This is a genomic window from Geomonas edaphica, from assembly GCF_004917075.1.
Taxonomy (GTDB): domain Bacteria; phylum Desulfobacterota; class Desulfuromonadia; order Geobacterales; family Geobacteraceae; genus Geomonas; species Geomonas edaphica.
Window position 1 is genome coordinate 749,136 of record NZ_SSYB01000001.1, and the last position, 57,671, is coordinate 806,806.

Here is a 57,671-nt window from a genome sequence, read left to right on the forward strand (position 1 = left end):
TTCGATGGCCCGCGCCATCCCCTTGCAGTCGAGGTAACCCATGCGCAGGGCGATCTCTTCCAGACAGGCGGTCTTGAGCCCCTGCCGGGCTTCCAGCGTGCCAATGAAGTGTGAGGCCTCGAGGAGACTCTGGTGCGTACCGGTGTCAAGCCATGCGATGCCGCGCCCGAGCTTCTGAACGGTAAGCTCGCCACGCCTCAGGTAATCAAGGTTTATGTCGGTGATCTCGAGCTCGCCGCGCGGTGAAGGCTTGAGAGCCCTGGCCACTTCGACCACGTTCCCGTCGTAGAGGTAAAGCCCGGGAACCGCGTAGCTGGACTTGGGAACTTTCGGCTTTTCCTCGATGCTCAGCACCATGCCGTCCGTATCGAACTCGACCACGCCGTAGCGTTCCGGATCCTGTACGTAGTAGCCAAATATCTTGGCGCCGCCGTCAAAGTCGGCGATCAGCTTGTCGAGCTCCATCTTGCCGTAGAAGATGTTGTCGCCGAGAATCAGACAGACCGGGTCGCCGGCGATGAACTCTTCACCGACGAGAAACGCCTGGGCGATCCCCTTCGGTTCGGGCTGCACCGCGTAGCTCAGCCGGATGCCCCAGCGCGACCCGTCGCCAAGGAGCGCCTCGAAACGGGGGGTGTCTTGCGGTGTGGAGATGATCAGTATGTCGGAGATACCCGCCATCATGAGGGTCGCCAGCGGGTAGTAGATCATCGGCTTGTCATAGACCGGCTGCAACTGCTTGCTGGCAACCATCGTGAGCGGGTAGAGCCTGCTGCCGGCACCGCCTGCCAACAGGATCCCTTTTTTTATCCCTTGCGCCATACCAACCTTTCCAGAACCGAAATTGACATTTAACAAACTGTATTTACTACCACAGTGGCTCATCATGCGTCAAACAGATAATCCCGGGCGCCCCGTCGTAAACGGTACCCGGCACGCTAGAGGAGGCGTTCCTTGAGCGTCTCGTCGATGAAGCTCTCCTCGATCGCCTCTCGGACCCAGGGCTCCTTGCAGCGCGCAAGCACCACGGCGGCCCCTTCGGCCACCGCCGGGACCGGGCTCCAGAGCGCGTTCCTGATCGAGCGCAGCCGCCTGGGGTCGGGGGCTTTCATAACGGCGAGCTCACGGCAGGAGCGGCACAAAAGCGCGAGGTTATCCTCAACAGGCTCTTCATCCGGCCGGTATTCCCAGAGACGCAGTTCCTCGTTCCCCTCGCACCATTCGCACTTGAAAGCCGCCCTCTTGCTCACGGTCTTGCCGAAAAGCTGCACCGCCTCCAAATGGTCCTTGTTTTGCTGTGCGCCCTTTGCCATTCCCGCCTCCTTACCGCCTGAATGGCAGCGCTCCCGAGTCTAGCAGAATGGCCAACGGGATCAACAGTTTTCTCGCCCAGGCGCCATGTTCGCGGGACAGTTTTCACTGGACAGCGAGCGGGGTTCGCGGTTAAGGTCTCGACGGAAAACTCCCAAGACAAGCCGCAACACGAGGACGAAGAAACATGATGCTGCCGCCCCCCCTGTACCAGGGAACCCTGATCCGCCGTTACCACCGCTTTCTCGCCGACGTCGAGCTCGACGACGGCACCTTCGTCACCGCGCACACGCCGAACACCGGGAGCATGATGGGGTGTGCCGTGCCGGGGAACCGGGTGGTCCTTTCGGTGAGCGGCAACCCGGGGCGCAAATACCCGCACAGCTGGGAACTGGTGCAGGCGGACGGCGTGTGGGTCGGCATAAACACACAGCTCCCGAACCTGCTTGCCAGGGAGGCGATCCAGAACGGGACCATCGCGGAGCTTTCCGGCTACGAGAAGATCACCCTGGAGGTCCCCTACGGCACCGGAAGCAGGATCGACCTCCTGTTGACCGGCGAGCGCGGCCGCTGCTACGTGGAGACCAAGAACGTCACCCTCGTCAAAGAGCGCTGCGCCCTCTTCCCGGACGCGGTCAGCACGCGCGGACAGAAGCACCTGCGCGAGCTTATGGAGATGGTGCGACAGGGGCACCGGGCGGTGAACCTCTTCGTGGTGCAGCGCGGCGACGGCGACGCCCTGGCACCCGCCGACGCCATCGACCCGACCTACGGCCGCCTTCTAAGGGAGGCGGCAGACGCCGGCGTCGAGCTCCTCGCCTACCAGGCCCGGGTAACCCTCGGCGAGATACGCCTCACCCATCCGGTCCCGGTATTGCTCTAGGTATTTGACATCCTTGGCAAGGACGCTAAAGTTATACGCGTTGCCCGGGGGGACCAATGAGAATACCGAAACTCACCATCTTCGCCAAGGAAACCGGCGTCGAAATAGCTCCCAGTGAAAAAAAACAAAACGGCAGGCCAGAAGAGGGGCGCGTCGCCTTCCGCTTCTTCCGGCTCGCCGCAGGCCGCCAGCACATCCGCTTCGTGGCGGAGCCGTGCGAGGCCTTCGAGATCTCCAGGAAGATCGAACAGGTAGAGGCGAGCGGCGGAAAGGAAACCTTCACGCACCGCTACGAATCCACCGACGGGGAGACGATAACGAAGCTCAGTGTGGAGTGCTATGAGCGCCACGGCCGGAAGGGATACGCCTTCTCCATCCAGCGCGGCGAGGAGAGCATAAACGTGGCGGCGCCGCAGGGGGAGTTTCTCTTCGCGGCCGAATTCTTAAAGCAGCTTTCCGTGGCGCAATCCTGGGTATCATGGGTGGAACCGGACGCGTCGAAACAGCAGGCGGCCTCTCCTGCCTGACCCACCAAAAACTACGAAAGCGGGACAGCGTGATAATCAAGAAGCCGAGCAAGACCCTCTATCTAAGCATCGAAAGCAGATTGTGCGACGTGGCCCTCGTGGGACATGCGGTGCGCGGCGTCTGCGCCTGTTCCCCCCTCAAGGAGGAGATCTACGGGGAGATGGAGGTATGCGTGGTGGAGGCGCTCAACAACGCGATCACCCACGCCTACCGCCGCCAGGAAGGGTACCGCGTCGACACGGCCATCACGCTGCATCACGACCGCATCTCCTTCGAGGTTTCCGACGAGGGGACCGCCATCGAGGACTTCGCGCCGAGAAGCCTCGAGTTCGACCCCGAGGTGATCGGCTCCATCCCCGAAAATGGCATGGGGCTCTTCATCATCGAGACCCTTATGGACGAGGTGAGCTACCGCTCCCATAACGGCAGGAACACCCTCTCCTTCTGCCGCTACTTCACCCAGCCCCAAGCCTGACCTACCCCAGCAGGAACTCGAAGTCCTCCCGCCCGATCGAGACGCTCCCCCCCTGCTCCGCCTCCTCCAGAAGCGCCCGGTACAGTTTCAGCTTGCGCTTTTTCAGCTCCATCATCTTCTCCTCGATGCTGTGCCGCATCAAAAGCCTCGTGATGGTGACCTGGCGCTTTTGGCCGATGCGGTGCGCCCGGTCCGACGCCTGGCTCTCGACGGCCGGGTTCCACCAAGGGTCCAAGTGAAAGACGTAGGAAGCACGGGTCAGGTTGAGGCCGCGCCCCCCCGCCTTCAGGCTCAGGAGAAACACGCCGGGTTCGGTCGCTTCCTGGAAGTTCTGCACCAGTTCCTTACGGCGCGAAACCGGGGTGGAGCCGTCCAGGCGCGAGGAGGCGATGCCGTGCTGGGTAAGCCCCTGTTCGACGATGTCGAGAAACGAGGTGAACTGCGAGAAGACGAGCACGCTGTGCCCTTCGGCGAACAGTTCCTGCAGTTGGTCCACCAGGAATTCGATCTTTGGTGACCGGTCGTTGGCCCCGGGGAGGACGAGTCGTGAGCAGAGGCAGATCTGGCGTAGCTTGAGGATCGCGGTGAGCGCGATGATGCGCGCCTGCCCGGCGGCGTTGGAGGCGAAGGCACGCGCCACCGTCTCGCGCACCTCGGTAACGGTCCTGGCGTAGAGCGCCTTCTGCCTCGGGCTCATCTCCAGGTAGAGGTCGGTCTCCACCTTCGGAGGGAGCTCCGCGGCGATCATGTCCTTCGAACGACGCAGGATGAAGGGGCGGGTGCGCCGGATCAGCGTCTCGATGAAGTCGTTTCCCTCGCGCCCCATCTGCTTGCGGAACTGCTCGTACGGCCCGAGGAGCCCTGGGAGAGCCAGGTCCATCACCGAGAAATACTCCCCCAGGTGGTTTTCCAGCGGCGTCCCTGTGAGGGCGACCTTAAAGGCTCCCTTCAGCCTGCGTACCGCCCCGGTGGTCTCGGCGTGGATATTCTTCACCGCCTGGGCCTCGTCGAAGACGACGACGTGGAACGGGATCTCGCGCAGCACCTCGATGTCGCGCTGTACCACGCCGTAGCTCGTGATGACGACGTCGAAACCCGCGAATTCCGCACGGCGCCCCTGACCGCGGTAGACGCCGACCTTCAGGTCCGGGTAGAAGCGGGCAAGCTCGCTCTCCCAGTTGAAAATGAGGGTGGGTGGAACCACGACGAGGTGCGGCACCTCGCGGGGGACGTCGGAGACGATGGTCCCCTCCTTCAGCCCGGCCAGCAGCGCGATCGCCTGGATGGTTTTGCCAAGCCCCATGTCGTCGGCGAGGCAGGCCCCGAAGCGGTGCTCGTAGAGAAAGGCGAGCCAGCTGTACCCTTCGAGCTGGTAGTTGCGCAGGGTCGCCTGGAGCCCCGCCGGTGCGTCGAGCTTCGGTATCCCCTCGAAGCGGGTGAGACTCTCGAAGATGCGCTCGTCCTCGGGGGACAAGAGCACCCGCACGCCGTTTTTCCTGAGCGTGATCCAGTCGAGGATCTGCAGGCGGGGCACCCGCACCACCTCGCGTTTCGTATGGGGGGCGAAGAGGGCCAAGGTGCTGCTAGTGAGCGGGTCGAGAAGAAAGACCGCGCCACCGCGGCGAAAGACCCCGCCGCCGTTCAGGGCGGCCATGAGTTCGTCCTCGTCGACCAGTTCGCCGTCGGCGCGAATCTCCGGGCGCAGCTCGAACCAGTCGATGGTCGACCTGGTGGCGTCTAGGGTGAAGGTCCAGGAAACGGTTTGCAGCTCCTCGCCGGCAAGGGCGATGGAATACCCCTCCGCGACAAGCGCCGCCTTCAGCTCGCCCAGGCGCCCCATGAAAACCTTGCGCTCCAGGGAGAAGTGCTCCCCCTCCCCTGCCTGCCAGAAGATGTCGAAGCCGAAGGTCTCGGCGAGGATCTCGAGCAGACGCGTCTGACGCGAGACGTCGACACCGAGGGCTAGCCACTCTCCATCCTCCGCTAGCTGCAGCAAGGTGAGCGTCCTGCGCGCCTCTTCGCAGAAACTGTTGATGATGGCGCGGGCGTCGGCTCTGATGCCGCGCTTGAAGAATTCGGCACCTTCCAGCGTCTGACGCACGAGGCGGTCGCGCTCCGCAAGGTTAGTTGAACCAAAGGCGGCGAAGCAGGCCTTCGCGATGGCAGCGACACGCTTCTTCGCCTTCAACGGCTGCGGGAACGAGGCGCGGCCGTCTCCGTTCAGGAAACGGAAGGCCTCGGAGTAGAAGGAAAAGACGGCCTCCCCGGCCGCCCCTTCGGCCACCAACGGCACCATATCCTCGAGCTCGAGGATGTTTAGTCGGTAGTGCGGCTCCACGACTCTAGGCGTCACGCAGACGCCGGAGACGGAGAGGATAAGGCGCGAAGCAGTCTCCCATTCGGCGCCGAGGTCGAACTGAAGCCGGTTGAAGAGCGCCGCGGGGAAACGGCAACCTGCCGCCTCCGCCGCCGGGGCTTCGGGAAGCCGCGCAAGGAGGGCGGTGAGGCTTCCGTAGAGGCGCTGGCCGGTGTCATCCACCTTCTGGATCAGGCTGCGCTTGAGATCGAAAAGGTACCCCTGGTGGAGGAAGAGCGCGTCGTTCATCGCGGCGCCGTCCTCGAGGGAGAGGCTCGCGGTGACGTCCCCTTTATCCAGATCGAGCTGCAGCAGGACGGCACGGGTCACCGAGGCATCGAACGAGAACGGCCTCGTCTCATCCCCGGAAAGGTAGAGGATCGGGAAGCGCCCACGGAAACGTCCAAGGAACTCTTCCACGACGCGGCCGCGCAGCGCCGAGGAATGCAGCAACCTCAGGAATTCGCGCATGGAGGCGGGAAGTGCCGTGTCGTAGAGCGCGACCGGTAGGAGGTTCTGCATGAGACGAAGGCGCACTTCCCCCTGCTGCCTTTCAAGCACCAGGGCATAGCCGCTATCGGCGGGAATCGTTCCCTCTTCGGCAGCGACTTCTTTAACCGGAACCAGGGAGAGTTTCTCACGGATTCCGGCCAGGTAGTCGTTGGGGAGTTGCAGCATGGGAAGGGAAGCGGGGGCGAGCGCCTTTTTCACCGTGGCGAGGGCCGCGACGAGGTGTGGGCAACGCCCGTGCGGACTCCAGACACCGCAATTACAGCTGCCGTTGAATTCGCCATGGGCGATCGACAGGCTCACCTGGCAGGTCTGCCCCGCATCCGACAGGCCGACCTCGAGGACGTCGCCGGCCTGCTGCCAGGCGACGCTTGCGACCGGAGTCCTCTTGCACAGCTCGAAGCCGTTAAAGAGGTGCACCTTGTCGGCCAGCGCGTAAATGCCCGCCGCAGGCATTTGGAACAGGTGCCGCAGCAGTGGGTTGGACGGAATGTCGATCACGTGGGAACTCCCCGGGTGTGCGAGCAAAGGATCGTATAAGGTACCAGAAACAGAGCCCGAATACAACCGCGCCTTACCAAGGGATTGAAAAGAAGGCGGGAGCCGGCCCCAAGATCCAAAACCTCCCCGCCGGCAGCGAAGGTCCGGCAGCAAACATAAAACTTTATCCAAGATGGGACTTTATCCACTAAGACGCGACTTTAGCCACTAAGTTGCGTCTTTGTCCACTAAGTTGCGTCTTTATCCACTAAGTTGCGTCTTTATCCACTAAGTTGCGGCTTTGTCCACTAAGTTGCGGCTTTGTCCACTAAGTTGCGTCTTTATTCACTAAGTTGCGACTTTATTTAACTAAGACGCGACTTTATTTAACTAAGACGCGACTTTATTTACTAAGACGCGACTTTAGCCACTAAGACGCGACTTTAGCCACTAACATGGACGGTTGGCCACTAACGTCAATTTTAATTTAACAACGAAAGGAGATTTGTGGGCGCGCACCTGCAGTTGATCCAAAGTGGGAAGAAAAACGATGGGAGGGGAAAAAAAATGGGGACGGCAGCGACCGTCCCCTCGAAAAGGAGACCCAGGAGTGTGTTCCAAGGTTCACAACCACTCTTCGGACACAGCTTCCAGGACTTTAATTATTTTTTCACCCCTCGTCTTTAAGGGCGAAATTATCGATGATCCAGCGCGCGATGCTGCGCCTTGGGGGGAGCGCCGGGGGCATGCGCTCCCTGGTGAACCACTGCGCGTCCTCCAACTCGTCATGGTCGACCCTAATCTCGCCCGACTCGTGACGCGCGACGAAGCCGGCCATGAGCTGGCTCGGGAAGGGCCAGTTCTGGCTTCCGACGTAGCTTACGTCGGTGACCTTGAGACCGGTCTCCTCGAACACCTCGCGTGCCACGCACTCCTCAAGCGATTCTCCGAAGTCCACGAAACCGGCAACGAGGCTGTAGCGCCCGGCGGCCCATTCCGGCTTTCGCGCCAGCAGGAATTCGTCGCCGCGCTTGATGAGGACGATGACGCAGGGATGGATGTGCGGGTAATGTTCGTGCCCGCAGCCGCCGCAGCGCTTGCCCCAGGTGGGGGCAATGCGGGTCATCTCGCCGCTGCCGCAGCGCGAACAGTGGCTACTTTGCCGCTCCCAGTAAAGGATCTGTTTGGCGACGCCGTAGATGGTGGCCAACTGGTCCGGAAGGTCGGTCCACGGGACGGGCTGAAGCGTTTCGGGAACCTCTTCGGTTTTCCCGAGGCTTAAAAGGCGCACCGGTGCCCCGTCCCACTCCCCGAACTGCAGCGCGCGGCCGTCGTCGTTTAGAGATAAGGGGAGCTCGCCCCGGTAGAGGTCGCCATCCTGCAAGAGAAGCGCGTCCCCCTGAAGGAGGACCCAGTAGCCCGGCCGGGAATCGGTGGCCGCGTCCGGCTTCAGCTGGGTAAATCTGGTTCTTATGATCTCGCCGTTAAAGGGAAGGTTGATGGCATCGGGGTATGACATGGACCGCTCCTGTTGCGTGACTGGGGCCTGCGACGCCGAGCATAATACAGGAACGGCGCAGGGAAGCAATGCCCTTTTCATTCAGAGCATTTGACTTGCATTGCTTTCGCGCGCCATGGTATTTTTTCCGTTCGCCAATACCCGGGCCAAGGCCCACGCAGGAGATCAAGTGAACCAAAACAGAAGACTACCGGCTGAGTGGGAACTGCAGGACGGCGTGCTCCTGGCATGGCCGCACGACAACAGCGACTGGCTGCCGTATCTCGAGCAGGTCCAACCGGTTTTCGCCGCCATCATCACCGTCATCAGCCGCTTCGAAACGGTGGTGGTAGCCGCCGACGACCCCGAAGAGGTGCGTGAAACGCTTGCCGCCGCCGGGGCCGACCTCGAGCACGTACGCATCCTTCCCATCGACACCAACGACACCTGGGCACGCGACTTCGGACCCATCACCGTTTTAGAAAGCGGCGCGCCGCGGCTCCTCAACTTCGGCTTCAACGGCTGGGGGCTCAAGTTCCCCTCCGACCTCGACAACCGGATCAACAAACAGTTGCAGGCGCTAGGCCTCTGGAAGGCCCCGCTCGACACGGTGGGCCTCATCCTCGAAGGGGGGAGCATAGAGAGCGACGGCAGGGGGACCATCCTCACTACCGAAGAATGCCTCATGAACGATAATCGCAACCCGCACCTGACCCGCGAGGAGCTGGAAGAGGAGCTGCACGGGCTTTTCGGCAGCGACCGCTTTCTCTGGCTTTCCAACGGTTACCTGGCGGGCGACGACACCGACTCACATGTCGACACGCTCGCGCGCCTCTGCCCCGACAACACCATCGCCTATGTCACCTGCGACGACCCGGATGACGAGCACTACCCCGCCCTTAAGGCGATGGAGGAGGAGATCCTCGCCTTCCGCACCAGCGGCGGGCGGCCGTACCGCTGCATCCCCCTCCCCTGGCCGGGCGCGAAGTTCGACGAAGACGGGGAGCGGCTGCCGGCGACCTACGCGAACTTCCTGGTGATCAACGGTGCCGTGCTGGTGCCGACCTACAACGATGAAAAGGACGCCGCCGCGCTGGTTGCCGTCGGCGAGGCGTTTCCGGGCTTCGAGATCATCGGCATCGACTGCCTCCCGCTCATCCTGCAGCACGGCTCGCTGCACTGCGTGACCATGCAGCTGCCGAAGGGGACGCTCAAGTAAAGCGCCGCTGGTGACCTCGCGCTCCCTTTGCGAAGGGGGGACGGGGCAGCGTTGTCCGGTTAGGATGTTGCATAGCCGGAAAAGTTCCCCCTCCCCTTGCGGGAGGGGGTTAGGGGGTGGGGTAAGGTGCCATCATTCCCTTGGCTTGCGGCTTCACCCACCCCCCGGCCCCCTCCCGTCAAGGGAGGGGGAGGCTGGAAATGGTTGGATGTTGGTGATGCACGTACCAAACCGGACAACGCTGCTCTGCCCCCCCTTCGCAAAGGGGGGAACACTGGGGCACCTGCAGCGCTTCGTTGGAAGTGAACTCAACGTTCCCGAACTCCCTGAAGACTGGCCCAAAGCCCTACCGTGAGCGAAGGACGGAAGGAGAAGGGCTTCATAACATGACGGAGAAGAACATGAAAAAACTGAAAGTAGCCCTCGTACAGCAGGCCCTGCAGGAAGGGCGTGAAGCCATGGTCGCCGCCACCATCGCCGGAATCCGCGAGGCAGCCGCCAAGGGGGCTCAGCTCGTGGTGCTCCAGGAACTCCATACCGGCAGCTACTTCTGCCAGACCGAGGACACCGCCTGCTTCGACTTGGCCGAGACGATCCCCGGCCCCTCCACCGAGCAGTTCGGCGCACTGGCAAAGGAGCTCGGCGTCGTCATCGTCACCTCCCTCTTCGAGCGCCGCGCGCCTGGGCTGTACCACAACACCGCCGTGGTACTGGAAAAGGACGGCAGCATCGCCGGCAAGTACCGCAAGATGCACATCCCGGACGATCCCGCCTTCTACGAGAAGTTCTACTTCACCCCGGGTGACCTCGGTTTCGAACCGATCGAGACCTCGGTGGGCCGCCTCGGCGTTCTGGTCTGCTGGGACCAGTGGTACCCCGAGGCGGCGCGCATGATGGCGCTCGCCGGTGCCGACCTCCTCATCTACCCGACCGCCATCGGCTGGGACCCGCGCGACGAAAAGGACGAGCAGGCGCGTCAGCTGGACGCCTGGGTGACCGTGCAGCGCTCGCACGCGGTGGCAAACGGCATCCCGGTGGTCAGCGTGAACCGCGTCGGCTTCGAGGGCGACCCGAGCGGCGCAGGCGCCGGCATTAAATTCTGGGGCTCGAGCTTTGCGGCAGGACCGCAGGGTGAATTCCTGGCACGCGGCGGCGAGGAAGAGGAGCTCCTGGTGGTCGATCTCGACATGGGACGCAGCGAGGACGTGCGGCGCATTTGGCCCTTCTTGCGCGACCGCCGCATCGACGCCTACGGCGATCTGGTGAAGCGCTACCGCGATTAGCTTCCCCATTCCTTCCCCCTCCTGCCCCCCTCTCCCCAGTGGAGAGGGGGGACCGGCTGCAGAGCGTAGATTACTAAACGAGGTCCCGCCGTGAGGAACGACACCTCGCCCCATCAAAAACTTCTCGATGCCTTCGCAAAGTGCACTCCGGAGCAGCGAGCCGTGCTTCAGTTGCTCTCGCTCGTCTACGCCCCCGTATCGAAACACGTCCTTTTAAACCTCATAAAGCGCGTCCCATTGTCCCATCCCGCCGGCGACAGCTACACCGGCGCCAGACTCTCCGAGATCCTGGAAGGACTGAAGGCGCTGGGCCTGATCGGAGCCGGCGATCGAGGCGTCGCCTGCAATCCGCTCGTCACCCACGCGGTGACGCTTGCCGCCCAGGCGGACGGACGCTTCGAGGCGATGGCTAAGACGGTGCAGTCCGAGATTCCCATGGTCTCGGAATGGGGCAGCAGTTACTACCGCATCTCCGAGCACGGCCTGCGTGACGTGCGTCTCTGCTTCTACCGAAACGATGTCGCCGGCGCCTTCGACACCGCGGAAAGATACCTGAAGCAGTTCCCCTATGAGGCCATGCGCTGTCACCCCTTCATAATCGCCTGCTTCATGCCTTACGACGACGCTTGGTTCCGCTCACTCCACAACGCTTTGCAGGGCGCCACCCTTCTCGTGCACATCCCTTACGCCCGCCGCCATATGAATCCGTGCGTCGCGCCGTTCCAGGCTCTCGCCGACCTGATCGCCTCCGATCCAAAGGCATCATACCTGCTGCACGACATGTACTGCCGGGAGCTTATATGGCGCGGTAGGACCGCTGAGGCCGAAGAAGGCGCGCTCGAAGGTTCCAATGCGACCCAACTCGCCGTTCTCGCCTGCTGTTCCTTGCGGCGCGGCTCGTACCAGGAGGCAATCGGCAGATTCCGCAGTGCGCTTACCGCACTGAAAAAGGAGACCGGCAAGCGGAAGACCTTCTTCGAGGACGGCCTCGGCCCCTTCTTCGTCATGGCGCTAATGGCATCGAACGATCCGGCCATGCTTTCCGAGGCGGCAGAACACTGCCGGTGGGTCCTCGCCAAGCGGGACTGGCCCGACCAAGACGTGTACTACCTGCTGCAGATAGTTGTCGCGGAGCGAAAGGGCGAGGCAGGCATCAAGGAACAACTGGAAGGGACGCTCCACCGCACCCCATCCTCCCCGATGTGGGCCTTCGTCCGCCTGCTGGCGCTTCACTGGTGCGGTTCCGATGCGCAAAAGACCGAGGCCGCGAAACAAAAGCAGCTGATCGCGAAGCTGCGCGACGCCTCTCAGCTCTGGCTTGCCGACGAAATTGAAGCGCTCATGGCCGCCTGCGGCGTGGAGGAGGCAGCCGGCGCCGCGGTTTTGAAGCGTTACAAGGCGGAGGGGCTTGTCCCGCTGTACCGTTGCGTGGAGCAAGTAGAATCCTGGCAAAGCGCCCTCACAGCGCTGCTGCGTCTTAACGCCGCATCGGAATCGGGTGCCGAAGCGGGACTGCCGCAGTCGCGCCTCATATGGCACTTCGAGGAGTTGCGCCACCACTTCGAGATCACGCCGCGCGAGCAGAAACAGGGCACGAACGGCAAGTGGAGCGCGGGGCGCAACGTGTCGCTCAAAAGGCTCGCCGAGGAAGCGGACGCAATCGAGTACCTCACCCCGCAGGACCGGCTCATCTGCGGCTGCATAAAAAAGGAGCGCGGTTACGGCTACTACGGCCGCGACAGCTACCAGTTGGACCTCGACCAGGCCGTGCCGCTCATGATCGGACATCCGCACGTCTACCTCGATACCGGCGCTTCGGTGCGCCTCGAACTCGTGCACGGCGAGCCGGAGATCCAGCTGGTCGCCGAGAAGGACGGCTTCAGGCTTCAGCTCGTCCCCCCCTTCCAGCAGGACCAGAAACTTCACCTGCAGAAGGAGGCCCCCACCCGCATCAAGGTCTTCGAGGCGAAGCCGGAGTACCTGAAGATCGCCGCCATCCTCGGAAACGGCCTCACGCTTCCGGCACGCGCGAAGGATCAGGCGCTGAGCGCCGTGAACGCCCTCTCCTCGATGCTGACGGTTCACTCCGACATCAGCGACGCCTCGACCGAGACCGTGGCGGGCGACGTCACCCCATGTTTCCACCTGCTCCCGTACCAGGCCGGGCTCAGGCTCGAGGTCCTCGTACGCCCGTTCTCGAACGCCGGCCCCTACTTCCGTCCGGGTTCCGGCGGAGAGACAGTGATGGCCGAGCTGGACGGAAAACGGGTGCAGGCGAAGCGTGATCTCAAACTCGAGGAAAACCGTGCCGCCGAGGCCCTCGTCCTCCTCACCGCGCTGGGCGAAGCGGAGGAGAACGAAGGCGAATGGCTGGTCCCATCCACCGAGAGTGCGCTTGAGTTGCTTTTGCAGTTGCAGTCTTTAGGGGAATCGGCGCACGTGTCGTGGCCGCAGGGGGCGCGCTTCAAGATAAAGCAGATAGTTACCCCCTCACGTTGCAAGCTTTCCGTGAGACAGGCAAAAGACTATTTCGAGCTATCCGGCGAGGTGAAGGTGAACGAGGAGCTCGCCCTCGACCTCCGGGAACTGGTCGATCTGGTGCGCGGTACACAGGGGCGATTCGTGCAGTTGGGTGACGGCGAGTTCATCGCCCTCTCGGCGCAATTGCGGAGATACCTCGACGACCTCGCCGCCTGCTGCGACCCGCACGGATCGACCTTCCGCTTCCATCCCCTCGCCGCCACGCTCTTCGAGGATTTCGCGGTGGACGCCGGGGAATTCGAAGGGGATAAGCAATGGCAGGCGCAACTCAAGCGTTTGCGCGAGGCGCAGAGCTTCCGCCCCGAGTTACCGAACACGCTGCAGGCCGAGCTGCGCGGCTACCAGGTGGAAGGTTTCAACTGGCTGAATCGCCTGGCGTACTGGGGCGTGGGGGCCTGTCTTGCCGACGACATGGGGTTGGGAAAGACGGTGCAGGCGCTGGCTCAGATCCTCACCATGGCGGCGAAGGGGCCGTCCCTCGTCGTCGCCCCCACCTCGGTCTGTCTGAACTGGGAGAGCGAAGCGGCCAAATTCTCGCCGACACTCAGGTGCATCATCTACGGCGGAAACAAACGGGAAGAACTTCTGAAGGGGCTTGGGCCTTTCGACCTCGTCATCTGCAGTTACGGCCTTTTGCAGCAGGACGGGGAGCTGCTCGCCGCGGTGCAGTGGCAGGCGATCGTGCTCGACGAGGCCCAGGCGATCAAGAACATGTCCACCAAGCGCAGCCAGGCGGCTATGCAGCTCTCCGGCGCCTTCAAGATGGTGGCGACCGGCACTCCGATCGAGAATCACCTGGGCGAACTCTGGAACGTTTTCCGCTTCATCAACCCGGGGCTCCTCGGCTCACTCAAGCAGTTCAACGTCCGTTACGCCTCACCGATCGAGAAGAGCGAGGACAAGAAAGCGCGTCAGCGCCTGAAGCGGCTCATCCAGCCCTTCATCCTCCGCCGCACGAAGAACCAGGTGCTGGAGGAGCTCCCGCCGCGCACCGAGATCACTGTCGCCGTCGAAATGGGAAACGAGGAGACCGCGCTCTACGAGGCAATCAGGAAAAGCGCCCTCGAGAACCTGGCTGGCATCGGCAAGGTGGAGGGAAAGGGAGAGCTGCACCTGAAGATCCTGGCCGAGATCATGAGGCTGCGCCGTGCCTGCTGCAACCCACGCCTCATCCTTCCCGACAGCGCCATCCCCAGCTCCAAGCTCGCCGCCTTCGCGGAGATCGTCGAAGAACTTCGGGAGAACCGTCACAAGGCCCTCGTCTTCAGCCAGTTCGTCGGGCACCTGGAGATCATCCGCAAATACGTGGAGCGGGCCGGCATCCCACACCAGTACCTCGACGGGTCCACTCCGGCGCCCGAGCGTAAGCGGCGCGTGGACGCCTTCCAGTCCGGTGAGGGAGATCTCTTCCTGATCAGCCTGAAGGCAGGAGGGGTCGGGCTGAACCTCACGGCGGCGGACTATGTCATTCACATGGATCCCTGGTGGAACCCGGCGGTCGAGGACCAGGCCTCGGACCGCGCGCACCGCATCGGGCAGCTGCGTCCGGTGACCATCTACCGCCTGGTGACCAAGGGGACCATCGAGGAGAAGATCGTCGGGCTGCACCAGCAAAAGCGCGGCCTCGCCGACAGCCTGTTGGAAGAAAGCGATCTCTCCGGCAAGGTGAGCGCCGAAGAGTTGCTGCAACTTTTGCGGGCGGATAAATGAGGGGTGCCGGGGGGAGGAAGCCAGCACTTAACCAAAACGGAGGGCACGACCAATGGAAATCACCCTTGCCTTTGATGTCTACGGAACGCTGATCGACACGCACGGCGTCATCGTCGCGCTGGAAAAGATCATCGGCGACAGGGCGGCCGGCTTCTCGCGCACCTGGCGGGAGAAACAGCTCGAATATTCCTTCCGCCGCGGCCTCATGCAAAACTACGAGACCTTCGCCGTCTGCACGAGGGACGCCCTCAACTACACGGACGCCTTCCACAAAACAGCACTGACCGAAGCAGAAAAGGAAGACCTGCTGGCCCTTTACCGGGTGCTCCCCGCCTACGACGACGTGGAACCCGGCTTGCAGCGGGCTAAGGATGCCGGTTTCAGGATGTACGCCTTTTCCAACGGCAGCGCCGACGCGGTGGAAGAGCTCCTCACCAACGCGGGCATCCGCCGGTACTTTCTCGATGTGGTGAGCGTGGACGAAGTGAAGTCCTTCAAGCCGAACCCCGGGGTCTACGCCCACTTCCTGCGCAGGTCCGGCGCAACCGGCGCAAGCGCCTGGCTCGTCTCCGGCAACCCCTTCGACGTGATCGGCGCCATCTCCGCAGGCATGAACGGCGCATGGGTGAAGCGCTCACCGGACGCGCTCTACGACCCGTGGGGGATCGAGCCTACTCTTACCGTCTCGTCACTCGCACACCTCGACCAAAAGTTAAAAGAAATCAACCCTTAGCACCCCGATACGCTATAGCCATCCGACCTGCCGGACCTGAAAGGGAGAATCCTTATGTGCCTCATCATCATCGACATCCAGAACGATTATTTCGCGGGCGGCACCATGGAACTGGTCGGCATGCCGGAGGCCGCAGCTAATGCCCGTCTGCTGCTCGACGCCTACCGTGCGGCCGGGCTCCCGGTAATCCACGTACAGCATTTGGCCGCACGTCCCGACGCCACCTTTTTTATTCCCGGCACGCAGGGAGCCGAGATCAACCAGATCGTCGCCCCCATTGCATCTGAGCCCGTCATCGTAAAGCATTTTCCCAACTCCTTCAGGGATACAGGGCTCCTCGACCTCCTCAGATCGAAGCAGGTCACCAATCTGACCATCTGCGGGGCCATGAGCCACATGTGCATCGACACCACGGTCCGCGCCGCGTTCGACCTGGGCTTTACCTGCACCTTGGCGGCCGACGCCTGCGCCACGCGCGACCTCACCTTTGAGGGTCGGGTAGTACCGGCGGCCGACGTTCACGCCGCATATATGGCGGCGCTGTCGCTTCCCTTTGCACGCGTCACGACCACGGCGACGATCAGCGAAGAGCTCAAACGCCTTTAGCCGGGTACGTTAATCCGGGGCTATCGCAGTCTCATGAAATGAATCGGAGCAAAAAGCTCATTTTCAGATTATTATTAACCGACAAGAAAAGAAAACTCTGCCTCACCGACTTCATCGATAGACGGTGCACGGCAGTAACATTGGCGGACTGTTTGTGAGCTACCTCAACCATTCCTATAAGCGTGTCAGGGTCATTGATCTCACCTTTTCATCGGCCTTGCTGCTTCTCGCAGCGATGCTGGTCCTTGCCTATCACATCAGGATAGAAGTTGCACAGTCGAACAGACTGACGGAACACACCTACGAAGTGATCATGTCGGTCGACCAGCTCAACAACGCACTGCTGCAGGCGGAAAGCAGCAGGCGCGGTTATGTCCTGACGGGGAACCCGCAGGAGAAGGCGCGTTGTCTCTCCTTTTCCCAGGTAACCGAGGACAACTTCCAGGAGCTGAAAAAGCTGACACTGGATAACGGCTCGCAGCAGGGACGGCTTAACCGGCTTCAGGAGTACATGACCCGCAAGCTGGCCATCTTCCGCCTCTCCATGAACGACTACGACAGAAAGGGGTTCAATCCCGACTCTCAGGCCCAGTTCACCGAGGAAGGTTCCACCCTTATGGGTTACCTGCGTAACGGCATTCAGGATATCAAGATCCATGAGAAGGGGCTGCTTGCCGTGCGGCGCGCCGAGGAGCAAACCTCACTCATGGTCCTCACCATGGTGATCCTGTCCGGGATGTTCATATCGTTCATCCTGTTGAGCCTGAGCTACTACATCGCGCGCAGGGAGACACGCAATCATATTCTTGCCGCCGATCAACTGGAATCCGCAAACAGAGACATCTCTGACCTGAGCAGCATGACGCAGCTGTTACAGACATGCTCCGATTTCGAAGAGGCTCGCTCCATACTCGCCGGCTACGGGAACAAGTTCTTCAGTGGGGATTCCGGCGGCATTTACCTGATCAACTCATCGAGAACCCTTATGGCGGACGTGGCGGTCTGGGGCAACATAGAACAGGCCCCCTTCTCTCCTGATCAGTGCTGGGCCTTGCGCCTGGGACAGCCGCACCTCTCCGCGAAGGAAACGGATGTGAGATGTCAGCACGTGGCGGCTAAGGAAGGCGCCCATCTCTGCATCCCCCTTTCGGCACACCACGAGACCTTGGGCACCCTCGATCTGCATCACCCAAAAGAGATGACTGCGGCAGAGCTCGAAAAACTCAGGGCAAAGGCAACGTCTTTTGCCGAACAGGTGGCCCTCGCAATCCGGAGCCTGCAGCTGCGCGAACAGTTGAGGGAACTCTCTATTCGTGACCCGCTCACCGGTTTGTTGAACCGGCGCCACATGGAAGAATCTCTGTTGCGCGAGATCAGCCGCGCCACCAGGACGAAGCAGCCGCTCAGCGTGCTGATGATGGACGTGGACCACTTCAAACATTTCAATGACACCTATGGGCACGAGGCGGGCGACCACGTCTTGAAGGAGTTCGGGCACCTGCTGCAGAAGCAGGTCCGTGAAAGCGATATCGCCTGCCGCTTCGGAGGCGAGGAGTTCACCCTCATCCTGCCTGAGGCGGACTGCGATACGGCCTCAGACATCGGCAACCGGATCAGAAGCGCGGTAATGGATTTACAGCTGGTGGTGGGAAGACAGCCTCTTGGGCGAGTCACCATCTCAGGGGGGATCGCAGTGTTCCCGGAGGATGGGGACACCATTCAGCAGCTCCTGGCGCGCGCCGACGAGGCGCTTTACGACGCCAAGAAAAACGGCCGCAACCGCATCGAAGGAAGCTGTGCGGCCGCGGCCGTTGCGGCAAAGGAAAAGGCTGACAAGTAGAGGGCGCGCCCCTACCAGGTCTGCGTCACGGTATCGGGGGTAACCACAAACGCGGCGCGCAGCCAGCTGAACTTCGCCTTCATCAGATCGTACTCCTCTCCCGAGGTCAGAAAGGCCGCCTTGCCACGAATCAGAAAACCGGCGCCCGGACCGTGCAATCCCTGCACCTTGCTGCTCCCGACGGTGATGAGGACTTCCGGGTTGAATGCAACGTTGGCTTCGGTTTTCTGCATGTAGCCTGCGGGGATCAGCAGGTGCCCGTCGGCGGTCACCCGGATGTAGCTGTTCCAGGTATTCACCATGTGCGGCCCGTCCTCACCCAGCGTGGCTATGGCGACAACTCCATCCTGCTTCAGAATCTCAAGCAATTTTTCTGCAACCATTTTGTTTTGTTTCTCCTTAGTTGTTATGCGGGCATGACGCCCGTTGATTCAGGGATACCACCATGTTCATCCTAAGTGACAGTACTCCGCTTCCCTTCTATAAGCAGCTCTACAACCAGATCAGGGAGAAGATCCTTGCCGGCAGCCTCACGCCGGACCAGAAACTCCCCTCGGTCAGGGATCTGGCTGCGGAACTTTCCACCAGCCGCAACACGGTGGACGCAGCGTACCAGGAGCTCTACTCCGAAGGTTTCATCTACAGCCGCGAACGTAGCGGGTATTTCGTATCGCCTCTCGAGCGGGGTTTCGCCTCAGCGCTCCCCTACCCTTCACCCCGCCGTTCCCACTCCGGGAAACCCGATCAGCTGCGTTACGACTTTCACCCGGCACGCCTTGCGCCTGGGACTTTCCCCGTGGCGCAGTGGCGCAACTGCTACCTCGAGGCGCTGCGAGATTGCGCCGATTCTCTCACCACCTACACGGACCCGCAGGGAGATTGGGCGCTGCGGACGAACCTGCGCGAGTACCTGGAGCGGTCACGCGGCGTCATCTGCGACGAGGCGCAGATCATCATCACCTCGGGGCTGCAGCACGGCCTGGAGCTTTTATGCCGCGTGATGCGGGAACGTCGTCCGGCGGTCGCGCTGGAAGAGCCGGGCTACCACCTGCCGAGGGCGGTGTTCGCGAACAACGGTTACCAACTGCACCAGGTCGCGACGCTCCCCTCCGGTATCGACATCGACCATCTCAGATCGACCGGAAGCGGCATCGTCTACGTCACCCCGTCGCACCAGCTACCCTTGGGGCACGTGATGCCCGTCGCCAATCGCCTCAAGCTGATCGAGTGGGCGCAGACGGGGGACAACCTCATCCTCGAAGACGACTACGACAGCGAACTGCGCTACCACGGCAAGCCGATCTCGTCGTTGCAGGGGCTGCGTCCCGACGGCAACATCGTCTACCTCGGCACCTTTTCCAAGGTGCTCTCGCCGACCCTGCGCCTGAGCTACATGGTGCTGCCGCGCCCCCTGCTTCCCGCCTACCGGGCACACTTCGGAAACTACTTCTCCACGGTGCCGCTGCTGGAGCAAAGGTGCATGGCTAAATTCATGGAGCAGGGGTACTGGGAGCGCCATGTGCGGCGCATGAGGACGCTGTACCAGCAAAAACACGACCTGCTACTCGCCGCGATCGGGCGGGAGTTCGGCGCAGACGGCGTGGTGCTCGGGGCCGACGCCGGTCTGCACGTGGTACTGCGCCTTGTTTCCGAGAACCCGGGAGAGGCCGAGATCCTGCACCGGGCCAAGGGTAGCGGGATGCGACTGGTCCCATTCTCGCAGATGTGCGCCGGAGACCCGCCTGCGGAGACCCACCTGCTTTTGGGCTTTGGCGGGTTGCTTCCGGAACGGATCGATGAAGGGGTTGCCCTGCTTCGTACACTGTGTAAGGGAAGATAACTAAAACTCAAAAACGGCAACAGGTGCAGTTTTCAACTAAATCATGGGGGCAGTAGATACAGATACGCCTTCCCTTTTCCTACAACGCTTGCTGCGTGACGACATCCCCAATGGTACAATCGTGCAGGTTTCTATCTCTAAGCCAATCAGGGGGGGCGAAGCATGGCTTTACTGCGCAGGACCATCGCATGGGCGCTGCTTGTGACGGTAGCAGCATCGACACAAATGGCATGGGCGGCCGGGAAGAGCACAAGTAGTTCAGGCGCAATCGAGCGGGGACGCTATCTCGTGAGGATCGGCGGCTGCAATGACTGTCATACGAGCGGCTATGCCATGACCGCCGGTAAGGTTGCTGAAGAGCAGTGGCTGACCGGCGACCGGCTAGGGTGGAGGGGGCCATGGGGCACCACGTACCCCGCGAACCTCAGAAACTTCATGGCGCAGATGACGGAAAAGCAGTGGCTCAGTTTCGCTAGTACCATTGAGACCAGGCCACCCATGCCATGGTACGACCTGCGCGCCATGTCCCGGGAGGACCTGAGCGCGATCTACCGCTACGTGAAGGCGTCCGGGCCCAAGGGCGAGGCGGCACCGGCGTATCTCCCTCCCGAGCAGGAGCCCCAGGGCCCCTTCATCCTCTTCCCGCAACCGCCGAAGTGATCTCCGGTCAGGCGGGAGTTGCACCTGCAGCTCCCGCCACCGTCCCACCCGCTGCGGCGGTAAAATCCCTCCTTGCCTGTATTCTCGTTGACTTGCCTCCGTTGGCCGGTGTATTAGAGTAAAAATTCTAATGTTTGGATGAACAACAACGAGCTTCCGGAGCATGCCATGACCGCATCATCACAAGCTTCTCTGCGCCAGGTGCTGGGGCTACCAGTCATCGTCGCCGCCTTAGGCTATTTCGTCGATATCTACGATCTCGTGCTCTTCAGCATCGTGAGGGTGCCGAGCCTAAAGGGAATCGGCCTTGCCGGGCAGGAACTGATCGACAAAGGGGTCTTCCTGCTGAACATGCAGATGGCGGGGATGCTGCTGGGGGGAATTCTCTGGGGGATCCTCGGGGACCGCAAGGGACGCCTGAAGATCATGTTCGGCTCGATCTTCATCTATTCCCTCGCCAACCTGGCTAACGGCATGGTCGGCTCCATCGAAGCCTACGCGGCATTGCGGTTTTTGGCCGGCGTCGGCCTGGCGGGCGAACTGGGCGCCGGCATCACCCTAGTATCCGAGGTGCTGCATCGCTCCATCCGCGGCTACGGCACCATGATCGTCGCCACGGTCGGGGTATCCGGAGCGATCCTTGCCAACTTCGTCGCCAGGGAGTTCGACTGGCGCACCGCCTTCGTCATCGGCGGCGTGCTGGGCCTCATGCTGCTCGTACTGCGGCTTTCCGTCGCCGAGTCCGGCATGTTCAAGGGGATGGAAGGGGCCTCGGTTTCCAAGGGGAACTTTCTCGCCCTCTTCACCTCGCGCGACCGCTTCGGGCGTTTCCTGCACTCCATCCTGATCGGGCTCCCCTCCTGGTTCGTGGTAGGCGTACTGATCACCTTCTCGCCGGAATTCGCCAAGGCCCTCGCCGTGCAGGGGAACGTGAACGCGGGGAACGCGGTGATGTACTGCTACCTGGGCCTGGTAGGAGGAGACCTCGTGAGCGGCGTCCTGAGCCAGTTGATGCAAAGCCGCAAAAAGGTCGTGCTCCTGTTCCTGCTGCTCACCGTCTTAGGAGTGGCAGTCTACTTCAACGCCTCAGGCGTGAGTGCCGGTGCCTTCTACGGGATCTGCTGCCTGCTAGGCTTCGGCATCGGTTACTGGGCCATCTTCGTCACCGTGGCCGCGGAGCAGTTCGGCACCAATCTGCGAGCGACCGTCGCCACCACCGTCCCCAACTTCGTTCGCGGCATGACCATCCCCATCACCATGCTCTTCCAGGTGGCGAGAAAGAGCATGGGACTGGAGGCAGGCGCCATCGCCGTAGGAGTGGCGACCCTCGCCATAGCGCTCTTCTCCCTTTCGCGCCTGCAGGAGACCTTCCACAAGGATCTCGATTATTTCGAGGAGTTCATTTAGACCAAAAGACTTAACGCAAAGACGCAAAGGCGCGGAGACGCGAAGAAAAGCCGATATAAGGTACAACCAAAAGTAAGGTCTTTATCTTTGCGTCTTTGCGTTAATGCCTTTGCTTCCTGACAACAGGCGTTCACACACCCAGGAGTTCCCCAGCACATGCACCAGGACCAGAGCCGCCACACGCTGCGCACTTCGCTCATCACCGCCATCGCGCCCTGCATCTGGGGCAGCACCTACGTGGTCACGACGCAGATGCTGCCGCCCAACCATCCCCTGACCGCGGCGCTTTTACGCGTACTCCCCATCGGCGTCCTCATGGCACTCGCGCTGCGCACCCTTCCCAAGGGAGAATGGTGGTGGCGCCTTTTGTTCCTGGGGCTCTTGAACATCGGCGTCTTTCAGGCGCTCCTCTTCATCGCCGCCTACCGCCTCCCCGGCGGCGTGGCCGCGACGGTAATCGCCACCCAACCGCTTGCCGTGATCTGCCTCTCCCGGGTACTTTTGCAGGCGAAGCACTCGCGGCTTGCCTGGGCAGCGGCAGGGACCGGGGTGATTGGCGTTGCGCTTCTCGTCCTCACGCCGGCTGCCCGGCTCGACGCCATCGGGGTCGCCGCAGCCTTTGCCGGCGCCGGGTGCATGGCGCTCGGGACCGTGCTCACCAAGCGCTGGACCTCGCCGATGCCGCTCGCCGCCTACACCGCGTGGCAGCTGGTCTTCGGCGGGCTCTTCCTGCTCCCCTTCGCGCTTCTCTTTGAGGAACCGATCACGCACCTCACCGCCATGAACGTCATGGGATACGCCTACCTCGGCATCTTCGGGACGGGAATCACCTACATGATCTTCTTCTGGGGGATAAGGCGGCTGCAGCCGTCGGCGGTCTCCCTGCTCGGGCTCTTAAGCCCGGTCATGGCGACGCTGCTCGGCTTTCTCGTGCTGGGGCAGCGGCTTACCCCGCTGCAATTGTTGGGAGGAGGACTGGTCTTGTGGAGCATCTGGGCGGGACAGCAGCCGGCATCGGAGCGACGCTAGGACCGCTCGAGGAGGAAGGATTCGATTTCGGCAAGGGTGGGAAGTGCGGCACGGCCGCCCAAGGCGCGCGTGTTGAGAGCTCCGACGGCACTTGCCATGCGGGCGGAATCACGCAGGGCATAGCCGCTGGCCAAGGCGAAAAGGAAGGCGCCGTGGTAGGCATCCCCCGCTCCGGTTGTGTCGACCACGTGTTCGACCGGAAAAGCGATTTGGTGGAACTGCTCCCCCCCCCTGGCAGCGACGTGGCTTCCGTCGGTGCCGCAGGTAACGGCGACGACGCCTGGGCCCGACTCGACGAGCGCGAGTGCCGCTTTCCCGGGATCGGCTGCACCGGTGAAGGCAGTGGCGTAGTCGTGGGCGACTATGCAGATGTCGACGAGCGGCATCAGCTCGCGGTGCGCGGGCTGGAATCGGTGCGAGCCGCCGTCGAAGGAGATCCTTACCCCTGCCTCCCGCGCGACTCTTGCTGCGCGCAGCGAGGCATCCCAGTGGCGGCCGTTCAGGTGCAGAATGCGGGCGGCTCGGATTGCATCCACCGCAAGGTCGGCGGCATCAAGCTCGCCGCAGTCGCCCGGGGCGAAGGTGATGGCCCGGGCACCGTCGCGTCGCCGGACCAGGATGCTCGCCTGCGAAGAGCTTTTACCTTGCACTGTTGCGATGCCGGAGGTATCCACCCCTTCGCGGCCGAACTCCTCGAGGATCATCCTGCCGAAGAGATCGTCTCCCAGCCAGTCGAGCATGGCCGTTTTCGCTCCCAGCCGCGCCAGGGCTACCAGCGCCGTTGCCACCGGCCCTCCGCCCGCCACCGCCGTCGCATGCGCCTTCTGCACCAACTCTCCACCCGGCAGCTCATCGACCACCATCAGGAGATCGATGGTGGAGACGCCGAGGCCGACCACATCGTATTTCATCGCCGCTCCCCTTGTTCGATATGAACGCTGAGCAATATACGGCGATACCGACGTCGATGTAAAGGGAGTCCCGTGTCAGATGCAGAAATCGACCACGTCCGGTCCCTGGGCACCGGCCCGGTCGATCTTCTCCAGCACGTCGGCGAGCGTGGTCCCGTCGAGGATCCTGGCCATCTCGTCGCGCACGTCCTTCATCACGAGCCTTATGCCGCAGGTGAGCTCACTGCCGCACTCGGTGCATCTGGCATAGGCCATCTCGCTGACGCAGGGGACCGGGGCGAGCGGCCCCTCCATGAGGCGGATCGCCTGGCCGAAGGTGATCTTCTCGGGCGGACGCCCAAGCGAGTACCCGCCTCCCCTTCCCTTGCGGCTTTGCAGCACCCCCGCGTTTTTCAGGTTGAGCAGGATGTTCTCCAGGAACTTCTTCGGAATCCTCTCCTCGCGCGCGAGGTCGGCAATCAGGATCGGCCCCTGCTTGTAGCGTCGTGCCAGGTAGATAAGCGCCTTCAGGCCGTATTTCGTTTTCTTTGAAATCATGCGGGTATTCCTGTCAGATCTTCAGACCTAGTACCGGCCAGACAAACACCACCGACCCCATGAAGAGGAGCCACGACACGGCCATGACCACGCCTCCCGCCACGATGATGTCGCGGCTTTTGAGGTAGCCGGATGCATAGGCGATGGCGGTGGCGGGCGTCCCCATGGGGAGGCAGTAAGCGAGCCCTGCGGGAAGCGCGATGGATAGGGTCATCACCTTGGGGTCCATCCCCATGGTCTGGCACAGCCCCATCCCGACCGGCATCAGGATGGCGACCACGGCGGCGTGGCTGATGCACTCGGTCACTAGGATCGCTACCAGCGAGATCACCGCGATCACCGCAAGCGGCGCGTGCGCGTGGTCCCCCATCCCCTTTTTCACCACCCAAACCGCCGCCCCGGTTTTTTCCAGTGCGGAGGCGAGCGCTATGGTGCCGCCGTACATCAGGATGATCCCCCAGTTGACGTACTCCTCTATCTTCTGCCAGGAAACGACCCGGAAGGTGAACAGCGCGGCAGCACCTAGGATGGCGATGGCAGCAAGGCCCGTCTTCTCGCCGAGGAACATCCAGCACCCGACCGTCCCCACCATGACGAGCGCGGTCAGGATCTCGTCGCCGCTGATCTTCCCCATTTCTATGCGTTTGCCGTTCAGAAATTTAAGTCCCACTTCAACATCGTCGATGTCGGGAGGGAAGAACCTCAAGAGGATCACGAATCCGAGCACGAGGAGCGGCAGGACGATCATGCAGGCGGCGGTGGACCACTCCACGAAGGAGAAGTGAAGTCCGGTAGCCTCTTTCAGAAGTCCGGCCGCGAGCGGTGCGCGGGCACCTCCGAGGAAGGTGGCGATGCCGCCGATGATGCATCCCCACGCCATGGACATGAAAAGGAGCCTCCCGAAACGGCTCTTACCCTTCTCGAGGCGCAGCGCAGTGGTGAGTTCCGTCACCACCGGGAAGAGCATGGCGGCCACGGCGTGCTCGCTCATGATGAAGGAGAGGAAGGCGGACAGAAGGAATACGGTCAAAGCGAGCCTGGTCGGGGTCCGGCCGAAGCGGGCGAGCATGGCCCTCGCGAGGCGGGCCGAAATGCCGGTGCCGGTCATGGCGGCGGCAAGGATGAAGGCGCCGAGGATGAAGAAGACGGATTCGTTCCCGAACATCGAGTAGGTCTTCTTCGCGTCCATGATGCCGAGAAGCGGGAGCATGACCATGGACAAAAGGGCGGTGACCGCGATGGGGAGCAGTCCGGAAATCCAGAAGAAGACTGTGGCGCCGAAGAGAACCAGCGCCCGATAACCTTCCACGGAGAGGCCCTCGGGAGGATTCAGGCGAACCAGCACGGCGATGACCAGCACCACGGCGGCCATGACCTGGTAGCGCGCGGTGCGGTCCAGCAGGATGAGCCACATGGGACGGTTGTCGATCTTGAGCGGTTTTTCTAGGAGGTGGTTGTTTTCCATTGGTGCGACGTGCCCTCTTGCGGATCTATTTCATGACAGGGACTACAGTCCGGACGACTCGAAAGATTCTGCCACTTCCTTCACGCGCAGCAAGCGCCTGAGGTCGGAGGTGGCCAGCAAGCGACGGTCCTCAACGCTGTCGATGAAGCCGCGCAGTATCCCCTTACGCGAAGCAGGCGCCAGGGGGGTGATCAGATAGATGAGCGGCAGCAGCGGCTTGACCAGCACCTTTTTCTCTCGCCACCCGGACTGCAGGTAGCCGAACAGCTGGGTGAGGTCCTTCTCGGCACCCCTGGCAGCGTCTCCCGACAACTCAACGAGCGGGACGATGCCATCCTCCAGCAGGACATCGATCCCCGCTTTGATGGCAGCGGGAGTTTCCTGGGCCGCAGCAAGGGTTGAGACGACGGACCACCTGGGAAATATGGTGCGGGCGTATGCTAGGGCCTTAAACCGCTCTTCGTGATCGCCCCCCTCGACTGCCGCGTGTGCGCGACGGTCAACGTGCAGGGGGATGTCGAGAATGTCGATGCCGGCGGCGTAGGCGCGATCGATCATCTGCGGCGTCGCCGCGAAGTCGAGCCTGCCGGTCAGGCGGGCATTGAAGTTCTTCTTGATGAGACGGGCAAGGTTCTCGCCGCTTGCGAAGCGGTCCCGCTCACCAAAGGTGAGGTGGAAAAGGGTGGCGTTGCTCTGGTAATGACTCTCGTACAGGGTCTCTATGGTCTGGCGCTCGGGAAGGTTGCCACCTATGAAAAAAACGTTCTCCTCCCGCCGCAGTGCGTCCGGAGAAAACGGAGAAGTCCGGGCTGCCAGCTCCCGCATTTTATTCTCGTCTATCCTCATGGCCCCTCCCCCACCGTCGATTCGAAAAGCGCAAAGCACACCTGTGCGTGCAATTTTAGGCAAGATACGTTATTCAACCAATTCAGTCAACAAAAATAAATACATTGCCTACAGCATAAGTAGAGTATTCAAATATCGTAGAATATCGTCATCTTACCACCAAACAATGCGTGCAGATCGAGACAGCCGCACGGAAACTGCAGGTTCTAGCGTCGCGCACCGCAGGCCTGAGCCCATTCTCATTGACTTGCCGTCACGGACGCGCTATAGAAACAGGGATTTTGCAAGCCATCACAAGAGGATATCCATCCGCCGTACACGATAACCGATACTAGGAACCGAGGTGTCAAATGCATGCTTTAAGATTGTTCCTGATCACCCTCCTGCTTGCCTGGCCGCTTTCCCTGCACGCCGCTACCGGTACGCTGCAAGCACAGTCGAGGATCACGGCGGTCACGGTGTTCTCCGACCGCGCCCAGGTTACGCGTCAGGCGTCCCTCACCCTCAGGCCAGGCATGAACCTGGTGAACTTCGACGACATGCCGCAGCTCATGATGGAGGAATCTCTCAGGGCCGAGGGGAAGGGATCCGGCCGCGCACGCATCGCCGGCATCTCGGTGAAAAAGGTCTTCCTGGACCGGACCCGTGAAAAACGGGTTCGCGAACTTGAGGACGAGATCGTGCAGCTCACCCGCAAGGTCGAGAGCATCGAGGCGCGCCGCAAGGCACTCGCGGCGCAGAAGGCGTTTGTCGATTCGATCCGGGTCGGCTATGGAGAAAGGATCTCGAAGGAGATCGGCGCAGGAAAGCCGATCACCGGCGAACTCGACCAGGCGATGCGCTTCGTCGGTGAGAACACCGGCAAGATCGAAGAGAAAATCTACGACACGGAAGCGGAGAAGCGTCCCCTGCAGGACCGCATCGCCGCCCTGAAAAAGGAGCTGGAGCAGAACCGGACGGACGGGATGAAGGAGGTGCGCTCGGTTCAGGTCGCGATCGAGGCCGAGCGCGAGATGAAGTTCGACATGGAGCTCAGCTACCTGGTGCCGCAGGCGACATGGATCCCGACCTACGACGTGCGGCTCGCCCCGGACGGTAAAGAGGCGGAGCTGGTCTATCGCGCGCAGATTTGGCAGATGACCGGTGAAGACTGGCCCGGCGTGAAGCTTACCCTCTCCACCGCAAGCCCCGCCTCCGGCGGCGGCGCTCCCGAGCTTTTCCCGTGGCGCGTTTCTTTCTACGAGCCGCCACGTCCTATTCCTTACCTGCCGCGCGCCAAGATGGAGATGGCTGCGCCCGCGTACGGCGCGGCCCCGGCGGCACCCGCCGAGGACCGGATGCAGCAGGCGGAGTTCAGCGCGGCCCAGGTGGCACAGGGACAGACCTCGGTACAGTTTCAGGTGGTACAGCCGGTGGACGTCACTGCCGACGGCAGCCACGCGCAGAGCGTGATCGCGACGGAGAAGCTCCTGGTCACCGTCGGCTACGAAACGGTGCCCAAGCTCTCGCCGCGGGTCTATCTAAAGTCCACCGTCACCAACCGCACCGCTTATCCTCTTCTTGCCGGCGAGATCAACATCTTCAACGACGCCGTCTTCGTGGGCAAAAGCCAGTTGAAAACGGTCGCTTCCGGCGAGGATTTCGACCTTTACTTCGGCAGCGATGACCAGGTGAAGGTGAAGCGCGAAGTGGCAAGGGTGAAGAAAAAAGGCGGCCTCATCGCCGACAGCAGCGTCACTTATCACGTCGACATCGAGCTGCAGAATTTCAAGAGCCGCCCGGTTTCTGTGGAACTAAAAGACCAGAAACCGCTGCCGGGGAACGCCGAGATTGCGGTCAAAGTTGAAGAACTAACACTGAAACCGGCGGAGACCAAGGAAGACGGCACCATTATTTGGAAACTCGAGCTTGCACCGGGCGAGAAGCGGAAGGTCTCCTACGACATCGTCATCGACTACCCGAAGGGGCGCGACCTGGTCGGGCTCGAGTAGGGTTCGTCCGGCAATCCCGTTAGTCTCGAAGAGTGAGCGGGTATCACGTTCCCCCCTTTGCGAAGGGGAAGCTTGCCCCCCGTAGCAGCCTCCGCGAAGGGGGAGCCTGCCCCCCGTAGCGGCCTCTGCGAAGGGGGGACAGGGGAGATTTGCCTTAGCTGAATCAGATAAGCATCAGCTGAGGCACCCCCGCGTCCATCCCCCGCAACCGCTATCCCACTACCGTTTGGAAAGGACATCATGAAATCTTTGATGCTTGCCGTCGTCACCCTCTTCTGTCTGGCAACCACCGCGCAGGCGGCCAAATTTGATACCAGGTTCACCTACTCCACCATCGAGACCGCTCACTTCGCCATCCACTACCACCAAGGACTGGAGGCTGCGGCGCAAAAGGCCGCTCGCCTGGCCGAGGAGGCACACGAAAAGCTCACCCATGAATTCAAGTGGCAACCAGCGGAAAAGACCCAGGTGATCCTGATCGACGACAGCGACTTCACCAACGGGCTCGCCATCACCATCCCGTACAACACGATCTACCTGCAGGTGGTCCCCCCTTCACTCGCCTCCACGCTCGGGGAGTACGACGACTGGATGAGGACGCTGATCACGCACGAGTATGCCCACATCCTCTCCGCCGACCCGGCGCGCGGCTACTCCAAGGTGACCCGCACCATTTTCGGCAAACCGCTTCCCTGGATGGATCCCATCGCCGTGGTCATGTTCCTCGCGACGGCACCGCCCAACACCTTCATGCCGCGCTGGTGGCACGAGGGAATGGCTACCTGGGCCGAGACGAAGTACACCGGCCAGGGGCGCGGCAAGGGGAGCTACTACGACATGATATTCCGTGCGGCCGTAGCGGAAAACAACCTCCCGGGTGTGGACCAGATCAACGGCGATGTGCCTTTCTGGCCCGCGGGGAGCCTCCCCTACATCTACGGCTACCGCCTGCAGCGCTACATCGCCGAGACCTACGGCGAGGACGCGGCAGGAAAGCTCACCCAGGCCCATGCCGGGCGTATCCCCTACACTATCAGCGCACCTGCCAAGAGGAACTTCAACGGCAATAGCTATCGAGATGTGTACGAGGATATGCTCGTGGCGCTGAGAAAGGAGCAAAGCGCAAGAATCGCCCTCCTCTCTCAGAAGCCCTTCACGACGCTGTCTCGCATCAGCGACGAAGGTGAAAATCTCACCTACCCGCGCTTTTCCCCGGATGGAAGCCGCATCGCATTCACAAGGCGCGACCCGCACGACCATGCATCTGTCGTGGTGACCGACGCCACCGGCCGGCACGTGCTGGCAAGTTTCAGGCGCCAGTTCTCCGACGGGAGCCTCAGCTGGTCGCCGGACGGCAAACGCATCTACTTCACCCAGGCCGAGATCACATGTGGTTTCGACCTGTACCAGGACCTCTACGTCCACGATCTCGACCATGACCGCACCGCGCGACTCACCGAGGGTGAGCGCCTCGGTGAAGTGCAGCTCTCCCCGGACGGGAAACTCTTTGCTGCGGTGCAAAGCGGCACCGGGAGCCAGAACCTGGTCCTCTTCGAAAGCGGAGCGGGACAGGAGAAGCCTAAACCTTCCCCGGTGACGCGTTACCAGGTGGAGCGGGTTTCCGCCCCGCGCTGGGCGCCCGACGGCCGCATGCTCAGCTACGTCCGGACCGACAATTACGGCCGGAGTTCCCTCATGATTTACGACATCGACCGGAAATCCGAGAGCGTCCTGATAAGCGCGGGGAACTCTCTCGCCTACCCCGCCTGGGCGCCCGACGGCTCGGTCGTATATTTCATCTCTGACGAGACCGGGGTCTTCAACGTCTTTGCCTATGATCTCAAGGCGCGCAAGAGCTACCAGGTGAGTCACCTGCTGACCGGCGCCCTGCAGCCTGAGCCTTCTCCCGACGGAAGCCGCATGCTGATTGCGCACTACACCTCGCACGGTTTCAGGATCGCGACATTCAACTTGGAGCGCTCGGCCTGGAGTGAAAGCCGCGGCCCCTCACTGCCGCTTACCCGCGCCCTCCCTACTTCTCCCGCATCGGAGCCGACCGCACCCGAAGGAGCCACACCCGTTACTGCGGTAACCCAGGCTGGGACAGCCCAGCCGACGACTGTCCAGACTGCCACCTCTCAAACTCCGGCGCTGCTCCCCTCCGCCTCATACACGCCGCTGAAGACTATCGCACCTCGCTTCTGGCTGCCGCGCTTCTACGCCGACGGCGAGGGGGTCGCCATCGGCGCCTATACCGCTGGAAGCGACGCGCTCGGCTACCACACCTACGCCGTAAGCGGCGCCTACAGTGACGGCCGTAAACGCGGCTATGGGAGCCTTATCTACCAGAACGACTCCTTCTACCCGACCTTCACCCTCCGGGCGCACAACGAACCGTTTCTGTACGGGGACCTTTACCAGACTGGCAACGACTACTACGAACTGAACCGCGGGGTGTCCGTCGAGGCCGCCGTCCCCCTGAACCGGCTGGAATCGCGCTACCGCCTGCGGGCCGGCTATGAACTTCTCGACCAGAAGGCCCTGAGCGACGTGGCGAACGACGGTACCTTCCATGGCGTTCCAGTCTTTCAGGGGCGCAGGGACAACCTCTTCGCCGGAATCGACTTCGACGACGTGCTGAAGTACCCCTATTCGATAAGCTCCGAGGAAGGGCGGAGGGTTTCGCTTTTGTACCGCCGCTTTGACAAAGGGTTCGGGAGCGACATCAACCTATCCGAGTACAGCGCGGCCTGGCAGGAGTACCTGCATCTGCCGATCAGGCAGCCGGGAAACCAGGTGCTGTATCTGCGCCTGGCCGGTGCCTTCGCCGATGGCGACCTGCAGTACGGCCAGCAGGCCTTCCAGTTGGGCGGTGCACCGTCCGACCTCAACCCGTACCCGCTGCGCGGCTATCCGCTCCGTTCCATGACCGGCAAGTACGTGGCAACGGGAACCATCGAATACCGGGCACCGATCATGTATCCCCTCTCCGGGCCGGGCACCGTTCCCGCCTTCGCAGAAAAACTGCACACCGCTCTCTTCGTAGACGCGGGCCAGGTTTGGGGCGGCCTGCGCCCCTTCGCAGCCGATGAAACGAGGGTCGGCGCGGGTGTCGAGTTGCGCGCCGATCTGACCATCGGCTACTGGGCCAAGGTCACCCCGGCACTAGGATTTGCTCACGGGTTCAACAAGAACGGCGAAGATCAGATATACTTCGCGCTGTACTTGGGGCTCTAAAGAGAGACACCGGGGCCCAAAAACCATAACCGCTTAACAGGAGGAACATATGCGGATTATCGTGGTGGGAGCGACAGGAACCATAGGGAAGGCAGTGGCGAAACTCCTGGCGACTGAGCACGACGTCGTCAAGGTCGCCTTTAGAAGCGGCGACCACAGGGTGGATATGTCGAGCAAGGAGTCCATCGAGCGGATGTTCCAGGAGGTGGGCCATTTCGACGCCCTCGCTTGCGCCGCAGGCGTAGCCCGTTTCGGGTCGCTGGCGGAACTTTCCGACGAGGACTTTCAGACCGGGCTGGCAGGCAAGCTGATGGGCCAGGTGAACCTGGTGCGGGTGGGGATGAACTACATCAGCGACAACGGTTGCTTTACCCTGACCAGCGGGGTCCTGAGCCATAGTCCGATGCCGGGGAGCGCCTCGATCAGCATGGTCAACGCCGGGCTCGAAGGTTTCGTGCGCGCCGCAGCGCTCGAGATGCCGCGCGGCATACGCATCAACGTGGTAAGCCCGCCGTGGGTGAAGGAAACCCTCGAAGCACTCGGGATGGACGCGACCGGGGGGATGCCCGCCGAGCAGGTGGCCCAGGCTTACTGGTCAAGCATCCACGGCACCCGCAGCGGCACCGTGATCAACGCCAAGGATTTCACCTAAGATAACGCGCCGATAAGCAAGGACAAAAAGGGCAACGGAGCGAGGAATTTCCCTCGCGATCCGTTGCCTTTTTTTATGCCTCACAGGTGGTGCCACACCTCCCCCCGGAGGGGGGAGGCCGGGAGGGGGGAAGAAGAATGCGCCCCCTCCCTAGCCCTCCCCCTCCGGGGGCGGGGACGGCTCCTCCACGTCTACCGCACTATGGTCGGCGGCTTCACCTCGTGTTCCGGCTTGAACTGGAGTTTCTTCGCACCGCGGTTGTTGAGGTACTTCGGAAGTTCGAGGTCGACCTTCTCGGGTACCTTCTCGCCGGCCTGGGCGAGGAGCTGGCGCAGGTGCATGTCAGCCGCGGAGGCGTGGTTCGCCGCATCCTCGAGGACCCGCATCCCTTCGGCGGGGTTGTGGAACCCGGTTGAGTTCTCGGCCCCCACGAACACGAGCCGGTAGAAGGCCTGCTCGTAATGCTCGCGCGCCATCCCGTACAACTCCTGGTCGATCTGCTTGCCCGCACTCCTCGCACGGTTCGCCATCTCGAACAGCTTCGCATTCGTGGCAACTGCGTACCCGGCTTTGAGATACCGGTCGGTGAAACGGTCCTGGATGTCGATTACCTTCTGCCTTAGCTGGACGGGAGTCTCGCCGTGGCAGGCGGCACAGGCGGACATGTTCCCCTTCAAGGGGCTCATGATCCTGTGGTCGGTGAGATCCTCGCCGTCCACGGTCATCACAGGCATATGGCAATCGGCGCAGGTGACGCCTGCCATGTAGTGCGGGCTCTGGTTCGAGTAGAACTCATACTCGGGGTGGCGGACAAAGCCAAGCTTGAAGCCGGTAACCGCCTGGACCCACTCACCGTTCGCAGGTGAGCTCTTGATCTGCTTGATGATGTTCTCGATGGTGATGTGCCCTTCCTGGCTACCCGCCCAAGGAAAGATCACGTTGGTGGAGTGCATGTCCTTGTCCTTCGGGATCATGTAGGTCACGTGACACTGGGCGCAGACGAAGGTGCGTTTTTGTTCCCTGGTCAGCTTCGTCTCGTCAAGTCCGATCTCCTTGAGCGCCTTGCCTAGCGTGAAGCCGCGCGAGATTTTCAGGGCCATCCCCTTGTTGTCGTGGCAATCGACACAGGCAACACCCAGGGTCTGCTTGTCCTTGGGAAGCCTTGCCAGGACCTCCTTGTACGGGGTCGGGAAATAGGCCGGTCCCATGTCCTTGGCAAGTTTGGGCGCGTAGGGAGTCTTGCAGGTGAGACAGGAGCCGCCCGCCTTGATCCTCCCGGGATCGACCTCGAGCTGGTCCTGCACCATATAATAGTGGCCGCGCGGCTCGTTGTACTCGGCCCCGAAGCCCCAGCCGTTGTATAAAAGCGCAAGGAAGGGATATTCGTCCAGTTTGTCGCGCCGCTCCTCACCGACGTCATACCCCCTCTTGTATTTGCTGAGACCTGCCGGGGTTGGTTCGCTGGTCAGCTTCCACTGCTGGTAGTGAATGGGATAGAGCTTGCCCCAGTGCGCCGGATCTATGGCGACATCGGCTGGATCTAACTTGCCTTCCGGGGCCATTTCGCTGGTCATGGGATCCATTCTTTTCTGCACGCACGCACTCCACATCAAAACCGCAGTCATAAGGGCGAAAACTGAAAGGTACCTTGCTTTCCTGCTACGCATTTGTGCCTCCTTTTGCTCAAGATTTGATTGGAAAACGCACCACAGTCTACCACCGATTCCGCAGTTGTCCTCCTCCGCGTCGTCAGGACGTCATAGGCACCGTACAAACTCGAATTCAGACGAAGGGGTGATGATTGTTATTTGACCTAAGTCAAAGATGTATACATATAAAGAAGTTACTAAAGTAACCGACAAGTATTTAGAGCTCATTTTCAATGGTTTTACTTATTACAACCGGGGGGCACATGTTACAGAACCTGAAGATTCGCTACAAATTGCTGCTGCTACTCGTCGTACCCTTGTGTGGCATGTTGATGTTCGCCTCCTGGGGGATAAAGAACAATTATGCCCTGTCACAGAGGATGGTTCAGACGGAGACCCTCACCAGATTCGCGGTGCAGGTCGGCGACCTGATTCACGAAATCCAGAAGGAACGTGGATATTCCTCGGGATTCATAAATACAAAGGGGACGAAGTTTGGTACGGAGCTGAACGGACAACGTGAAAAGGTGAATCAGAAACTTAACTCGGTAAAGCAAATATTTACCACAAACGCTTCGGCGCTTGCTGCGGCCGGGCCCGGGTTCGACACGGCCGGCACGGTGCTTTCCTCCCTCCAACAGACACGCGGCCGAATCGACGCGCTGCAGATTCAAGGCTCCGAGTCGTTCGCGTTCTACACGAAACTTGTCGATGCGTACACCAAGGTCATCGCCAAGGTGGCGACAACGAGCGGCGCGCCCGAGGTCATGAGGGAGGCGTCGGCCTACTACGCCTTCGTCAAGGCGAAGGAAGAAGCGGGAAAAGAGCGTGCTACGCTGAACGCGGTCTTGGGCGCGGACCGCTTTGACGACGAGACCTACCAAAGAACCTTCGATATCGCGGGCGCCCAGAAAACGTACCTTGAACAGTTCAGGACCTTCGCGCCGGAATCGGTCCTGCGTTCGTACGACGAGAAGTCGACGGGTCCGAGCTTCGAGAAAACCCGGCAGATTCGCGCGGCTGTGCTGGCCAAGGGGGTGAGCGGAGGGTTCGGCATCGCGCCGGAAGAATGGTTCGCCAGCGCTTCGGATAAAATAAACGTGCTGAAAGAGCTGGAGGATGAGCTGGCAAAAAGGATCATCGTGACCGCAGAAGGCCAGGCCGCCGAGGCGAGACACGCACTGCTCGTGGCTCTTCTGTCCACCTTCGCCCTCTGCGTGGTAACCGTCATCGTCTGTTTCATCATCATGCGCGGCATAACAAACCCCATCGCACAGCTCCTCGCGATGCTGAAAGACATCGCCCAGGGCGAGGGAGATCTCACCAGAAGGCTCACCGCCGAACGAAAGGATGAACTGGGAGAAGTAAGCCTCTGGTTCAACCGCTTTGTCGAGAACGTCCACGGCATCGTCGCTTTGATAGCCAAGAGTACCGTTGAAGTCTCGAGCGCCTGTCACCAACTTAGCAGCACGGCGGAACAGATAGCCACCGCTGCGGAGGAAGTCGCCTTCCAATCAGGGACCGCGGCAACCGCAAGTGAAGAGATGTCGGCGACATCGAACGAAATTTCCAGGAACTGCGGTGAGGCAGCGTCATCCTCCAAGCGTGCGACCGACACGGCACAAGGTGGCGCAGCAGTGTTGCACGAGACACTGCAGGGGATGGAAAAAATAGCGGCCAACGTCCGGGAGTCCGCCCGCACCGTATTGAACCTCGGGACCCGTTCGGACCAGATCGGCGAGATCGTGGGAACGATAGAGGACATCGCCGACCAGACGAACCTGCTTGCCTTGAATGCCGCCATCGAGGCGGCGCGTGCCGGCGAACAGGGGAGAGGTTTCGCCGTCGTTGCCGACGAGGTGCGCGCCCTTGCCGAGCGCACCACACGCGCGACCCGGGAGATAGCCGAGATGATAAAGACGATTCAGTCCGAGGCCGGGGGCGCCGTGGAAACCATGAATCAGGGTGTTGCCGAGGTGGAAAAAGGGATGGAGAGTTCCAGGAAATCGGGCGAGGCTCTGCACCGCATCCTGGAGGTGATCGACGAAGTGAACCGTGAAATCGACCTGATCGCGACGGCCGCTGAGGAGCAGACCGCGGTGACCGGCGAGATATCGACAAACGTGCACCAGATAAAGGACGTGGTCTCCGAGACTGCGCGCGGCGCGCACGAAACGGCGGACGCCGCGGCCCATCTGAACCGGATGGCGGACGACCTGCAAAAGATCGTGGCACGCTTCAGGCTGTAACGGGATTAGGCGCCCCGTCCCTGCTAAAGCCTGGGCGGGGCGCGCTACCCGATGCTGAGCCGGTTTTTGCCGGCCGTCTTGCTCTGGTACATGAGGGAATCGGAGCGCTGCAGGAGGGTGTGCAGCGTGTCGGTCTTGAGCGCCATGGTGGCGCCGATGGAGATGGTGACGCGCAGATGCACGTCATCGACCAGGAGAAAGGACTTCTCGACGAGCTTGCGCAGGCGCTGTCCCATGTGCTTGAGGTTCGCGGCGGTGACGTTTCGGACGATGCCGACGAACTCCTCGCCTCCCCAGCGCCCGTAAAGGTCGAAGGGGCGGGAGTTAGCGCTCAGCGTGCCGGCGACGAACTGCAGTACCCGGTCGCCGGTATCGTGCCCGTAGCGGTCGTTGATGCACTTGAAGTCGTCCAGGTCCATGAACAGGACGCCGAAGGGGATGTCGTAGCGGTTCAACTCCTCAAGGCGGGCCTCGAGCTCACGGTCCAGGTAACGGCGGTTGGCAAGCTGGGTGAGTCCATCCAGGAGGGCCAGTTTTTCCAGCTCCTGCAGCCGCATCTCGTTGGCCGCGGTAAAGCTGTCGTCGGAGAACATCTCGACGCCGCCGATTACCTTGCCGTCGTCGTCGGTGAGCGGCACGACCCGGACCAAGACCGGCAGCCGGTGACCGTTTTTATGGTGCAGAAAGACGCGCGCTTCGTGCGGAGTGCCGGATTCTATGGTGGTCGCGAGGGGACATTCACTGCAGCAGAGGTTTAGGCCTATATCGTCGACGTGGCAGAGGATGTTGTCTGCACACGGCTTCCCGACCACCTCATCCGCGCCGTAGCCGGAGATCCTTTCCGCGGCGTGGTTCCAGAAGACGATCTTCCGGTTCATGTCGACGATATACAGGCCGTCACGCAGCTCTTCGATGATTTTTAAGTATGAAGCGCTGCTGAGATGCATGACACGTGCTCCTTCAGGGCGGAGAAGACTGAACCGGTATCCGAAGGATGCGCGGCCAGACAGCGAATAATGAGCAAGATGTGGCCGAAGTGTTAATGAGTATAGTCGCTGCCCGTAAGGTTGTCAAAAAAAGCCCGCCCCAGCTAGACACCGAGGATCGCCCCTTCCAGCAGTCCGGAATCGCTCACCTTGAAGCTCCCGAAACCGAAGACGCGCATGGTGGTCAGCACCACCAGCACTCCGGCGATGATGAGATCCTCCCTGCCCGGCTCAAGGCCCGGCACCAGGAGGCGCTCCTGAGGCGTCAGGGGAAGCAGCCGCTCGAACATCGCCTCGACCTTCGCAAAAGGCAGGGTGTAGTTGTTCACCCGCCGATAATCGTAGTCGGTCATGCCGAGGTCGATGGCGGCCAGGGTTGTAGCGGTCCCGGCGGTGCCGACCAGGGTTGCGGCGGCAAAACGCTCGAGATGCCCTTCCCCCTGAAGTTCCCTTTTGAGCCCTTCGAGTTCGCGTCTGACCTTCTCCTCCATGGCGGCGACGCTCCCCTTCCCTTCCGTGAGACGTACCACCCCGATCGGGAGGCTGCGCGAGAATAGCGGCTGCTGCAGCGCCGCAAGCGTGTACTCGGTACTCCCCCCTCCGACGTCGAAAACGGCGAGATCCTCGTCCTTGTTGTCGAGGATGGCGGCGACCCCCCTGAGGGTGAGGACGGCCTCCTCGTTGCCATCTATCACCTCGAGGGTGATGCCGGTTTGTTCCTGTACACGACGACAGAACTCCGCGCCGTTTTTGGCGTCGCGGACCGCGGAAGTAGCCACGGCTCTCACGCGACGGACGCCGTGCGTCGCCATGTCGGCGGCAAATTCCTTGAGTGCTGCAAGCGAGCGCAATTGCGCCTCTTCCGAGAGCCCGAACTCCCTGGTGAAGCCCCCCCCGAGCCTGGTGATGATCCTCTTGAGAAGGATCTGGCGGTAGGGATCCCGGCTGGCGATCAGGAGGCGCGCGGTGTTGGTGCCGAGGTCGATGGAGGCTACTTTGTCGGTCATGGGGTTATTCCTTTCTTTTCGTTGATCATGGAGAATCCGAGTTGGGCGATCTTGGAGAACGAGGCGATCATGTCGCCGTACAAAAGCCCGGAGACGATGCTGCACTTGCCGCTTTTCAGACGGCGCAGGTGACTTGTCTGCAGCTCGCTTTCAAGCGCAGCGATCTCGAGCTGGAGTGGGGTCAGGTCGGGGGCGTCCTCACCCTTCAGGACCGCCTCGCAGAGTTGCACCACGGCGCCCACCCGCGCCGCGAAACGCTTCAACTCGTCCATCGCGCTTGATGAAAAACGAAGCCGCTCTTCCTTCTTGCGCATCAGGTAGTTGAGCACCGCTTCGATATGGTCCCCCACCTGTTCGATCTCGTTCACGAGCTCGAGCATGGCCGGGATTTCCACGGCGCGCTCAATCGAGAGCGTCTCGCGCGAAAGGGCCACCAGGAACTGGGACATGTCACGATGCAGGATGTCGAGAACCACCTCCTTGTCGCGTACCGCGGCGGCTACCTTGGGGTTGAAGCCGTCGAACTGGGAAACGAGGTCGGCATACATCGAGGCGGCGATGCTCCCCATGCGGGCCAGTTCGTTCCAGGCCTGCACGAGAGCGATGGTCGGCGTCTTGATCACCCGGACGTCGATGAAGCGGGGCCTAGGCTCGCTCTCGGAGCGTCTCGTCGGGAGGAGCGTCTCGGCGGAGCGGGCGAAGAATCCGATGGTCGGGAGAAACACGAGAAGCGACGCGACGGTGAAGATGGTATGCGCGTTGGCCAGGTGTCGGGCGATGTGCGGGCGCAGGGCCTGCACCACGGCCTCGGGCGGAGCGCCCTGGTGCAAAAGGGTAAGGTCGCCGGGCGAGACCTGGGCGACCAGGCGCAGAAACAGCGGGAAAAATATGAACGCGAGGGCGATGGCGCCCCAGCTGATGCCAAGGTAGATGATCACGGCCCGTTTCGCGGTCTGGCTGCCGCCGATCGATGCGATGAGCGGGATGAGCGCCGCACCAGCCACCTCGCCTATCACCATGGCGATGGCGGAATCGTAGGAGAGAACACCGGCCGAAGCGAGTGCGATTACGATACCGAGGGTGGCGCTGCCGGATTGCACCACAAAGGTGAGGAGCGCGCCGATAAGGACCGCCACCAGGCGCAGCGAAGGTAGCGTCTGGTGCAGCCCCGCGATGATGGCGCTCTCGCTGAGCGGCAGGCAGGCCCCCTCCAGGATGGAAAGACCGAAGAAGACGAGACCGATACCGAGGAGCATCCGGCCGAGATTGGAGAGTCTCCTGCTGCGCGAAAAGAAGCTGAAGAAGACGCCGAGGGCGATGGCCGGTAGCCCGAGTGCGGAGACCCGGAAGGCGATGAACTGGATGGCGAGCGTGGTGCCGATACCGGTGCCTAGCAGTACGCCCAGGGCTTGGTACAGCGAGAGGAGACCGGCGTTAACGAAGCCGACCACGAGCACGGACGCAGCCGGGCCGGACTGGAGCAGCGATGCGAGACAACTGCCGAGCAAAGGGGCGGTGAGGCGGTTTCCGGTGGTGCGCTCGAGGATGCGGCGCAGGCGCTCTCCGGTGACCTTCTGCAGCCCCTCCGACATGGTCCGCATGCCGAGGATGAAGAGCGCAAGGCCGCCGAGGGCCTCTACGATGTACGACCAAAAGGTGGGAAACATGGCAAGGCCGGTTCTGGCTCTGTAAAAGCTGTACTACAGCTACAAAACAATGGGCGCCCGCCGGCGGGAGGCCGGCGGGCGCAATGGTGACTACGAAGATCTTCGGATCCCGCGGACGTCGACGGAAAGTTCAGCTAACCGGAGACCTTTTCCTTCAGTTCCTTGCCGACCTTGAAGAAGGGAAGCTTCTTGGCCTTTACTGAAATGGATTCGCCTGTCTTGGGGTTCCTTCCGGTATAGGCGTCGTACTCTTTCACCACGAAGCTTCCAAAGCCCCTTATCTCGATCCGGTCACCGGATAGCAGGGCTTCGGTCATCGAAGCGAAGACCGCGTTGACCACCTCCTCGGCTTTCTTGAAGGAGAGGGTCTTTCTGGCAGCGAGAGATTCAATGAGTTCTGATTTGTTCATTGTCCACCTCCGGGGAACCACTTGCTTTAACAACAACCCTTTAAATATTTTTTGGTCAGGAACTTCACGTCGTCGGAGCGTCCCTGCCCGTTGAGAATCGGAATGAGCCTTTCAGCGGCGGAACGCGCCACGCTCGGATGCTCGAGCGACTTGGTCCAAAGCTCCATGGCGCGCTCGGTGTTGCCAGTAGTTTCGTGCAACTCGCCCAGCATGAACTGAGCCTGGTCGGGGAGGATATCAAGCTCGAGCATCTTCTCCACGACCGCCATGGCCTGCGGATAAGCCCCGCCGCCTGCGTAAAGCTGGACCAGCGCGAGGTATACCGCAGCGTTCTGCGGATTGAGGGCAAGAGCGCGATTCAGGAGCTTTTCGCTCTCATGAATTTGGCCGCCCCTGAACATTATAAGTGCCACTTCGTATAATACAATGTCATTTTCACCAGATAACAACATTTCCTGCAAAATTGTGAAAGCGTCGCGGTCGTTACCCTCATGAATCAGGAGGTAGGCACGGGCAAATTTAGGACCCATGGCAGCATAGCGTCCCGGCAGGTCGCCTGGGAGCGGCTGGACCATGAGGTAGAACTGATCCTCCTCTGAGAGGCTCATTTCCATGGGGGCCGGCTCCTCGTGATGGTGGCCGCCGTGCCCCTTGCAGCTCGTGCAGGAGCCGCCGCTGTGCGGCTTGTAGTTGCCTACAGCGGCAGCTGCTGCCGGTGCGGCAGCAGCGGAAGCGGCAGCGGCACCGTCCGCGGGAGCTGCGGCGGGTGCAGGCTGCTCCAGTTTGAGGGCCTCAGCCTCGGCGCGCGACTTGATGCCGCGGTCGACGGCCAGGTCGGCGGCAAGCCGGAAATGGTCGTATGCCTTCTGCGCCTCGCCCGCCCTGAGCGCATGCTCCCCTTCCTGGAGGTTCAACGCCCCCAGGTGGTCGCAGGCCTGATTAAAACCCTCACGGATCGCCGCAGCCTCCTGCGCCGCGTCCTCGGGGCAAAGCCTCAGCGCTTCCTCGAAATCAACGCGCGCATCGGCGAAACGCTCCGCCGCGAGGTGCTTGGCACCCTGGTTCTGGTAGTGACGAAAATCCTTCTTGCCGAACAGTCCGAAAAACATGCAGCCTCCGATAATGGTGGAAATAACAAACTCACATCACATTCGAATGAGTTCGGTAACGCTTTCTAGGTGATACGTCTGCGGAAACATGTCGACCGGCTTGGACCGCGTGACCCGGTATCCGGCGCCCTGCAGTTGCGCGAGATCGCGCGCGAGGGTCGTCGGGTCGCAGGAAACGTAGATGATCCGTTCCGGTTCGAGCTGAGCCAGTTCGGCGGCGGCTTCGGCGCCCGCGCGCGGCGGATCGAGTACTACGAGGTTGAACCTCTCCTTGCGCTTCGCCAGACGCCGGACCGCGAGTGATGCGTCGCTCACCTGGAACGAGGCGTTCTCGACGCCGTTTGCCTCCGCGTTGACCGCAGCATCCTGGATCGAGGGAGCGAATCCCTCCACACCAAAGACCTCGGCGGCGTAAGGGGCAAGCGGAATGGAGATGTTGCCGTTGCCGCAGTAAAGATCGAGCACCCGTTCCTTGCCGGTTAGGGCCGCCCACTCCCAGACGGTGCGGATGAGTTCGAGGTTCTGCCGGTAGTTCACCTGGGAGAAGCCGCCCCGACTGAAACGAAGGCGCATCTGCCGTGCCCCCGGAAACAGGTCGGCCGGGATGCAGTAGCTCAGGGAATCGATGCCGAAAGCGCGGATGAGCTCGCCCTTCCCCCCCCTTTTCACGTACGCTCCCGATACGGATGGGATCAGGTCGCGTGCGGCGGCAAGCTCCTCAGCCACCTGTTCCGGCCGCGCCTCGCGGCAGTGCAGGATGGCGATCCCCTCCCCGTCGTCGCCCATGGCGAGATCGAGTTGCTGTACCGTCTCGCCGTGCGGCAGCCGCGACAAGATAGAGCGGAACTCATCCGCCATCCGGTTCAACAGCTCGTGAGCCAGGGGACACCCGGCGCCGAAATCGACGATGTCGTGGGAACCGGTGCGGAAGAAACCAAGCCTCAATGCGCCCTTGTGCCGGGAGACCTTCAACTGGACCCTGGAGCGGTAGCCGTAGCATTCCGGCGAGGGGGAAACCGGCAGGACCACCTCGCGCGGCACCTTGCCGATGCGGCTCAAGGTGTCGGTGAAGATGGTCCCCTTTGTCGCCAACTGCTCGGCATAGGAGAGGAACTGCCAGTCGCAGCCGCCGCACGCGCCGAACACGGGGCAGGAGGGCTCGATGCGCAGCGGGGACGCCGCCACCAGTTCAAGCAGCTCGGCCTCCACGAAGGAGCGCTTCTCCTTAATGACGCGGACGCGGGCGGTATCCCCCGGTGCGGTGAAAGGCACGAAACAGGCCTTGCCGTCGAGGCGTGCGAACCCGGCACCGCCGTAGCAAAGGCTCTCGATGGAGACTTCGTACTCAGCCATGGACGCCCCGCGGGATGAACCCTCTTTTGGGCCCCTGGGCCTTGACGAGCTCGGACTGCGCGAGTTTTTTAGGGAAACCGGGACCGCTGAAATACTCGAGGGAGTGTTCTACGAAATGGGCGATCACCCGGTCGACGGTCTCCTCGACTGAGGCGCCGGCAACGCCCTGGTGCTCGATCTCTTTCTGGTAACTGACACAGGCGCCGAGAAGCTTTGTGGCTGTCTCATAGGACGCCTCGTCCTGGAACAGGTCCGGAGTAAGAGGCACGTCGCAGCTTATCTTCACCCTTACTTGGTGGTAGTCGCCGAAGTAGCGGCGGGACGCATCGAAGAAACGAACGGTGAGCCCGTTGGAGAGCGGGATCTCCTTGATCAGTTTTGGCATGTAAAAGGACACCTCTGGCAGAAATCTCGTCATTTTTTTAGCATGTTATGGGTGTTCTGTAAATAGCGATGATACCGTGAGAAAAATGGAGCAGACGGCGAAAACCAGCTTGCTTTTTTAAGTAAATATTTGTAGACTCGCCTGTTGTTAAAACAAGCCACACATACCGCCAGGAGCGAAAATGAGCAAGGAAGAAGCAATTGAAGTCGAAGGGACGGTCATAGAGCCGCTTCCCAACGCTATGTTTAAGGTGAAGCTGGAAAACGACCATATCGTGCTGGCACACATCTCCGGCAAGATGAGGAAGTTCTTCATCAAGATCCTGCCGGGCGACAAGGTCACCGTAGAGCTTTCCCCCTATGACCTGAGCCGCGGCCGCATCACCTATCGCGCCAAGTAGTCCTCCCCCGTACGTCACCGGCGTCTGTCCCAGCCACATTCAGCATCGCTGCAAGGCAATACGGATAACATAGACCCGATACCGGTTTAGTGCGTGCCGCCCACGCAGCACACTAGAGCCCTATCCAAATATCAATAAAGAACGAGGAAGAACCTATGTACACTGCAGCCGATCTGAGAAAAGGCCTGAAGATCGCCATCGACAACGAGCCGTACATCATCACCCACTTCGACTTCGCTAAGCCGGGCAAGGGGCAGGCGCTCTACCGCACCAAGCTTAAGAACATGATCACCGGCTCGACCCTGGACCGCACCTACCGCTCCGGCGAGACCTTCGAGCCCGCACAGCTCGAGGACCGCAAGATGCAGTACCTCTACAAGGAAGACGATCACTACTGCTTCATGGACAACACCACCTACGAGCAGATCCACATCAGCGAAGGCGCCATGGGCGACGCCAAGAACTACCTGATCGACAACCTCCCGGTTGACGTGCTCCTCTTCAGGGAGAAGGCGATCGGCGTCGAGGTTCCCAACTTCGTCAACCTCCGCGTCGTGCAGACCGACCCGTGGGTCAAAGGCGACACCTCCGGCAGCGACTCCAAGCCCGCCACCGTCGAGACCGGCTACGTCCTGCGCGTACCGCCGTTCATCGAGGAAGGCGAGCTGATCACCATCGACACCCGTACCGGCGAGTACTCCACCAGGGTGAAGGGGTAACAGATGCCCGGAAGTTGGCCACTGGCCAGGCGCTCACAGGCCCTGGCCCAGCGTGGCGCGATCTTCAACAGGATCAGGATGTTTTTCCATGAAAAGGGGTATCTCGAGGTCGAGACCCCTTTTCGCATACCTGCTCCCGCCCCCGAGGCCCAGATCGACGCCATCCCCAGCGTCGGCTGGTTCCTGCAGACCTCCCCGGAACTCTGCATGAAGCGCCTTCTGGCCGCGGGGTATCCGCACATCTTCCAGATCTGCCGCTGCTGGCGGGACGGCGAGCGCGGCTCACGCCACTTAAGCGAGTTCACCATGCTCGAGTGGTACCGCGCACAGGCGGACTACCAGGTCCTCATGGCCGAGACCGAGGAACTGGTCCGAGCCGCCGCCGGGAGCGAAAGCATCGACTACCGCGGCAACAAGATCGACCTCTCGCTTCCCTGGGAGCGGATCACGGTCCGCGACGCCTTCCTGCGCCACACCGACACCACCGCCGAGGCGGCTCTTGCCGACGGGAGCTTCGACGAGCTCATGGTGGAGCGCATAGAACCGCACCTGGGCCTCACGCGTCCCACCTTCATCTACGACTACCCAGCCAGTTGCTCGGCCCTCGCCAGGCTCAAGGCGTCCGACCCCACGGTGGCGGAGCGCTTCGAGCTCTACATCGGCGGACTCGAGATCGCGAATGCCTTCTCCGAACTGATCGACCCGGTCGAGCAGCGTGCCCGCTTCGAGGCCGAAGCGGCTGAGCGCGCGGCGCAGGGTAAACTCACCTACCCGATGCCGGAGAAGTTTCTCGCCGCCCTGTCCGATATGCCTGAGGCCGCCGGCATCGCCCTCGGGCTCGACCGCCTGGTCATGGTGCTACTTAACGCCGACTGCATCGACGACGTCGTCGCCTTCACCACGGAAGAGCTCTAGTCCCGCCTTGCCCCCATCTCTGCTACTCCGTAGGGGCGAATGATTATTCGCCCCTACACAGGCGGCGGGCAAATCGTCAACCACATCTTCGGAAGAGGTTGACAATCAACTCCTCAGCGTGATACACGACCTGCTGGAGGAACGTTCATGGAAAAATTCATCACTGAAATTGCACAAAGGATCATCGCCGGTGGCTCCATCACACCCGAGGAGGCTGTCCGCCTCACCGAGGCCGAGGGATCGGCAATATACGACCTGTTCCGCGCCGCTACCCGCGTGAAGGAACACTTCGTCGGCAACGAAGTACATCTCTGTTCCATCATCAACGCGAAGTCCGGGCGCTGCGCCGAGAACTGCGCCTTCTGCGCCCAGTCCTCGCACCACACGACCGACGCGCCGGTCTACCCGCTGGTCCAGGAGGATCAGATGGTGGAATGCGCCAAGACGGCCGAGACCAACGGCTCCGCTTGCTTCGGCATCATTACGAGCGGCACCACGGTGAAGGGTCAGGAACTGGAGCAGATCCTCGCCGCGCTGCGCCGCATCCGCAAGGAAACCACCATCCTCCCCTCCTGCTCGCTCGGCATCATCGACGAGGAGACCGCGCTCAAGCTGAAGGACGCCGGGATGGACACCTACCACCACAACCTCGAGACCGCCGAGAGCTTTTTCCCCAACATCTGCACCACGCACGCGTACAGCGAGGACGTCGAGACGGTTCGCGCCGTGAAAAAGGCGGGCGTCAAGGTCTGCTCGGGCGGTATCTTCGGCATGGGCGAGAGCGCCGCACAGCGCGTTGAGATGGCCTTCACGCTGAAGGAACTTGACGTTGACTCGGTGCCGATGAACTTCCTGAACCCGATCGACGGGACCCGCCTCGAGGGTGCCGCCCTCATCAGCACCATGGAGTGCCTGAAAACCATCGCGGTGTACCGCCTGATCCTGCCGGAGAAGCGCATCACCATCTGCGGCGGCAGGGAGAAGAACCTGCGCGACCTGCAGTCCTGGATCTTCTTCGCCGGCGCCAACGGCACCATGATCGGTAACTACCTCACCACGCTCGGGCGCAACGTCGACACCGACCTGACCATGTTCAGCGATCTCGGCCTCACCACGGTGATGTGCGCGCATTAAAACGAAGCGGAAAGGAACCCACATGTCAGCAAAAAGCATCTTCGTCACCGGCACCGATACCGGTGTGGGAAAAACCATCGCGTCAGCTACCATCGCCATGCTGCTCAGGAGGATGGGACATAGCGTCGGCGTGATGAAGCCGGTAACGAGCGGCTGCATAGAGCGGGACGGAAAGCTCATCTCCGAGGACGCCGAACTCCTCTGTTTCGGGGCTGACTTGCCGGTGACGCCGGACTGCACCCCTTACCTCCTCAGAGCGCCCCTCGCCCCTTCGGTCTCGGCTAGCCAGGACGGCGTCCGCATCAACTTCCAGGTGATCAAGGAGGCCTACGACCGGCTCGCCCAGAAGCACGAGTTCGTCATCGTCGAAGGGGCCGGCGGGCTCATGGTACCCCTCGCCGGTGGGCTTCTCGTCGCCGACCTCGCCCTGCACCTGGGGCTTCCCATCGTGGTGGTGGCACGCCCGAATCTCGGCACCATCAACCACACCCTGCTCACCACCTTCACCGCACGCACCATGGGGCTGAAGGTGAAAGGAGTCATCGTGAACCGCTACCCGGACACCCCTGACCAGGCCGAGTCCTACGCGCCGCACATGATCGATTCCCTTTCCGGCTCGCAGCTACTCGGCCTCTTCCCGGACATCCAGGGAGCGGACGAGCGCGAGACGGTGACCCGCGTCACCGATCACCTGCTGCAGCAACCGGCAACCGGGATCATGCTGCGCGAGATGTTTGACTAACAATTGGCAATCGACGATTGACAACGATGGCTCTGCCGCCGATACCTTGAACGGTGCGGCGGCAGAGCCTTTTTCAGGAGGATGAACGTGGTCGAACTGGATACGGAAACTCTCAGGCGCTACGACAGCGATTACCTTTGGCACCCCTTCACCCAGATGAGCGAGTGGGAGGGAGCGGAAAACATCATCATCACCAGGGGCGAGGGCTCCTACATCATCGACTCGGACGGCAACCGCTACCTGGACGGCGTGGCAGCCATCTGGACCAACGTGCACGGCCACTGCAAAAAAGAGATCAACGACGCGATCAAGGAGCAGGTGGACCGGCTCGAGCACGCAACGCTCCTGGGCCTCTCCAACGACCGCGCGGCGCTACTCGCCAAGCGCCTGATCGATATCGCTCCTCCGGGGCTTGCCAAGGTGTTCTATTCCGATAATGGCTCCACCGCGGTGGAGATCGGCGTGAAGATGGCATTCCAGTACCAGCAGCAGACCGGAAAGACGGAAAAGAAGAAGTTCATCCGCTTCGACAACGCCTACCACGGCGACACCGTCGGTTCCATGAGTGTCGGCGGCATCGCCATCTACCACGAGGTCTATGCGCCGCTCCTCTTCCCGACCATCATGGCCCCCTCCCCTTACTGCTACCGCTGCCCGCTCTCGCCGGAGGGGGACTGCACCAAGTGTGGCCTTCTCTGCCTTAAAGAGCTGGAGCGCCTCATGGAAAAGCACGCGCACGAGCTGGCGGGACTTGTCATCGAGCCGTCGGTTCAGGGCGCAGGCGGGATGATCGTGCAGCCTCCCGGTTTCGTGAAAGGGGTACGCGAGCTTTGCGACCGCTTCGACGTCCTCATGATCGCGGACGAGGTCGCCGTCGGCTTCGGGCGCACCGGCGCCATGTTCGCCTGTGGCAAGGAAGGGGTTACGCCGGACATCATGGCGATATCCAAGGGGATCTCGGCGGGGTACCTGCCGCTTGCCGCGACACTCACCACCCGCAAGGTCTACGACGCCTTCTGGGGGGAGTACAGCGCGCTCAAGACCTTCTTCCACGGGCACACCTTCACCGGCAACCCGATCGCCTGCGCTGCGGCCCTCGCAAGCCTCGATATCTTCGAAAACGAGCGGCTCCTGGAGCAGCTTCCGGAAAAGATCGATTACATCCAGGACCGTCTGCAGCGGCTCATGGAGCTCCCCCACGTGGGAGACGTGCGCCAGGAAGGGATGATCGGCGGAATCGAGTTGGTGCGGGACCGGCACACGCGCGAGCCGTACCCCTGGGAAGAGCGCGTCGGCGTGAGAGTCATCATGGAGGCGAGAAAGCACGGCCTCTTCCTGCGCCCCTTGGGCAACGTGATCGTCGTGTTCCCGCCCCTCTCCATCTCCATGGACGAACTCACCATCCTCATGGACGGCATCGAGGCCTCGATCCGCAGCGTGACCGAATAGCCTCCCGAAGCAGAGCCGGTTTGCAGCTTCACAGGTACTTTTCTACAGGGAAGGCAATCCAGAAAGCTCTGGCATCTCGCAATATCTTCCAGTAATATATGGTGCTTCGCCCTCCCCCCTCTCCCCCGGGAGAGGGGCGGGGGTGAGGGCGTAGCAATTGGCGACATGTTGCTGCCGGCAACGCCCTCAACCGGCCTGCGGCAACCCTCTCCCGTCTTCGCAGAGCGAAGCGCTACGGCGCGCAGGCCCAAAGGGAGAGGGAATGGTCATACAAACATCAATGGGATACAGAAGTTACCAGATCAACGCCGAAGGAGCACTTCATGGAACTGATCGACAGCCATTCGCACATATACGGCAGTGAGTACACGGAAGATTTCGAGGAGATGATGGCGCGCGCCAAAGAGGCGGGGGTCGACACCATCATGGCGGTCGGCGCCGATCTCGAGTCGAGCATCGCCGCCTGCGAACTCGCCAAGACGCGCGATAACATCTACTGCTCGGTCGGCATCCATCCCCACGACGCCGAGGGGGTGACCGAGGCGGATTACCATACGGTGCGCGAGCTTGCCCTCAACAATCCGAAGGTGGTCGCCATCGGCGAGGTGGGGCTGGACTTCTTCCGGGACCGCTCGCCCCGCCCGGCACAGGAAGAGGTGTTCCGCCGCTTCATCAGGATGGCGCGCGAACTCTCGCTGCCGCTCATCATCCACGACCGGGATGCCCACGACCGGATCCTCGCCATCCTCAAGGAGGAAAAGGCGGAGGAGGTCGGCGGCGTGCTGCACTGCTTCTCCGGCGACCTGGACATGGCCCGGACCTGCATCGACCTGAACTTCATGATCTCGATCCCCGGGACCATCACCTACCCCTCCAACGAGGCGCTCAGGGAGGTGGTACGCGGCGTGAAGATCGAAAAACTGATGGTGGAGACGGACGCTCCCTACCTGACGCCGGTGCCGCACCGCGGCAAGCGTAACGAGCCCGCTTTCGTACGCTACGCGGCAGAGAAAGTCGCAGAACTGAAGGGGCTCTCGCCGGACGACGTCGGGCGCATCACCTCCTTCAACACGCGCAGACTCTTCCGCATCGAGCAGGCGACTCAGGAAGACACCATCGCCTACAAGATACGCAATTCGCTATACCTGAACATCACCAACCGCTGCTCGAACCGCTGCACCTTCTGCCCCAAATTCGAGGAACTCTCGGTCAAGGGGCACGAGCTGAAACTCTCCCACGAACCGAATTACGCCGAGGTGATCGCGGCTGTCGACGCCGCTTCGGATTTTAACGAGGTGGTGTTCTGCGGCTTCGGCGAGCCGCTCATCAGGCTGGATCTTGTGAAGGAAGTGGCGGCCGAGTTGAAGCGGCGCGGGCTGAAGGTGAGGATCAACACGGACGGGCAGGCGAACCTCGTGCACGGCAGGAACGTATTGCCCGAACTCTCCGGGCTCGTCGACGCGCTTTCGGTAAGCCTGAACGCGTCCGACGCCAAGGAGTACGAGAGGCTCTGCAATACCCCGTTCGGAGGGGGCGGTTTTCAGGGGGTGTGCGATTTTCTGCGCGAGGCGCCGCGGCACGTGCCACAGGTGACGGCAAGCGTGGTCACGGTACCCGGGGTGGACGTGGAGAAGGTGCGTGAGCTCGCGCTGTCACTCGGGGTCGAGTTCCGCGAGCGCGAGTTTGAAGAGGTTGGCTAAGGGGCGTCACCCGGCGGGATGGTGAAGAAGAAGGTGGCTCCCTCGCCGGGCTTACCCTCGCCCCACACCGTCCCCCCCATACGTTCGATCATGCGCCGCACCATGGATAGACCCAGGCCGTGCCCGGCGAAGTCGGAGCCGTGGTGCAGCCGCTGGAAAGGCAGGAAGAGCTTGTTCGCCTGCGACATGTCGAACCCTACCCCGTTGTCCTTCACGTAACAGATCCCGTCGCGCCTGCCGAAGGAGATGACCGTTTCCGGCTTTCCGGCGCTGTACTTCCAGGCGTTCCCCAGGAGGTTCTCCATCACGCTGGCGAGGAGTTTCTCGTCGCCGTTCACCTGCACCCCTTCCTCTATCTCGACGCGTACGGTGCGTTTCACATCGGTAACTCTCAACTCCCCCACGATACGCTGCGCCATCGCACTCAGATCGACGCCGATCTCCTTGATGGGAGCAATACGCGCCTCGGATATGTCGAGCATCCGGTCGAGCGTCGCCTCCATCCGCTCGCCGCCGCCGATGATGTTCGACAGGTACTCGCGCGCCGTCGCGTCCAGCCGCTCCCCGTAACCGTCGAGGAGCAGTTCTCCGTACCCGTAGATCACCCTGAGCGGGGTGCGCAGGTCGTGCGACACCGAGTCGTACAGAAACTCGAGCTCGGCGTAGGCCTGACTCAGCTCGGCGGTCCTCTCGGAGACGCGCCGCTCCAACTGTTCCGACGCCTTTCTCAGCTGATCTGAAAGCTTGCGCTCGTTGGCAAGACGCATGGCGTTGCGGATGGCTACCCCGATCACCGGCGCGATCCCCTGGATCAGGTTCAGGTCGCTTTGCAGCAGTCCCCCGTCACGATTCGCGTCGTCAACGGCAAGGACACCCAGGGCTTCGCCTTCGCAGACGATCGGTACGCAGATGAAAGAGTGCACCCCTAGGGCCACGAAGAGGGAGAAATTCTCGGGAATCGCCTGGCCCCTTACGTCGTCTATGTTGTCGACAAGCAACGGCTTTTGGGCCCGAAAACAGCTAACCATGACCCCAGGTGCGGCGGAGTAGTCGAGCGGGAGCTCGATACGGCGGATCTTCTCTTCATCATCGGGGGAGAGCCCGAAACAGCCACGCAGCAAAAGTGCATTTTTTTCCAGGTCTGAAAGCATCATGATACCGCGCCCGTAGCCGAGCCGTTTGTGCAGCACCTGGTTCACGCTGGCGAGGATGTCCTCCAGTTCAGTCCGCGTCGAGATCACCTTGCCGATCTCGTTAATGGTGAGCGCGCTGTCGCAGTTCTCCTGGACCTGGGCAAGCAGCTTTTCGCTGGAGTTACGCATGCTGGTGAGCGAGGCAAGAAGGTCCTTGCGCTCGACACGGTTGCCGAGCAAGGCGAGCAGCAGGTAGAACACAAGGCTGCAGATGAGGACCGGCTCCAGCAGGAAATGGCCCAAAAAGAAGGTGGAGACGCAGAGAACGAGCAGGACGACGAAGGTGATGCGCCGTGCGAGCAACAGGCGCGCAGTCAATGAGGGGCGCCAACGGATCAGGTACCGGCAGACCTCGCCGCCGTCGAAGACGCACTCGGTATGCTCGATCTCAGGGAAGTCATGACCGAAAAGGAGGAAGGCCGCCTCGAAAAACCCCATCCTGTTCTCGCACTGGTTCGGATTCTCCCGCACCCCCTCGTTAAAGGTGACGTTGACCTCGATCTCACGGGAACCGGTCCTGCGGTGCGTACAGCGGGAAGAGCGGGTGAACCTGGGGGCGACCTTGCTGATGAAGTGAAGGATGTACTCGGGACCCACCATGCCTAGCATGAAGGATCGAAGCGGCCCAAGGGCCTCGGGAGAGGCGGCGTAGCGGCCTGCCTCACGGGCTATGCCGCGCCCGCCGGTCAGTTGCACCAGCCTGTCGTGAAACCGGTCCACCTGTCGCTGCGTGAACCAATGACCCGGGTCGGCCACCTCGTGCGGTTTCATCCCGGCGTGAGCCAGTAGCGCCGCCGTGTCGATATGGGGGTATTTCTGCCTGAGGAGCTTCAGGTAGGAGTCGAAAATGCGGCTGTTGTATAGCGGGGTATCGTGCAACGCTGGATTCCATGCCCTTGTAACGCTTCAACGGAGCGTGGAGTTTACCGGCTAAATGCGCGGGAATCAATCAAATTATTTCTCACGAGACTCATGGCGGGTATCGCACCGTCAGCCGGCACCGTGGGCGCCCTGAGACAAAGGTTCTTTTAATCAGTCATGACTCAGGCGCGACAAATTCGTTTTTTGTGAGCCAGTGCAAGGACAATGTAGTGTTGTCGTCCCATCCTTCCTGGTATTCAGCACACAAAACTGTGATATATGTGATTTAAAATACTGACTTTATGTATGAGGTCCATAATATTAACATAGCCCAAAATGCAGCAAGCCTTACCAACTTTCGCCAGTGAGTATTCCGTATGGCGGTGTTGACTGAAGTCGAAGAAACCGGTAATTATCAAGATGTAATGTCCGCCGCTGATGGGGCGCTTGTGCCCTTTTGATAGAAAGACAGCGTGCGGACCTTGGCGCAGAACGTGCATTTTTTTGATGTGATTCCGGGCGCGGTCGATATGCCTGCCGCCTGTGAAACACAACTTTGAAACCGGAGTGACTGAAACGTGGCGCAGCAAACGGCTGACATACCACTTCACGACCTGCTGGTGCAGCTGAAGGAGCTTCCCTCCCTCGCGCACTACAGCCTTACCCTGTACCGCAGGCGTAACGGCGCCGTCGCGTCCTGTCACCAGTTCGAAACCTGCTCCACCATCGTCGAAGACCCTCTCTGCCGCGATGTATCCCGCCAGTTTTTCGAAGAAAACATGGACGTCTTCTTCGAGGAGGGAACTCCGTCGGTGTGCCGCTACGGCGGCGGCTTCCTCGGATTCCTCATCCCCTTCGGCGTGGGCGGCGACGATTGCTGCCTCGTAGGCGACGGGGTGCGCGACGAGTCCATCGACCTGTGGCAGCTTGCCGCCCTTTCCCGCACCGAAGGCGGCGGAGATGCCTTTTCACTGCTCCCCTACGTGGAATCGCTTCACACGGCACGCTACGAGGAGGTGGAGGAAATAGCCCAGGAGGTGGGGCGCGCCATCGAGCAATACCGTTTCCCGACGGTAAGCACTCCCCTCCCCCAGAACGCCGCCGCTCTCTGCGAGTCGGTCACCGACCAGCGCCTGCAGGCCGTTTCCCAGGCGCTCGAGCGTATCGACCGATGTACCTCGGTCACCGCCTGCGTCGCCATCGGCTGCGAGACCATAGCCACCGAGTTCGAGGTCCCGCGCATCGCCGTTGCGCTCCCCGACGCCGAGGGTAAATCCTACCCGGTGACCGGGGTGTGGGGGATGCCAGACGAGATCGGGGTCGTGTCGGCCGAGGCCCTGCACCTGTTCCTCGCGCCTGCCAAGGGGGGTAAAGCGGTTCCCTGCGACGCCAAGATGCGCGCCGCCCTCCCCGGGCTCAACACCGCCATGTGCGCCTTCTTCCCTCTCAAGTCACAAGGGGAGCGGTTGGGCTTTTTGGCGCTGCCGGAGAGCGATATCCCGCAGAACTCGACCCTGCTCATCAACATGCTGACCGGTGCCATGGCCGCCAAGATGTCTTGGATCGTGAGGGACGCGGAGCGCTCAAAGGAAAACGCCCTCTCAGAGCGCCTCATGTCGCTCACCGACACGCTGCTGCAGATCGACAGCAAGGAGCAGCTGTACGAGGCAATCATGAAGATCGCGTCCGACCTGATCGAGGCGACCCAAGGATCCATCATGCTGATCGACAAGGACGGCGAGGGAATGCACATCGTCTTCACGCTCGGCATGACGCTCAACATCGCCCGCTGTCTGCAGTTGAAGGTCGGCAAGGGGATCGCCGGCATGGTGGCGAAGACCGGGCAGCCCCTCCTGGTGAACGACGTGGAGAAGGACAGCCGCGTCGCCATGGCAAACCGGCTCCGCTTCAAGTCCAAATCGCTTATCTGCCTTCCACTCAAGCTAAAAGACAAGGTGATCGGGGTCTTGAACCTCTCGGACAAGAAGAACCTCCGACCCTTCACCAATGCGGACCTGCAGCTCCTCACCTCGTTCGCGAACTTAGCCTCGCTCATGATCGAGCGCACCGAGGTGCTCGAGGAGTCCGAACGTTTCGAACAGCTCTCGGTCACCGACGCCCTCACCGGACTTTACAACCGCCGCTTCCTGAAAAGCAGGCTCGAAGAGGAATTAAACCGCAGCACGCGCCACAGCCTGAACCTCACCATCATCTTCATCGACCTCGACTTCTTCAAGAGCTACAACGACCTCTGCGGGCACCTGGCAGGGGACGAGGCGTTGAAGATTACCGCGGACATCATCAAGGAATCGTTGCGCGAGATGGATATCGTCGCGCGTTACGGCGGTGAGGAGTTCTGCGCCGTCCTACCGGGGACCTCGAAAAGCGAGGCACTCATCGTCGCCGAGAGGATCCGTACCGAGATCGAAAACAAGCGCTTCCCCGGCGAGAGCGACATTCCGCTGCGGCGCCTGACGGCAAGCCTCGGCGTCGCCTCCTTCCCCGAGGACGGCAGAACCTTCCACGATCTCGTGCACGCCTCCGACGTCGCGCTGTACGAGGCGAAGGCCCGGGGCAGAAACCGCACCGTCGCGGCGCGAAGCTCGGTATCCCAGCAAGAGAAAAGTGTCGATGTGGAGCCGCGCCAGGCCTCGTCTTCCCTCGCGAAAACCCTCGATTTCAACGCCTACCTGGAGGCATCGCTGCAGTCCAAAGCATGACGTCCCCTTCAGCCAAACGCTTAACGTCGTTCCCTCCTGATAGAACCTCTGCTACTGCTGTATTTTTGTTGCATCACACGGCGTTTTATTAGTGAAAATGTGTACGAATCGTGCTAATAATCACATCGCGCTTCGGAAGCATGCTTTGCGCTCTGCTGACAGCCGTCGGTCACGGTTAAATTCGGCAGTACAGCCTTTGCTTTCTCCTGTCGCCATGTGAGGTACTGATGAAAGACGCCAGCAAGATTCTTCAATTTGCCCGGCCAGATACAGTAATAGAATTTGCACCCGGTTCAGAAAAGGAAGTTGGTCTAAACAAGCTGATCAACAAACTGAACTTCATCAACTTCCAGGAAGAATCCATCCTTGTCAACTTCAGACACTCCAAGTATCCCCGCACCGTAACGCTCGAGGCGGCTCCCCTCCCCTGTCTCAACAACAAGCTCGAATGTCGCTGGGTCTCGACCGACGCCATTAACACGTCGACGGTCGGCTGCGTTTTCGACAACATATTCGTGGTGAGCGGCCATCGGCTTATCATGGCCGAGCCTGAGCTGATTAGCATCGACGAGGAAGGCGCCACCTTTCTCCTTCCCGACAAATCCATCGAGGTAAACTACCGGAAGTCGCGCCGGCACCCCTGCCAGGGGATCGCCGTCGAACTCTTTCAAAACGGTGCACGCCTCAACGGAACCCTGCTCGATTTCAGTGCCCTTACCTTCCGAGTGGAGGCAACGGGAGACGGCAGCAGGAACTTCAACTGGATCAACGATGAAGCGGCGGTGCAGGTCATCTTCAGCGACGATCACACCACCCTCTATTCGGCTGAGTGCCGCATCGCAACGCAGACGCTCGGACACAGCCGCAGGATCTACGTCCTGGAACCGTTGCAGGCCCACATGCGGCGCTTCAAGGCGAAGGAGGTCCGCAGCCTCCGCCACGAACTGCTCCCCCTGCCCAATGCCGTCTTCAGGCACCCCTTCAGTCACAAAAACATCGACCTGAAGGTGCTGGACATCTCCGGTTCCGGCTTTTCCGTCTGTGAGGATTTCGAGTCGAGCGTCCTTTTGCCGGGGATGATCATCCCGGACCTGGAACTGCGCATCGGCAACGGCTTCGCAACGAGGTGCTCCGCACAGGTGATCTACCGCGAGGACAAGCCTTTAAAGGAAAAGTCCTCCCTGGTGAAGTGCGGGCTGTGCTTTCTCGACATGGACATCCGCGACCATGTGAGCCTTCTTTCCATCCTGTACCTCGCCAAGGACAAGCACTCCTATATCAGCACGCAGATCGACCTCGACGCACTGTGGCAGTTCTTCTTCGACAGCGGCTTCATCTATCCGGAGAAGTACCACTACGTGCAGGCCAACAAGGCCCAGTTGAAGGAGACCTACCGCCGCCTCTACACGGAGAATCCGAGCATCGCGCGCCACTTCGTCTACCAGGAACACGGCACCATCCTGGGACACCTGGCGATGCTCCGTTTTTACCGGGGAAGCTGGCTTGTGCACCACCACGCCTCGAACAAGGCGGAGTCGAGCCTTGGCGGGCTCATCGTGCTGAACCATCTCTCGCACTCAACTAACGACTCCTACAACCTGAAGTCGTCCAAGATGGACTACCTCATCTGCTACTACCGGCCGGACAACAAATTCCCTAACCGGGTCTTCGGCGAAGCGGTGCAGGCCATGGGCGACAAGAAGGGTTGCTCCATCGACACCTTCGCCTACTTCCATTACCACCGCACCTTCTCGGACAACTGGAACTTCTCCGGCCCGTGGAGCCTCACCCGCACGACCCGCGAAGACCTGTTCGACCTCGAGGCCTTCTACGAGCAGCACTCCGGCGGGCTCATGCTGAACGCCTTCGACCTGGAGCCTGGGTGCGACTGCGGCGAACTCGCGCAGGATTACCGGGAGGCGGGCTTCAAGCTGGAGCGGCACCTTTACACGCTTAAAAGAGGCGGGACGGCCAAGGCGGTCATCATGGTCAACATCTCCGACATCGGCCTGAACCTGTCGGACCTGACCAACTGCATCACGGTACTGATCATCGACCAGGAACAGTTCCCAAAGGACATCCTGCTCATCGCACTATCTATCATCACGCACAAGTACCAGCAAAACGACCTGCCGGTACTCGTCTACCCGGCGAGCTACGCCGAGCACACAAGTCTCCCGTTCGAACGCAAGTACACGCTCTGGGCGTTCAACATCCAGACCCATACCTCCAAGTTCATCAAGTACCTAGGTGACCTCCACAACCGCAACAGGCACAGAAGGACGCAGGGAACAGAGTCGGCTCAAGGCACTTAAGGAACAGATGATGAACGATCCGTTATACAACAGCAGCATCATCGACACATACATCAAGCTGATAAAGAACCGGTACAACTTCATCAACGTCGGTGAACTGCTGAGCTACGCCGGGATGACCCCGCTCGAGGTGGCCGATCCGGGGCACTGGTTCACCCAG

The 57,671-nt window shown here is 61.3% G+C and carries 45 protein-coding genes (2 of these 45 cut by a window edge); 27 read left to right on the forward strand and 18 right to left on the reverse strand.

Going from position 1 to position 57,671, the window contains the following annotated elements; genetic code table 11:
- Together rfbA and E8K79_RS03200 are read right to left on the reverse strand one after the other, a co-directional pair.
- A protein-coding gene (gene rfbA / locus E8K79_RS03195; protein WP_136513450.1) for a glucose-1-phosphate thymidylyltransferase RfbA crosses the window boundary here: on the reverse strand, nucleotides 1-822 show its 5' portion. 84 nt of this gene lie to the left of the window's left edge; the window shows 822 of its 906 coding nt (coding positions 1-822); its start codon is at nucleotides 820-822; its stop codon lies beyond the left edge, outside the window.
- Between the two features lie 116 nt (nucleotides 823-938).
- Nucleotides 939-1,313 carry a hypothetical protein gene (locus tag E8K79_RS03200; RefSeq protein ID WP_136513451.1) on the reverse strand — a complete coding sequence of 125 codons (375 nt, stop codon included), beginning with the start codon at nucleotides 1,311-1,313 and terminating at the stop codon, nucleotides 939-941.
- A gap of 185 nt (nucleotides 1,314-1,498) precedes the next feature.
- On the opposite strand from E8K79_RS03200, the gene sfsA reads away from it, so the two are divergent.
- Genes sfsA through E8K79_RS03215 form a run of 3 tightly spaced genes read left to right on the forward strand, consistent with a single transcriptional unit; the run spans nucleotide 1,499 to nucleotide 3,197 of the window.
- Nucleotides 1,499-2,194, forward strand: coding sequence for a DNA/RNA nuclease SfsA (gene sfsA / locus E8K79_RS03205; RefSeq protein ID WP_136513452.1), 696 nt, complete (start codon nucleotides 1,499-1,501; stop codon nucleotides 2,192-2,194).
- A gap of 56 nt (nucleotides 2,195-2,250) precedes the next feature.
- Entirely contained in the window at nucleotides 2,251-2,721 is a 471-nt protein-coding gene (locus tag E8K79_RS03210; protein ID WP_136513453.1) for a hypothetical protein, read from the forward strand.
- A gap of 29 nt (nucleotides 2,722-2,750) precedes the next feature.
- Nucleotides 2,751-3,197: an ATP-binding protein gene (locus E8K79_RS03215; RefSeq protein ID WP_246038012.1), complete on the forward strand. Its 447-nt coding sequence runs from the start codon at nucleotides 2,751-2,753 to the stop codon at nucleotides 3,195-3,197.
- Between the two features lies 1 nt (nucleotide 3,198).
- On the opposite strand, the gene E8K79_RS03220 is transcribed toward E8K79_RS03215, so the two are convergent.
- Together E8K79_RS03220 and nudC are read right to left on the reverse strand one after the other, a co-directional pair.
- Nucleotides 3,199-6,564: a DEAD/DEAH box helicase gene (locus E8K79_RS03220; RefSeq protein ID WP_246043693.1), complete on the reverse strand. Its 3,366-nt coding sequence runs from the start codon at nucleotides 6,562-6,564 to the stop codon at nucleotides 3,199-3,201.
- A gap of 649 nt (nucleotides 6,565-7,213) precedes the next feature.
- A complete protein-coding gene (gene nudC, locus E8K79_RS03225; RefSeq protein WP_136513454.1) occupies nucleotides 7,214-8,062 on the reverse strand; it encodes an NAD(+) diphosphatase in 849 nt (282 codons plus the stop codon).
- A 169-nt stretch (nucleotides 8,063-8,231) separates the two neighbouring features.
- Here nudC and E8K79_RS03230 point away from each other — a divergent pair, with 169 nt between their 5' ends.
- The 6 genes from E8K79_RS03230 (at nucleotide 8,232) to E8K79_RS03255 (ending at nucleotide 17,973) form a co-directional block, all read left to right on the forward strand.
- Nucleotides 8,232-9,260 carry an agmatine deiminase family protein gene (locus E8K79_RS03230; protein ID WP_136513455.1) on the forward strand — a complete coding sequence of 343 codons (1,029 nt, stop codon included), beginning with the start codon at nucleotides 8,232-8,234 and terminating at the stop codon, nucleotides 9,258-9,260.
- 401 nt (nucleotides 9,261-9,661) lie between these two features.
- Nucleotides 9,662-10,543 (forward strand): carbon-nitrogen hydrolase, encoded by an 882-nt coding sequence (locus E8K79_RS03235; protein ID WP_135870114.1) that lies wholly within the window; start codon nucleotides 9,662-9,664, stop codon nucleotides 10,541-10,543.
- A 90-nt stretch (nucleotides 10,544-10,633) separates the two neighbouring features.
- Nucleotides 10,634-14,794, forward strand: coding sequence for a DEAD/DEAH box helicase (locus E8K79_RS03240; protein WP_136513456.1), 4,161 nt, complete (start codon nucleotides 10,634-10,636; stop codon nucleotides 14,792-14,794).
- Nucleotides 14,795-14,846: 52 nt separating this feature from the next.
- Nucleotides 14,847-15,527 (forward strand): haloacid dehalogenase type II, encoded by a 681-nt coding sequence (locus E8K79_RS03245; RefSeq protein WP_136513457.1) that lies wholly within the window; start codon nucleotides 14,847-14,849, stop codon nucleotides 15,525-15,527.
- A 54-nt stretch (nucleotides 15,528-15,581) separates the two neighbouring features.
- Nucleotides 15,582-16,133, forward strand: coding sequence for a cysteine hydrolase family protein (locus tag E8K79_RS03250; RefSeq protein ID WP_246043695.1), 552 nt, complete (start codon nucleotides 15,582-15,584; stop codon nucleotides 16,131-16,133).
- A 154-nt stretch (nucleotides 16,134-16,287) separates the two neighbouring features.
- The gene (locus tag E8K79_RS03255) at nucleotides 16,288-17,973 is read left to right on the forward strand and encodes a sensor domain-containing diguanylate cyclase (protein WP_136513459.1); all 1,686 of its coding nucleotides are present in this window, start codon (nucleotides 16,288-16,290) and stop codon (nucleotides 17,971-17,973) included.
- 11 nt (nucleotides 17,974-17,984) lie between these two features.
- Here the strand turns inward: E8K79_RS03255 and E8K79_RS03260 are convergent, their stop codons facing one another.
- Nucleotides 17,985-18,356, reverse strand: a complete 372-nt coding sequence (locus E8K79_RS03260) for a pyridoxamine 5'-phosphate oxidase family protein (protein ID WP_136513460.1) — start codon at nucleotides 18,354-18,356, stop codon at nucleotides 17,985-17,987.
- A 62-nt stretch (nucleotides 18,357-18,418) separates the two neighbouring features.
- Between E8K79_RS03260 and pdxR the strand changes: the two genes are divergently transcribed.
- From pdxR to E8K79_RS03280, 4 genes are all read left to right on the forward strand, one after another.
- Nucleotides 18,419-19,813: a MocR-like pyridoxine biosynthesis transcription factor PdxR gene (pdxR, locus tag E8K79_RS03265; protein ID WP_136513461.1), complete on the forward strand. Its 1,395-nt coding sequence runs from the start codon at nucleotides 18,419-18,421 to the stop codon at nucleotides 19,811-19,813.
- Nucleotides 19,814-19,975: 162 nt separating this feature from the next.
- A complete protein-coding gene (locus E8K79_RS03270) occupies nucleotides 19,976-20,473 on the forward strand; it encodes a cytochrome C (RefSeq protein WP_136513462.1) in 498 nt (165 codons plus the stop codon).
- Nucleotides 20,474-20,641: 168 nt separating this feature from the next.
- On the forward strand, nucleotides 20,642-21,880 hold the full coding sequence (locus E8K79_RS03275; protein WP_136513463.1) for an MFS transporter: 1,239 nt from the start codon (nucleotides 20,642-20,644) through the stop codon (nucleotides 21,878-21,880).
- A 156-nt stretch (nucleotides 21,881-22,036) separates the two neighbouring features.
- Nucleotides 22,037-22,909 carry an EamA family transporter gene (locus E8K79_RS03280; RefSeq protein WP_136513464.1) on the forward strand — a complete coding sequence of 291 codons (873 nt, stop codon included), beginning with the start codon at nucleotides 22,037-22,039 and terminating at the stop codon, nucleotides 22,907-22,909.
- On the opposite strand, the gene E8K79_RS03285 is transcribed toward E8K79_RS03280, so the two are convergent.
- The 4 genes from E8K79_RS03285 to E8K79_RS03300 all read right to left on the reverse strand — a co-directional run bounded on the left by E8K79_RS03285 (nucleotide 22,906) and on the right by E8K79_RS03300 (nucleotide 26,668).
- The gene (locus E8K79_RS03285) at nucleotides 22,906-23,820 is read right to left on the reverse strand and encodes a carbohydrate kinase family protein (protein WP_136513465.1); all 915 of its coding nucleotides are present in this window, start codon (nucleotides 23,818-23,820) and stop codon (nucleotides 22,906-22,908) included. The genes E8K79_RS03280 and E8K79_RS03285 overlap by 4 nt on opposite strands.
- A 75-nt stretch (nucleotides 23,821-23,895) precedes the next feature.
- On the reverse strand, nucleotides 23,896-24,357 hold the full coding sequence (locus E8K79_RS03290) for an RrF2 family transcriptional regulator (RefSeq protein WP_136513466.1): 462 nt from the start codon (nucleotides 24,355-24,357) through the stop codon (nucleotides 23,896-23,898).
- Nucleotides 24,358-24,370: 13 nt separating this feature from the next.
- Complete coding sequence (locus E8K79_RS03295; protein ID WP_136513467.1) at nucleotides 24,371-25,822, reverse strand: SLC13 family permease; 1,452 nt, start codon at nucleotides 25,820-25,822, stop codon at nucleotides 24,371-24,373.
- A 42-nt stretch (nucleotides 25,823-25,864) separates the two neighbouring features.
- Nucleotides 25,865-26,668, reverse strand: coding sequence for a hypothetical protein (locus E8K79_RS03300; protein WP_136513468.1), 804 nt, complete (start codon nucleotides 26,666-26,668; stop codon nucleotides 25,865-25,867).
- A gap of 350 nt (nucleotides 26,669-27,018) precedes the next feature.
- On the opposite strand from E8K79_RS03300, the gene E8K79_RS03305 reads away from it, so the two are divergent.
- The 3 genes from E8K79_RS03305 (at nucleotide 27,019) to E8K79_RS03315 (ending at nucleotide 32,548) form a co-directional block, all read left to right on the forward strand.
- Nucleotides 27,019-28,659, forward strand: a complete 1,641-nt coding sequence (locus E8K79_RS03305; protein ID WP_136513469.1) for a mucoidy inhibitor MuiA family protein — start codon at nucleotides 27,019-27,021, stop codon at nucleotides 28,657-28,659.
- A 240-nt stretch (nucleotides 28,660-28,899) separates the two neighbouring features.
- Nucleotides 28,900-31,896: a BamA/TamA family outer membrane protein gene (locus E8K79_RS03310; protein WP_136513470.1), complete on the forward strand. Its 2,997-nt coding sequence runs from the start codon at nucleotides 28,900-28,902 to the stop codon at nucleotides 31,894-31,896.
- Between the two features lie 49 nt (nucleotides 31,897-31,945).
- Complete coding sequence (locus E8K79_RS03315; RefSeq protein WP_136513471.1) at nucleotides 31,946-32,548, forward strand: short chain dehydrogenase; 603 nt, start codon at nucleotides 31,946-31,948, stop codon at nucleotides 32,546-32,548.
- Nucleotides 32,549-32,739: 191 nt separating this feature from the next.
- Here E8K79_RS03315 and E8K79_RS03320 read toward each other — a convergent pair whose 3' ends face one another.
- The gene (locus E8K79_RS03320; protein ID WP_407925472.1) at nucleotides 32,740-34,173 is read right to left on the reverse strand and encodes an ammonia-forming cytochrome c nitrite reductase subunit c552; all 1,434 of its coding nucleotides are present in this window, start codon (nucleotides 34,171-34,173) and stop codon (nucleotides 32,740-32,742) included.
- A 287-nt stretch (nucleotides 34,174-34,460) separates the two neighbouring features.
- Here E8K79_RS03320 and E8K79_RS03325 point away from each other — a divergent pair, with 287 nt between their 5' ends.
- Entirely contained in the window at nucleotides 34,461-36,446 is a 1,986-nt protein-coding gene (locus E8K79_RS03325) for a methyl-accepting chemotaxis protein (protein WP_136513473.1), read from the forward strand.
- Nucleotides 36,447-36,490: 44 nt separating this feature from the next.
- On the opposite strand, the gene E8K79_RS03330 is transcribed toward E8K79_RS03325, so the two are convergent.
- The 7 genes from E8K79_RS03330 to E8K79_RS03360 all read right to left on the reverse strand — a co-directional run bounded on the left by E8K79_RS03330 (nucleotide 36,491) and on the right by E8K79_RS03360 (nucleotide 43,363).
- Nucleotides 36,491-37,393: a sensor domain-containing diguanylate cyclase gene (locus E8K79_RS03330; RefSeq protein WP_135870133.1), complete on the reverse strand. Its 903-nt coding sequence runs from the start codon at nucleotides 37,391-37,393 to the stop codon at nucleotides 36,491-36,493.
- A gap of 143 nt (nucleotides 37,394-37,536) precedes the next feature.
- A complete protein-coding gene (locus tag E8K79_RS03335; RefSeq protein ID WP_136513474.1) occupies nucleotides 37,537-38,439 on the reverse strand; it encodes a Ppx/GppA phosphatase family protein in 903 nt (300 codons plus the stop codon).
- Nucleotides 38,436-40,106 (reverse strand): Na/Pi cotransporter family protein, encoded by a 1,671-nt coding sequence (locus E8K79_RS03340; RefSeq protein ID WP_136513475.1) that lies wholly within the window; start codon nucleotides 40,104-40,106, stop codon nucleotides 38,436-38,438. Before E8K79_RS03340 ends, E8K79_RS03335 begins: the two co-directional genes overlap by 4 nt.
- 134 nt (nucleotides 40,107-40,240) lie before the next feature.
- The gene (locus E8K79_RS03345; protein ID WP_135870136.1) at nucleotides 40,241-40,516 is read right to left on the reverse strand and encodes an HU family DNA-binding protein; all 276 of its coding nucleotides are present in this window, start codon (nucleotides 40,514-40,516) and stop codon (nucleotides 40,241-40,243) included.
- A gap of 26 nt (nucleotides 40,517-40,542) precedes the next feature.
- Entirely contained in the window at nucleotides 40,543-41,625 is a 1,083-nt protein-coding gene (locus E8K79_RS03350) for a tetratricopeptide repeat protein (RefSeq protein WP_136513476.1), read from the reverse strand.
- A 36-nt stretch (nucleotides 41,626-41,661) separates the two neighbouring features.
- Nucleotides 41,662-42,978: a 23S rRNA (uracil(1939)-C(5))-methyltransferase RlmD gene (rlmD, locus tag E8K79_RS03355; protein WP_136513477.1), complete on the reverse strand. Its 1,317-nt coding sequence runs from the start codon at nucleotides 42,976-42,978 to the stop codon at nucleotides 41,662-41,664.
- Nucleotides 42,971-43,363, reverse strand: a complete 393-nt coding sequence (locus tag E8K79_RS03360; RefSeq protein WP_136513478.1) for a hypothetical protein — start codon at nucleotides 43,361-43,363, stop codon at nucleotides 42,971-42,973. The genes rlmD and E8K79_RS03360 overlap by 8 nt, the downstream gene beginning before the upstream one ends.
- 181 nt (nucleotides 43,364-43,544) lie before the next feature.
- On the opposite strand from E8K79_RS03360, the gene infA reads away from it, so the two are divergent.
- The 7 genes from infA to E8K79_RS03395 all read left to right on the forward strand — a co-directional run bounded on the left by infA (nucleotide 43,545) and on the right by E8K79_RS03395 (nucleotide 50,422).
- Complete coding sequence (gene infA, locus E8K79_RS03365; RefSeq protein ID WP_129125668.1) at nucleotides 43,545-43,763, forward strand: translation initiation factor IF-1; 219 nt, start codon at nucleotides 43,545-43,547, stop codon at nucleotides 43,761-43,763.
- A gap of 155 nt (nucleotides 43,764-43,918) precedes the next feature.
- The gene (gene efp / locus E8K79_RS03370; RefSeq protein ID WP_135870140.1) at nucleotides 43,919-44,482 is read left to right on the forward strand and encodes an elongation factor P; all 564 of its coding nucleotides are present in this window, start codon (nucleotides 43,919-43,921) and stop codon (nucleotides 44,480-44,482) included.
- 3 nt (nucleotides 44,483-44,485) lie between these two features.
- A complete protein-coding gene (epmA, locus tag E8K79_RS03375) occupies nucleotides 44,486-45,397 on the forward strand; it encodes an EF-P lysine aminoacylase EpmA (protein ID WP_136513479.1) in 912 nt (303 codons plus the stop codon).
- Nucleotides 45,398-45,544: 147 nt separating this feature from the next.
- Nucleotides 45,545-46,531 (forward strand): biotin synthase BioB, encoded by a 987-nt coding sequence (gene bioB, locus E8K79_RS03380; RefSeq protein WP_136513480.1) that lies wholly within the window; start codon nucleotides 45,545-45,547, stop codon nucleotides 46,529-46,531.
- A 22-nt stretch (nucleotides 46,532-46,553) separates the two neighbouring features.
- A complete protein-coding gene (bioD, locus tag E8K79_RS03385) occupies nucleotides 46,554-47,273 on the forward strand; it encodes a dethiobiotin synthase (RefSeq protein WP_136513481.1) in 720 nt (239 codons plus the stop codon).
- An 81-nt stretch (nucleotides 47,274-47,354) separates the two neighbouring features.
- A complete protein-coding gene (gene bioA / locus E8K79_RS03390) occupies nucleotides 47,355-48,722 on the forward strand; it encodes an adenosylmethionine--8-amino-7-oxononanoate transaminase (RefSeq protein ID WP_136513482.1) in 1,368 nt (455 codons plus the stop codon).
- A gap of 323 nt (nucleotides 48,723-49,045) precedes the next feature.
- A complete protein-coding gene (locus E8K79_RS03395) occupies nucleotides 49,046-50,422 on the forward strand; it encodes a TatD family hydrolase (protein ID WP_136513483.1) in 1,377 nt (458 codons plus the stop codon).
- Here E8K79_RS03395 and E8K79_RS03400 read toward each other — a convergent pair.
- Nucleotides 50,419-52,494, reverse strand: a complete 2,076-nt coding sequence (locus tag E8K79_RS03400) for an ATP-binding protein (RefSeq protein ID WP_136513484.1) — start codon at nucleotides 52,492-52,494, stop codon at nucleotides 50,419-50,421. The genes E8K79_RS03395 and E8K79_RS03400 overlap by 4 nt on opposite strands.
- Before the next feature lie 560 nt (nucleotides 52,495-53,054).
- Here E8K79_RS03400 and E8K79_RS03405 point away from each other — a divergent pair.
- From E8K79_RS03405 to E8K79_RS03415, 3 genes are all read left to right on the forward strand, one after another.
- A complete protein-coding gene (locus E8K79_RS03405; RefSeq protein ID WP_136513485.1) occupies nucleotides 53,055-55,196 on the forward strand; it encodes a sensor domain-containing diguanylate cyclase in 2,142 nt (713 codons plus the stop codon).
- Nucleotides 55,197-55,423: 227 nt separating this feature from the next.
- Nucleotides 55,424-57,511 (forward strand): PilZ domain-containing protein, encoded by a 2,088-nt coding sequence (locus tag E8K79_RS03410; RefSeq protein ID WP_136513486.1) that lies wholly within the window; start codon nucleotides 55,424-55,426, stop codon nucleotides 57,509-57,511.
- 7 nt (nucleotides 57,512-57,518) lie between these two features.
- Nucleotides 57,519-57,671: the beginning of an HD domain-containing phosphohydrolase gene (locus tag E8K79_RS03415; protein WP_136513487.1), read on the forward strand. Its footprint extends 1,782 nt past the window's final position; the window shows 153 of its 1,935 coding nt (coding positions 1-153); its start codon is at nucleotides 57,519-57,521; its stop codon lies off the right edge, out of view.

Coding starts and splice junctions, on each gene's coding strand:
- efp (WP_135870140.1), top strand. CDS start 43,919: ATGTACACTGCAGCCGATCTGAGAAAAGGCCTGAAGATCGCCATCGAC.
- E8K79_RS03200 (WP_136513451.1), bottom strand. CDS start 1,313: ATGGCAAAGGGCGCACAGCAAAACAAGGACCATTTGGAGGCGGTGCAG.
- epmA (WP_136513479.1), top strand. CDS start 44,486: ATGCCCGGAAGTTGGCCACTGGCCAGGCGCTCACAGGCCCTGGCCCAG.
- E8K79_RS03410 (WP_136513486.1), top strand. CDS start 55,424: ATGAAAGACGCCAGCAAGATTCTTCAATTTGCCCGGCCAGATACAGTA.
- E8K79_RS03340 (WP_136513475.1), bottom strand. CDS start 40,106: ATGTTTCCCACCTTTTGGTCGTACATCGTAGAGGCCCTCGGCGGCCTT.
- E8K79_RS03210 (WP_136513453.1), top strand. CDS start 2,251: ATGAGAATACCGAAACTCACCATCTTCGCCAAGGAAACCGGCGTCGAA.
- rlmD (WP_136513477.1), bottom strand. CDS start 42,978: ATGGCTGAGTACGAAGTCTCCATCGAGAGCCTTTGCTACGGCGGTGCC.
- E8K79_RS03330 (WP_135870133.1), bottom strand. CDS start 37,393: ATGCATCTCAGCAGCGCTTCATACTTAAAAATCATCGAAGAGCTGCGT.
- E8K79_RS03270 (WP_136513462.1), top strand. CDS start 19,976: ATGGCTTTACTGCGCAGGACCATCGCATGGGCGCTGCTTGTGACGGTA.
- E8K79_RS03320 (WP_407925472.1), bottom strand. CDS start 34,173: ATGACTGCGGTTTTGATGTGGAGTGCGTGCGTGCAGAAAAGAATGGAT.
- E8K79_RS03285 (WP_136513465.1), bottom strand. CDS start 23,820: ATGAAATACGATGTGGTCGGCCTCGGCGTCTCCACCATCGATCTCCTG.
- E8K79_RS03300 (WP_136513468.1), bottom strand. CDS start 26,668: ATGAGGATAGACGAGAATAAAATGCGGGAGCTGGCAGCCCGGACTTCT.
- E8K79_RS03250 (WP_246043695.1), top strand. CDS start 15,582: ATGTGCCTCATCATCATCGACATCCAGAACGATTATTTCGCGGGCGGC.
- sfsA (WP_136513452.1), top strand. CDS start 1,499: ATGATGCTGCCGCCCCCCCTGTACCAGGGAACCCTGATCCGCCGTTAC.
- nudC (WP_136513454.1), bottom strand. CDS start 8,062: ATGTCATACCCCGATGCCATCAACCTTCCCTTTAACGGCGAGATCATA.
- E8K79_RS03335 (WP_136513474.1), bottom strand. CDS start 38,439: ATGACCGACAAAGTAGCCTCCATCGACCTCGGCACCAACACCGCGCGC.
- E8K79_RS03325 (WP_136513473.1), top strand. CDS start 34,461: ATGTTACAGAACCTGAAGATTCGCTACAAATTGCTGCTGCTACTCGTC.
- infA (WP_129125668.1), top strand. CDS start 43,545: ATGAGCAAGGAAGAAGCAATTGAAGTCGAAGGGACGGTCATAGAGCCG.
- bioA (WP_136513482.1), top strand. CDS start 47,355: ATGAACGTGGTCGAACTGGATACGGAAACTCTCAGGCGCTACGACAGC.
- E8K79_RS03345 (WP_135870136.1), bottom strand. CDS start 40,516: ATGAACAAATCAGAACTCATTGAATCTCTCGCTGCCAGAAAGACCCTC.
- E8K79_RS03395 (WP_136513483.1), top strand. CDS start 49,046: ATGGAACTGATCGACAGCCATTCGCACATATACGGCAGTGAGTACACG.
- E8K79_RS03360 (WP_136513478.1), bottom strand. CDS start 43,363: ATGCCAAAACTGATCAAGGAGATCCCGCTCTCCAACGGGCTCACCGTT.
- E8K79_RS03305 (WP_136513469.1), top strand. CDS start 27,019: ATGCATGCTTTAAGATTGTTCCTGATCACCCTCCTGCTTGCCTGGCCG.
- E8K79_RS03260 (WP_136513460.1), bottom strand. CDS start 18,356: ATGGTTGCAGAAAAATTGCTTGAGATTCTGAAGCAGGATGGAGTTGTC.
- E8K79_RS03310 (WP_136513470.1), top strand. CDS start 28,900: ATGAAATCTTTGATGCTTGCCGTCGTCACCCTCTTCTGTCTGGCAACC.
- E8K79_RS03275 (WP_136513463.1), top strand. CDS start 20,642: ATGACCGCATCATCACAAGCTTCTCTGCGCCAGGTGCTGGGGCTACCA.
- bioB (WP_136513480.1), top strand. CDS start 45,545: ATGGAAAAATTCATCACTGAAATTGCACAAAGGATCATCGCCGGTGGC.
- E8K79_RS03290 (WP_136513466.1), bottom strand. CDS start 24,357: ATGATTTCAAAGAAAACGAAATACGGCCTGAAGGCGCTTATCTACCTG.
- E8K79_RS03280 (WP_136513464.1), top strand. CDS start 22,037: ATGCACCAGGACCAGAGCCGCCACACGCTGCGCACTTCGCTCATCACC.
- bioD (WP_136513481.1), top strand. CDS start 46,554: ATGTCAGCAAAAAGCATCTTCGTCACCGGCACCGATACCGGTGTGGGA.
- E8K79_RS03245 (WP_136513457.1), top strand. CDS start 14,847: ATGGAAATCACCCTTGCCTTTGATGTCTACGGAACGCTGATCGACACG.
- E8K79_RS03235 (WP_135870114.1), top strand. CDS start 9,662: ATGAAAAAACTGAAAGTAGCCCTCGTACAGCAGGCCCTGCAGGAAGGG.
- E8K79_RS03350 (WP_136513476.1), bottom strand. CDS start 41,625: ATGTTTTTCGGACTGTTCGGCAAGAAGGATTTTCGTCACTACCAGAAC.
- E8K79_RS03315 (WP_136513471.1), top strand. CDS start 31,946: ATGCGGATTATCGTGGTGGGAGCGACAGGAACCATAGGGAAGGCAGTG.
- pdxR (WP_136513461.1), top strand. CDS start 18,419: ATGTTCATCCTAAGTGACAGTACTCCGCTTCCCTTCTATAAGCAGCTC.
- E8K79_RS03295 (WP_136513467.1), bottom strand. CDS start 25,822: ATGGAAAACAACCACCTCCTAGAAAAACCGCTCAAGATCGACAACCGT.